Annotated in this window: 42 protein-coding genes and 1 riboswitch (1 of these 43 running past the window's edge); of the genes, 10 read left to right on the top strand and 32 right to left on the bottom strand. The window is 45.6% G+C overall.

The window, feature by feature from the left end; translation table 11 throughout:
- Positions 1–382: the 3' end of a magnesium transporter gene (gene mgtE, locus ACWYVB_RS19330; protein WP_006742352.1), read on the top strand. The gene continues 977 nt to the left of window position 1, outside the view; only the last 382 of its 1,359 coding nucleotides appear in the window; the start codon falls outside the window, past its left edge; it ends in the stop codon at positions 380–382.
- 62 nt (positions 383–444) lie between these two features.
- Here the strand turns inward: mgtE and pmbA are convergent, their stop codons facing one another.
- On the bottom strand, positions 445–1,788 hold the full coding sequence (gene pmbA / locus ACWYVB_RS19325; protein WP_005396252.1) for a metalloprotease PmbA: 1,344 nt from the start codon (positions 1,786–1,788) through the stop codon (positions 445–447).
- Positions 1,789–1,898: 110 nt separating this feature from the next.
- Here pmbA and yjgA point away from each other — a divergent pair, with 110 nt between their 5' ends.
- Positions 1,899–2,426 carry a ribosome biogenesis factor YjgA gene (gene yjgA / locus ACWYVB_RS19320; RefSeq protein WP_005396253.1) on the top strand — a complete coding sequence of 176 codons (528 nt, stop codon included), beginning with the start codon at positions 1,899–1,901 and terminating at the stop codon, positions 2,424–2,426.
- Positions 2,427–2,514: 88 nt separating this feature from the next.
- Here yjgA and ACWYVB_RS19315 read toward each other — a convergent pair whose 3' ends face one another.
- Together ACWYVB_RS19315 and ACWYVB_RS19310 are read right to left on the bottom strand one after the other, a co-directional pair.
- Complete coding sequence (locus tag ACWYVB_RS19315) at positions 2,515–3,477, bottom strand: D-2-hydroxyacid dehydrogenase (RefSeq protein ID WP_457529824.1); 963 nt, start codon at positions 3,475–3,477, stop codon at positions 2,515–2,517.
- Positions 3,478–3,570: 93 nt separating this feature from the next.
- Complete coding sequence (locus ACWYVB_RS19310; RefSeq protein ID WP_457529822.1) at positions 3,571–4,323, bottom strand: pseudouridine synthase; 753 nt, start codon at positions 4,321–4,323, stop codon at positions 3,571–3,573.
- Positions 4,324–4,665: 342 nt separating this feature from the next.
- On the opposite strand from ACWYVB_RS19310, the gene ACWYVB_RS19305 reads away from it, so the two are divergent.
- Positions 4,666–5,931 carry an NRAMP family divalent metal transporter gene (locus ACWYVB_RS19305; protein ID WP_457529820.1) on the top strand — a complete coding sequence of 422 codons (1,266 nt, stop codon included), beginning with the start codon at positions 4,666–4,668 and terminating at the stop codon, positions 5,929–5,931.
- A 109-nt stretch (positions 5,932–6,040) separates the two neighbouring features.
- On the opposite strand, the gene rapA is transcribed toward ACWYVB_RS19305, so the two are convergent.
- Positions 6,041–8,950 carry an RNA polymerase-associated protein RapA gene (gene rapA / locus ACWYVB_RS19300; protein ID WP_446602798.1) on the bottom strand — a complete coding sequence of 970 codons (2,910 nt, stop codon included), beginning with the start codon at positions 8,948–8,950 and terminating at the stop codon, positions 6,041–6,043.
- Positions 8,951–9,511: 561 nt separating this feature from the next.
- Here rapA and ACWYVB_RS19295 point away from each other — a divergent pair.
- Complete coding sequence (locus ACWYVB_RS19295) at positions 9,512–10,888, top strand: PhoH family protein (RefSeq protein ID WP_256935779.1); 1,377 nt, start codon at positions 9,512–9,514, stop codon at positions 10,886–10,888.
- Positions 10,889–10,954: 66 nt separating this feature from the next.
- On the opposite strand, the gene tldD is transcribed toward ACWYVB_RS19295, so the two are convergent.
- The 26 genes from tldD to ACWYVB_RS19165 all read right to left on the bottom strand — a co-directional run bounded on the left by tldD (position 10,955) and on the right by ACWYVB_RS19165 (position 41,993).
- A complete protein-coding gene (gene tldD, locus ACWYVB_RS19290) occupies positions 10,955–12,400 on the bottom strand; it encodes a metalloprotease TldD (RefSeq protein WP_047009150.1) in 1,446 nt (481 codons plus the stop codon).
- A gap of 11 nt (positions 12,401–12,411) precedes the next feature.
- A complete protein-coding gene (locus ACWYVB_RS19285; protein WP_085344285.1) occupies positions 12,412–13,233 on the bottom strand; it encodes a carbon-nitrogen hydrolase family protein in 822 nt (273 codons plus the stop codon).
- A 33-nt stretch (positions 13,234–13,266) separates the two neighbouring features.
- Positions 13,267–17,148 carry a YhdP family protein gene (locus tag ACWYVB_RS19280; protein ID WP_395217998.1) on the bottom strand — a complete coding sequence of 1,294 codons (3,882 nt, stop codon included), beginning with the start codon at positions 17,146–17,148 and terminating at the stop codon, positions 13,267–13,269.
- Positions 17,149–17,160: 12 nt separating this feature from the next.
- On the bottom strand, positions 17,161–18,630 hold the full coding sequence (gene rng / locus ACWYVB_RS19275; protein WP_005381138.1) for a ribonuclease G: 1,470 nt from the start codon (positions 18,628–18,630) through the stop codon (positions 17,161–17,163).
- A gap of 18 nt (positions 18,631–18,648) precedes the next feature.
- On the bottom strand, positions 18,649–19,218 hold the full coding sequence (locus ACWYVB_RS19270) for a Maf family protein (RefSeq protein WP_395217997.1): 570 nt from the start codon (positions 19,216–19,218) through the stop codon (positions 18,649–18,651).
- 4 nt (positions 19,219–19,222) lie between these two features.
- A complete protein-coding gene (gene mreD / locus ACWYVB_RS19265) occupies positions 19,223–19,711 on the bottom strand; it encodes a rod shape-determining protein MreD (RefSeq protein WP_012841380.1) in 489 nt (162 codons plus the stop codon).
- Positions 19,701–20,600 (bottom strand): rod shape-determining protein MreC, encoded by a 900-nt coding sequence (gene mreC / locus ACWYVB_RS19260; protein WP_005396268.1) that lies wholly within the window; start codon positions 20,598–20,600, stop codon positions 19,701–19,703. The genes mreD and mreC overlap by 11 nt, the downstream gene beginning before the upstream one ends.
- 150 nt (positions 20,601–20,750) lie before the next feature.
- The gene (locus ACWYVB_RS19255) at positions 20,751–21,794 is read right to left on the bottom strand and encodes a rod shape-determining protein (RefSeq protein ID WP_005381144.1); all 1,044 of its coding nucleotides are present in this window, start codon (positions 21,792–21,794) and stop codon (positions 20,751–20,753) included.
- A gap of 151 nt (positions 21,795–21,945) precedes the next feature.
- Entirely contained in the window at positions 21,946–26,184 is a 4,239-nt protein-coding gene (locus ACWYVB_RS19250) for a DUF6701 domain-containing protein (protein ID WP_457529813.1), read from the bottom strand.
- A gap of 4 nt (positions 26,185–26,188) precedes the next feature.
- Positions 26,189–26,629 carry an MSHA biogenesis protein MshP gene (locus ACWYVB_RS19245; protein ID WP_457529811.1) on the bottom strand — a complete coding sequence of 147 codons (441 nt, stop codon included), beginning with the start codon at positions 26,627–26,629 and terminating at the stop codon, positions 26,189–26,191.
- Entirely contained in the window at positions 26,619–27,380 is a 762-nt protein-coding gene (locus ACWYVB_RS19240) for a PilW family protein (RefSeq protein ID WP_457529809.1), read from the bottom strand. The genes ACWYVB_RS19245 and ACWYVB_RS19240 overlap by 11 nt, the downstream gene beginning before the upstream one ends.
- Complete coding sequence (locus ACWYVB_RS19235) at positions 27,380–27,964, bottom strand: type IV pilus modification PilV family protein (RefSeq protein ID WP_457529808.1); 585 nt, start codon at positions 27,962–27,964, stop codon at positions 27,380–27,382. The genes ACWYVB_RS19240 and ACWYVB_RS19235 overlap by 1 nt, the downstream gene beginning before the upstream one ends.
- On the bottom strand, positions 27,961–28,509 hold the full coding sequence (locus ACWYVB_RS19230; protein WP_457529806.1) for a type II secretion system protein: 549 nt from the start codon (positions 28,507–28,509) through the stop codon (positions 27,961–27,963). Before ACWYVB_RS19230 ends, ACWYVB_RS19235 begins: the two co-directional genes overlap by 4 nt.
- A 115-nt stretch (positions 28,510–28,624) precedes the next feature.
- Positions 28,625–28,858: an MSHA biogenesis protein MshA gene (locus tag ACWYVB_RS19225; protein WP_172563481.1), complete on the bottom strand. Its 234-nt coding sequence runs from the start codon at positions 28,856–28,858 to the stop codon at positions 28,625–28,627.
- Positions 28,859–28,902: 44 nt separating this feature from the next.
- Positions 28,903–29,415, bottom strand: coding sequence for a type II secretion system protein (locus ACWYVB_RS19220; protein ID WP_140250708.1), 513 nt, complete (start codon positions 29,413–29,415; stop codon positions 28,903–28,905).
- Positions 29,416–29,706: 291 nt separating this feature from the next.
- Entirely contained in the window at positions 29,707–30,168 is a 462-nt protein-coding gene (locus ACWYVB_RS19215) for an MSHA biogenesis protein MshF (RefSeq protein WP_457529803.1), read from the bottom strand.
- Positions 30,169–30,171: 3 nt separating this feature from the next.
- Positions 30,172–31,395, bottom strand: coding sequence for a type II secretion system F family protein (locus ACWYVB_RS19210; RefSeq protein WP_457529801.1), 1,224 nt, complete (start codon positions 31,393–31,395; stop codon positions 30,172–30,174).
- 8 nt (positions 31,396–31,403) lie between these two features.
- Entirely contained in the window at positions 31,404–33,128 is a 1,725-nt protein-coding gene (locus ACWYVB_RS19205; RefSeq protein ID WP_457529799.1) for a GspE/PulE family protein, read from the bottom strand.
- Complete coding sequence (locus ACWYVB_RS19200; RefSeq protein ID WP_457529798.1) at positions 33,125–34,219, bottom strand: tetratricopeptide repeat protein; 1,095 nt, start codon at positions 34,217–34,219, stop codon at positions 33,125–33,127. The genes ACWYVB_RS19205 and ACWYVB_RS19200 overlap by 4 nt, the downstream gene beginning before the upstream one ends.
- On the bottom strand, positions 34,216–35,061 hold the full coding sequence (locus ACWYVB_RS19195) for an ExeA family protein (RefSeq protein ID WP_046873590.1): 846 nt from the start codon (positions 35,059–35,061) through the stop codon (positions 34,216–34,218). Before ACWYVB_RS19195 ends, ACWYVB_RS19200 begins: the two co-directional genes overlap by 4 nt.
- Positions 35,062–35,105: 44 nt before the next feature.
- Positions 35,106–36,749, bottom strand: coding sequence for a pilus (MSHA type) biogenesis protein MshL (gene mshL / locus ACWYVB_RS19190; protein ID WP_104969846.1), 1,644 nt, complete (start codon positions 36,747–36,749; stop codon positions 35,106–35,108).
- Between the two features lie 20 nt (positions 36,750–36,769).
- Positions 36,770–37,102 carry a hypothetical protein gene (locus ACWYVB_RS19185; protein WP_046873588.1) on the bottom strand — a complete coding sequence of 111 codons (333 nt, stop codon included), beginning with the start codon at positions 37,100–37,102 and terminating at the stop codon, positions 36,770–36,772.
- Positions 37,095–37,745, bottom strand: coding sequence for a type II secretion system protein GspM (gene gspM / locus ACWYVB_RS19180; protein WP_046873587.1), 651 nt, complete (start codon positions 37,743–37,745; stop codon positions 37,095–37,097). Before gspM ends, ACWYVB_RS19185 begins: the two co-directional genes overlap by 8 nt.
- Positions 37,742–39,187 carry an MSHA biogenesis protein MshI gene (locus ACWYVB_RS19175; RefSeq protein ID WP_457529794.1) on the bottom strand — a complete coding sequence of 482 codons (1,446 nt, stop codon included), beginning with the start codon at positions 39,185–39,187 and terminating at the stop codon, positions 37,742–37,744. Before ACWYVB_RS19175 ends, gspM begins: the two co-directional genes overlap by 4 nt.
- A gap of 11 nt (positions 39,188–39,198) precedes the next feature.
- Positions 39,199–41,208 (bottom strand): RNase E specificity factor CsrD, encoded by a 2,010-nt coding sequence (csrD, locus tag ACWYVB_RS19170; RefSeq protein WP_375223799.1) that lies wholly within the window; start codon positions 41,206–41,208, stop codon positions 39,199–39,201.
- Between the two features lie 242 nt (positions 41,209–41,450).
- Positions 41,451–41,993 (bottom strand): single-stranded DNA-binding protein, encoded by a 543-nt coding sequence (locus ACWYVB_RS19165; RefSeq protein ID WP_164666951.1) that lies wholly within the window; start codon positions 41,991–41,993, stop codon positions 41,451–41,453.
- A 277-nt stretch (positions 41,994–42,270) separates the two neighbouring features.
- Between ACWYVB_RS19165 and ACWYVB_RS19160 the strand changes: the two genes are divergently transcribed.
- From ACWYVB_RS19160 to ACWYVB_RS19145, 4 genes are all read left to right on the top strand, one after another.
- Positions 42,271–42,915 carry a LuxR C-terminal-related transcriptional regulator gene (locus tag ACWYVB_RS19160; RefSeq protein WP_005397417.1) on the top strand — a complete coding sequence of 215 codons (645 nt, stop codon included), beginning with the start codon at positions 42,271–42,273 and terminating at the stop codon, positions 42,913–42,915.
- Positions 42,916–43,073: 158 nt separating this feature from the next.
- Positions 43,074–43,946 carry a UTP--glucose-1-phosphate uridylyltransferase GalU gene (gene galU, locus ACWYVB_RS19155; protein ID WP_005397418.1) on the top strand — a complete coding sequence of 291 codons (873 nt, stop codon included), beginning with the start codon at positions 43,074–43,076 and terminating at the stop codon, positions 43,944–43,946.
- 149 nt (positions 43,947–44,095) lie between these two features.
- Entirely contained in the window at positions 44,096–46,918 is a 2,823-nt protein-coding gene (gene uvrA / locus ACWYVB_RS19150; protein WP_457529791.1) for an excinuclease ABC subunit UvrA, read from the top strand.
- Positions 46,919–46,985: 67 nt separating this feature from the next.
- Entirely contained in the window at positions 46,986–48,767 is a 1,782-nt protein-coding gene (locus ACWYVB_RS19145) for a PglL family O-oligosaccharyltransferase (protein WP_395356221.1), read from the top strand.
- Positions 48,768–48,826: 59 nt separating this feature from the next.
- On the opposite strand, the gene ACWYVB_RS19140 is transcribed toward ACWYVB_RS19145, so the two are convergent.
- Positions 48,827–49,948, bottom strand: coding sequence for a pyridoxal-phosphate-dependent aminotransferase family protein (locus ACWYVB_RS19140; protein ID WP_074191831.1), 1,122 nt, complete (start codon positions 49,946–49,948; stop codon positions 48,827–48,829).
- Positions 49,949–50,168: 220 nt separating this feature from the next.
- A riboswitch (Lysine riboswitch) is annotated at positions 50,169–50,347 on the top strand.
- Positions 50,348–50,448: 101 nt separating this feature from the next.
- Between ACWYVB_RS19140 and lysC the strand changes: the two genes are divergently transcribed.
- On the top strand, positions 50,449–51,801 hold the full coding sequence (lysC, locus tag ACWYVB_RS19135; protein ID WP_042523508.1) for a lysine-sensitive aspartokinase 3: 1,353 nt from the start codon (positions 50,449–50,451) through the stop codon (positions 51,799–51,801).
- A gap of 86 nt (positions 51,802–51,887) precedes the next feature.
- Here the strand turns inward: lysC and metH are convergent, their stop codons facing one another.
- Complete coding sequence (gene metH / locus ACWYVB_RS19130) at positions 51,888–55,568, bottom strand: methionine synthase (RefSeq protein ID WP_457529788.1); 3,681 nt, start codon at positions 55,566–55,568, stop codon at positions 51,888–51,890.
- A 191-nt stretch (positions 55,569–55,759) separates the two neighbouring features.
- On the opposite strand from metH, the gene ACWYVB_RS19125 reads away from it, so the two are divergent.
- Entirely contained in the window at positions 55,760–57,091 is a 1,332-nt protein-coding gene (locus ACWYVB_RS19125) for a cation:proton antiporter (RefSeq protein ID WP_041852885.1), read from the top strand.
- The last annotated feature ends 580 nt before the right edge of the window (positions 57,092–57,671 follow it).

The raw sequence follows: 57,671 nt of genomic DNA, 5'->3' as shown, positions 1-57,671 counted from the left end.
TCCTTCCATGGGTGGTGTCGCTGGTAACCAAACCGTCGCACTAGTGATTCGTGGTCTTGCTCTTGGTCATATCGGTGACTCGAACAAACGAGAACTGTTGATGAAAGAAGCCTCGATCGGTTTACTCAACGGCATCATGTGGGCGCTGATTATTGGCGGTATTGTTGTCGCTTGGAAAGGTAACTGGATGCTAGGGGGAATCATTTCCGCAGCGATGCTGACCAACTTATTGGTCGCTGGGGTTGCCGGAGTAACGATTCCAATCCTCTTAAAGAAAATGAACATCGACCCAGCTTTAGCTGGTGGTATGGCGTTAACGACCGTAACGGATGTAATTGGTTTATCAGTATTCTTAGGGCTTGCCACAATACTGATTACCTAACTGCAAAAACAAAAAAGCCTGATGAACACATCAGGCTTTTTTTAATTCTGAATTGGGAGAACTTACTCACCCGCCACTTTCATCGCATCCAGTAAGATTGAACCCGTTTGAATTTGCGAGCGCGTTTCAACGTCGCTACCTACGGCAACAATCTTATTGAACATGTCCTTCAGATTACCAGCGATGGTAATTTCCGATACTGGGTATTGGATTTCACCGTTCTCAACCCAGAAGCCTGCAGCACCGCGAGAGTAATCACCTGTTACCACGTTCACGCCTTGTCCCATCACTTCTGTCACTAGAAGACCAGTACCGAGCTCTTTAAGCATTTGTTCGAAGTTTTGGCCTGTCGACTTCACGTACCAGTTATGAATCCCACCAGCGTGACCTGTCGGCGCCATCTTCATTTTACGTGCGGCATAACTGGTTAACAGGTAAGTCGCTAGCACACCGTCAGTGATGATCTCACGATCTTGAGTGTACACGCCTTCGCTATCGAAGGGGCTTGACGCCAAACCACGTAATACATGTGGACGCTCCGAGATATTGAACCACTCAGGAAGCACTTGCTTACCAAGGTGATCAAGTAGAAAAGAAGATTTACGGTACAGGTTACCACCGCTGATCGCCATAACAAGGTGACCAATCAAGCCAGTTGCAACATCAGCGGCAAACATGATTGGGTATTTACCTGTCTTTAGGCGCTGCGCATCTAAGCGGTTAATCGTATTCTCTGCCGCTTTACGACCCACCGTTTCTGGTGTCCATAAGTCATCGCGATGACGTGCCACTGTGTAGCTGTAATCACGCTCCATTTCGCCATTTTGACCAACGCCAATCACACAACAACTGGTACTGTGGCGGCTAGACGCATAGCTTGCTAATAAGCCATGGCTGTTACCATACACTTTTACACCGTAGTGGCTATCATAACTCGCGCCATCACTTTGCTTGATTGCACTGTCATAACTTAACGCTTCTTTCTCAGCGGCGATCGCCACATCGGCAGCATAATCGGGATCGGGGGCGTCTGGGTGGAAAAGATCAAGCTCAGGGATCTCTTGCACCATGTATTCTTTGGCTGCGGGCCCTGCAAATGGATCTTCAGATGTGTAATGTGCAATATCCAGCGCCGCAATAACGGTTTGCTCGATAGCAGCTTCACTTAAATCAGACGTGGAAGCACTGCCTTTACGTTGACCTCGGTAAACGGTAATGCCCAGCGCACCATCGCTGTTGAACTCGACATTTTCTACCTCGCCCATGCGAGTAGATACACTTAAACCAGTGCTTTTGGTAATTGCGACTTCGGCGGCGTCAGATTTTGCCGATGCAAGCTTTAAGGCTCTTGCGACGGCTTGCTCTAGCTCGGTACGTTGCTCAGCAACCTGCTGTTTAATATCCATTGTCTTTCACATCTTGTCTTTGATGAACAATAGGATAACAAGAATTTCGCTTTCTCCCCACGATTCTTGTTAAAATAGTCATAATATTAATCAAAACACAGGCAACTGAAATGGCACGTAAGAATCAAAAAGCGCCATGGGAACCAGAAGAAGAGATCATCTGGGTAAGCAAATCCGAGATGAAGCGAGACATGGAAGAACTGCAAAAGCTAGGTGAGGAGCTTGTCGGCCTCAAACCTGCAGTTCTCGAAAAGTTTCCATTGAGCGAAGACCTGCGAGAAGCAATTGCAGACGCACAACGCTTTAAAAACGAAGCACGTCGTCGCCAATTACAACGTATTGGTAAGTTGATGCGTTATGAAGATCCAGAGCCAATCCAAGCGGCGTTGGATAAGATTCGTAACAAGCACTCTCAATTAACGGCGGTATTCCACAAGCTTGAAGCTCTGCGTGATCGCGTGGTGGAAGAAGGTGACAAAGCCATTGATGACGTAATGGAAATGTACCCAGAGGCGGATCGTCAGCGTCTACGCCAATTGGCTCGCCAAGCAGCCAAAGAGAAAAAAGCAGGGAAACCAGCAAAAGCGTACCGCGAAATCTTCCAGATCCTAAAAGGTCTGAACGAAGAAGAGTTTTAATTCGACGGTTCGATTCCAACGAGCATTCAATTAACGAAAAAAAGCAGACATGATGTCTGCTTTTTTATCTTTTACTTAAATGTCAGCGTTACACCAAGCGATTAATACGCTCTCCGCGCTCGAAAGCGTTAATGTTCTCAATCAAGATTTCCACTAAACGTTGAATCGATGAGTCGCTGCCCCATGCAACATGCGGTGTCAGTAACAAATTAGGTAAACCCATATTGGCAATCAGCGGATTGCTCTCATCAGCTGGTTCTTGGGTAAAGACATCAAAGCCAGCCGCAGCGATTTCTCCCTGCTTTAGGGCATCCACCAGCGCTTCCTCATTAACCAAGCCTCCACGCCCCGTATTAATTAGAATGGCGTTGGACTTCATTTGTTGCAACTCTGCTTGACCAATTAAATTCTGAGTATGCTCGTTGAGCGGACAGTGCAAAGTCAACGCATCAGAACGTTTCAACACTTCTTCAAACGGTACATAACCAGGTCGACATTCCGGTGCACCTTTACGCTCAGAAAAGATCACCTGCATGCCTAGCGCATTAGCTAACTGTGCTGTCGCTTGCCCTAAAGCGCCGCTGCCAATAACACCTAGTGTGCTACCACCTATATCCCCGATTGGGTGCGTAAAAAAGCAGAACTGCTTATTACGCTGCCATTCGCCAGCGGCAATATCTTGATGGTAACCAAATAAATTTCGGCGTAAAGCAAACAGCATCGCCATCACGTGCTCAGGTACCGAACGCGTCGCGTAACCACGTACATTGGCAACCGCAATATCCTGCTTAGCACAGTAGTCCACATCGACGTTGTTAAAACCAGTTGCGGCAACCGCGATCATCCGCAATTGTGGTAGTTGCTCTAATACATTTTGGTCAAGCAGGACTTTATTGCTAATCACGATATCTGCATCTGCTAACCTTTCTATTACCTGCTCTGGCGCGGTTAAGTCGTACTCACGCCAGTGGTGCTGAAAGCTAGGTCGTGGGATCTCAATATGTTCTGGGATGGTCGCACGGTCCAAAAATACGATGGTCGGCAAAGACATAACAACTCCTTGTTCACGGCTGAAAGACAGGATACATCAACCACAGTAACGAAATAGCGAACTAGAAAGAACCGTTGTTGACTGCGGTTGGCATTAAGGGTGTGGCAACGTTTTATAATCAGGCAATGTACGTTCTGGAGAAAAATGGTTAAAGATCGCCGCCTCGGCTTCAGGATAAAAGTCACAAGGTACAAAAATACTACTCAGCTGATCCGTGGCTGGGTGATAAAAACTTAGCTCCGCAGCGTGCAACTCTAAACGCTCTGAAAACTGATACGCCTCTTCAGTTGCATAAAACTCATCACCAATAATCGCATGACCAATCGCCATCAAATGCACGCGTAACTGATGCGATCGACCAGTAATGGGCAGTAGTCGCACAACGGTCGTATGGGTGCCATCAGGGTGCACTTCACGCTTCACCACTTGGAATAAAGTTTGAGATGGCTTGCCGTCGTCGAAGCATACTTTTTGTCGCGGACGATTTGGCCAATCACAAATTAATGGAAGATCAATATTCCCTTCTTGCGGCTCAACATGCCCCCAAACACGTGCGTAATACACCTTGTGGGTGAGACGATATTGGAACTGCTTTTTTAATGCTCGCTCCGAAGGTTTGTTTTTCGCCAGCAGCATCAACCCTGATGTCGACATATCCAAGCGATGCACTACTTGGATTTCTGGATGCACTTCCTTGAGGCGGCTCCACATGCTGTCGTAATGCTCTGCAAGTCGACCAGGAACAGACAGTAACCCAGATGGCTTATTCACTGCCAGAATGTCGTCATCCTCAAAAACGATATCGACCCAAGGGTCGGTGGGAGGGGTATATTCAAGCATTGCCATGGGAGATCTCTACAAAATAAAAACGCCGCGATTATATACCCAAATAGCACCCAGATGCAGGGTGCTGAAGAAAAGTTCAAACCAATAAAACAAAGTCAATCCTTTAGCATAAAAACTAAAAATAGCACGTTGTAAATTTAGTTTGACAACAAGACGCATAACTGAATAGAGTGCTAGATGCACACAGCATGATATTCGCAAAGAATACTTAAAATAAATACATCAAAACACAGCATTTAAAAGATATTACCGTTGCGCAGTATAGGGCGAGCGCTCAGCTTGTCATGTACTGCGGTATGTATCTCTTTAGAAAGATACATAAGATAAAAAGGACAATAAGCAATGGACTCCGCCGTTATAGATAAACCCCAATCCAAACTTTCCTTATTTTTTCGTTCGCTAGGCCCCGGCATATTAATGGCATCTGCTGCGGTCGGTGGCTCTCACCTAGTCGCATCAACCAAAGCTGGTGCGATTTATGGCTGGCAATTGGCTGCACTGATTCTGCTCGTAAACCTGTTTAAATACCCTTTTTTCCGAGCGGGCGTACAGTACACCATGGGGACAGGGCTCACCTTGGTTGAGGGCTACGCGAAATTAGGTCGGCCTTATCTATGGCTATTTCTATTTCTGAGCGTGGTCTCAGCCGTAATCAATACCGCCGCTTTGTTGATGTTTAGTGCTAGCTTGCTGGGCTACTTCATTCCGTTTTCACTATCAATGGCATCACTCAGTATCATTGTGATTGTCACCTGCCTGATCATATTATTTGCTGGCCATTACAAAGCGCTCGATACGCTATCTAAGGTGATCATGTCGGTGTTAACCATCGCGACTTTACTTGCCGTTTCTATCGCCTTTGGTAACCCTGTTGAGCAAGTGGCCAACTTCGAGCCACCGTCACCTTGGTCGATTGCGGCAATTGGCTTTATCGTCGTAACAATGGGCTGGATGCCAGCACCGATAGAGATCTCCTGTTTAACCTCTGCATGGCTAAAACGCCAATCAAGCCAGCAAGAAGTAACGTATCGCTCTGCTCTATTTGACTTTAATGTCGGTTATATTGGCACGGCTTTTCTTGCCATTATCTTTGTATCATTAGGTTCTTTGATGCTTTATGGCTCTGGCGTTGCGCTTGAAAGCTCTGGCGTTGGCTTCTCCCACCAATTGGTTGGCTTATATGCGGCAACAATTGGCGAATGGTCTCGTTACTTAATCGCGGTAATTGCGTTTTTCTGTATCTTTGGCAGCACGATTACCGTTATTGATGGCTACTCACGCGTTATTTCTGACTCTCAACGTCTACTGCGCTCACAACCAGACACTAACCCTAAAGCCACGTCAGCGATCATGCTGGTGGTCGCCTTACTTGCATTAGGTATTGTGGTTTTCTGGGCTTCTGCGTTATTGCCTATGCTGAACTTTGCGATGATCCTCGCCTTTATGACCACGCCATTCTTTGCTCTGCTAAATTACACATTAGTGAGCAAAACCGAGTTACCTGAACCTTTGGCTGTTGGACCTAAATTGAAGTGGTTGTCGATTGCCGGTTTGATTTACTTGTTTGGCTTCTTGGTTGTATTTATCTGGTGGAAGTGGTTGATGTAAATGAGGTAGCTATCAGTGATTAATGCATTCCGCATAAAGAAACTAAACCGCAAATAAAGAAAAAGGTCTTCAACTGAAGACCTTTTTTTAATGAACAATAAATGCTTACTTAGTTGTGGCTCACCACAATCAAACGTAGCGAGTCGAGCTGCACTTGAGCTTGGTTGATGTAACCAGTGAGCTCCTTAATTTGTGCATCAATGGCTTCAATTTCTTCATCACGAATATTTGGGTTTACCGCTTTCAGTGCTTGCAAACGCTCAAGTTCTGCATTCAAGCTATGCTGCATATCTTGATGAGCTTGCTTGCGTACTTCCTCAACCTTCGCTTCGATAAGACTATCCCCCGCTTCAATTAAGCGGTGTACGTCTTTCTGTACCGACGTGACCAACTTGCTGCCTAAGTGACGGTTTACAGGGCTGAGCTGGCGGTTAAAGCTTTCAAATTCCACTTGAGCAGACAAATCATTACCACGCGAGTCCATCATCAAACGGATTGGCGTTTTCGGTAAGAAGCGCGCGATACCACTGCGTTTTGGCGCTTGCGCATCTACCGCGTAAATCAACTCAAGAAGAATGGTCCCGACTGGTAACGCTTTGTTTTTCAGTAGAGATACCGCAGACGTCCCCACCCCTTCACTCATCAGAAGATCGATACCACCCTGGATCATTGGGTGCTCCCAACTGATAAAGTGCATATCTTCACGAGATAAAGCCGTATCACGATCAAACGTGATCGTCGCCCCTTCGTATGGCAGGCCTGGGTAGCTTGGTACCATCATGTGCTCAGATGGGGTCACAATCAGTGCGTTTTCACCTTTGTCGTCTTGGTTCAAGCCAATCGTATCAAAAAGAGAAAGTGCGAAGGTGACCAAGTTGGTATCGCCGTCGGTTGATTCAATTTTCTCAACGATTTGTTGTGCTTTTTCTCCGCCATTTGAATGCATTTCTAACAGGCGATCACGGCCTTGCTCCAATTGGGATTTCAGCTCTTTATTCATTCTTGCTGACGCTTCAATGATCTCATCTAGCGTGCTGGTGTCACCAGAAGCAAGGATTTCAATCAGATCATCAGAGTACTTATCATAAACGGCACGGCCTGTTGGGCAAGTTTCTGCAAAAGCGTTTAAACCTTCATCAAACCAGCGAGCAAGAATGGCTTGCGAGGTACCTTTCAGGTAAGGAATATGAATGTCGATGTCGCGGTTTTGGCCGATACGGTCCAAACGACCGATACGTTGCTCAAGCAAGTCAGGATTGAACGGCAAGTCAAACATGACTAATTGGTTGGCAAACTGGAAGTTACGACCTTCAGAGCCGATTTCACTACAGATAAGAACCTGTGCACCACCTTCTTCTTGCGCAAAGTAAGCGGCTGCTTTGTCACGCTCAAGGATCGACATACCTTCATGGAAGACGGTCGCACGAATGCCTTCACGCTCACGCAGTGCTTGCTCCAATTGCAGAGCCGTACTTGCACGAGAGGCAATCACCAGAATTTTCTCGCTGCGCTTCTCTTTTACCTTTTCAAGTAACCAATTCACGCGCGAGTCAAACTGCCACCAGCTTGCATCATCGCCTTCAAATTCTTGGAAGATCTCTTCTGGGTAAAGGTTCTTCATTGCACGTGCTTCCGAACTCATCTTACCGCCGATCATCCCAGCAACACGCATTGACGTGGTGTATTGCGGTGGGATATCCATTGGCATCAGGTGCACGTTACGCGCAGGGAACCCTTTGATAGCCGCACGTGTGTTACGGAACAGAACTCGTCCCGTACCGTGACGATCCATCAAGTTGTCGATCAACTCTTGGCGCGCTGACGCTTTCGCTTCTTCGTCCGCTTCACTTTCGATAATGCGGAAAAGTGGTTCTACGTCTTGTTCAGACAACAACTCAGTAATCTGGTTTTTCGCTTCATCAGGCAGTTTTTCACCAGAGAAAAGTGAAGTAATCGCATCCGCTACAGGTGCGTATTGCTCTTCTTCCTCGACAAACGCTTCATAATCGTAGAAACGGTCAGGATCCAGCAAGCGCAGACGAGCAAAGTGGCTCTCACGACCAAGCTGTTCTGGCGTTGCCGTCAGTAGCAGTACGCCCGGAGTGCGTTCAGCCAAGCCTTCCACTACTTGGTATTCACGGCTCGGTTTATCTTGGCTCCACTCAAGGTGATGCGCTTCATCGACAACCAGTAGGTCCCATTCGCCTTCCAGTGCTTGTTCAAAACGCTTGCGGCTCTTGCGTAGGAAGTCCAAAGAACACAGCACGTATTGCTGGGTATCAAATGGGTTTTCTGCATCCGCGAATGCTTCGATACAACGCTCTTCGTCAAAGATAGAGAAATGCAGGTTGAAACGACGCATCATCTCAACCAGCCATTGATGTTGCAGTGTTTCAGGTACCACAATCAAAATACGTTCTGCACGGCCAGACAGCACTTGCTGGTGGATGATCATGCCCGCTTCGATGGTTTTACCCAAACCAACTTCATCCGCCAGTAATACGCGTGGCGCGTGGCGACGGCCAACTTCGTGCGCGATGTAAAGCTGATGAGGGATCAAACCTGCACGCATACCACATAGGCCACGCATTGGGCTCTTATGCTGCTCAAACTGGTTGGTTAGCGCACGGTAACGCAGAACAAAGTTGTCCATGCGATCAATTTGACCGGCGTACAACTTATCTTGAGGTTTATTAAAACGAATTTGGTTACTAAGGAAAATCTCACGCAGAACAACGGCGGTTTCTTGCGTGTCTTCACGAGTACCGAAATAGGTGTATAGACCTTCATCTTCCAGTACTTCTTCAACTTTTAGAGACCAACCTTCTTGGCAGTCGATGACATCACCAACGTTAAAGGTGACTCGGGTAACAGGTGCATCGTTACGTGCGTAAACTCGGTTTTCCTCTGACGCTGCAAACATCAATGTCACAGTACGAGCATCCATTGCTACAACGGTACCTAAACCTAAATCGCTTTCCGTATCGCTAATCCAGCGCTGCCCCAAAGCAAATGTCATGAATTGACTACCTCGTTATTAGTTCTTGATTCGTGTTTCTTGTTGGTCTACTCATGCCCGTAGGCATGGATAATAGTTTAGATCTGATTCTGGCTTCTGCTATGCCGATAGCATTCGTCATTCCAGTATGAACTGAGTATTTTTAAGCCAGCTCAACATGATAAATCGGACGTAGCCTATACGCAGAAAAAGGTCGCTAATCTTACTTGAAGCTGTGATTTAGGTCACGCCGAAACCGCACCAAGCAGAAACTTTTTTTCCCCAAACTATAAATGCAATCAAATTGTAAAATACTCATGCCAATTATTAAGTTGTAGAACGTAAATATTACGTATACTTCTAGTGAGGGGCGTTTAAAACCATTGCATATGATTTAAGCGCGTTAGTACACGATTAGGATCAACACGGGTTTGCAGTAAGTTGTCTTGCTACTCGGTTGCACACTAACCGACATCAGCCCGACAACCTCTATTGCAAGCAATCAGAGTTAGGCCGCTTCACACCTATTTGAGAACGACCTAACCACTCGCATGCAGAGCCGTATTACGGCAAGGAGACGCTATGGGCGATACCGATCGGAAACTGTTTGTACTTGATACCAACATTCTTCTTCATGAACCCTTTGCCATCTTCTCTTTCCAAGAACACGATGTCGTTATCCCCATGACCGTGTTGGAAGAACTCGACCGAATCAAAGACAGCAAACGCGATGTCGCAAGAGACGCTCGCGTGGCTATTCGCGCTTTGGAAGATTTGTTTAAAGAAGCAACGCCCGATGAAATTTCTGAAGGTATTCCTGTTTCTAAAGACAGCCCCGACCAAGGCACCATTTCCATTTTGGCGGATTTTGAACTGCAGGAAACCGTCAAAGCCTTCGCCGACAAAGCCGGTGACAACCGCATACTCAATGCGGTGCTTTATCTGCAAAACAAGCGAGCACCACGTGAAGTGGTACTGATCACGAAAGACATTAACATGCGTCTGCGCGCCAAAGGCGCTGGCGTACGTTTTGTTGAAGACTACCGAACCGATCAACTGATTGACGACATTCAATACCTCACCAAAGGTTTTCAACTGCGTGAGGGGGACTTCTGGAGTGATATTGAGGAAGTGGAAAGTTATGCGCTGGGCGGAAAAACCTATCACAAGCTCAGTCGTGAACCTTTTGAACCAACCTTTATTAACCAATATGTGATTGATGAAGACAGCGACTTTGCTGGCCGCGTGGAAACCATCAATGAAGACAAATTAACGCTACTCGACCTGAGCCGCGAACGCATGATGCACCGTAAGGCTTGGGACATCACACCAAAAAACATCTACCAAGGAATGGCGTTGGATGCCTTACTTGACCCGGATATTGACCTAGTGATTTTAACCGGTGCCGCTGGTAGTGGTAAAACGCTATTAGCCATGGCAGCAGCACTGGAGCAAACCATTGAAAAAGGCATGTTCGATAAAATTATCGTGACGCGTAACACGCCAGACATCGGTGAATCCATCGGCTTCCTACCCGGCTCAGAAGAGGAGAAAATGATGCCGTGGTTAGCGGCGGTGACCGATACCTTGGAAGCGCTACATAAACACGATCACTGCACTGAAGGCTCATTGAAGTACATCTGCGATAAAGCCAATATTCAGTTTAAATCGATCAACTTTATGCGTGGCCGTTCTATTCAAAATGCGTTTGTGCTGCTTGATGAGTGTCAAAACCTCACCGCTTCACAAATCAAAACCATCATCACCCGCTGCGGCGAAGGAACCAAAATCGTCTGCTCCGGTAACTTGGCGCAGATTGACTCCCAATACCTCACCCCTGTGACCTCTGGTTTGACCTACATGGTTGAACGCTTCAAGAACTTTGAAGGCAGCGCGAATATTCACCTTAACGGCGTGGTTCGTAGCCGCTTGGCAGAGTTTGCCGAAGAGAACCTGTAGTCGACATCGACTCACAAAACAAAAGAGCGCTCTGATGAGCGCTCTTTTTATAACGATTCGAATGAGTTACTCAGTGCCACCCACCGTCAGTGAGTCCAATTTCAAGGTCGGCTGACCAACGCCAACTGGCACACTTTGGCCTGCTTTACCACATACGCCAACGCCCTTGTCGATACTTAGGTCGTTACCGACCATAGACACTTGCTGCATGGCTTCGATACCAGAGCCAATCAACGTCGCCCCTTTAACTGGGCGCGTAATTTTGCCATTTTCAATTAAGTACGCTTCCGATGCGGAGAACACAAACTTACCCGAAGTAATGTCCACCTGACCGCCACCAAAGTTTGGCGCATACAACCCTTTCTCGACCGTCGAGATGATTTCTTCTGGCGTATGTTCACCTGGTAGCATGTAGGTGTTGGTCATACGCGGCATTGGTAAATGTGCATAAGACTCACGACGACCGTTACCTGTTGGGTTCACACCCATTAACCGCGCGTTTAGCTTGTCTTGCATGTAACCTTTCAGCACGCCATTTTCGATGAGCGTGTTGTACTGGCCATTCACCCCTTCATCATCCACATTCAGTGAACCACGAAGGTCTTTTAATGTACCGTCATCAACAATGGTACACAGTGAAGACGTCACTTGTTGACCCATTTTGCCAGAGAAAACCGAAGATTCCTTACGGTTAAAGTCACCTTCTAAGCCATGACCTACCGCCTCATGTAGCAATACGCCTGGCCAACCTGAGCCCAATACCACTGGCATCATACCTGCTGGCGCGGCTTCTGCTTCAAGGTTAACCAACGCCATGCGAATCGCTTCGTCTGCATAATGGAAAGCTTGTTTCACACCATTGCTTTCCGTTAAAAAGAAATCGTAACCAAAACGGCCACCGCCACCAGCGCTACCTCGTTCACGTCGTTCACCTTTTTGAGCGAGCACGCTAATAGACAAACGTACCAAAGGACGAATATCGCCTGCATAAGTACCGTCTGTTGCCGCAACAAGCATCTGCTCATGCACACCGCTGATGCTGATCGAGACTTCTTTAATCAATGGTTCTTTAGTGCGGATGTAAGCATCTAGAGACTTAAGTAATTCTGTTTTTTGCTGCTTTTCCCATTCAGCTAGTGGATTCACAGCCGCGTAGTACGCTTGGTTCTCCGTACGTTTAAACGCATGAACTTTGCCATTTTGCCCTTGCTGAGCAATACCGCGCGCCGCCATTGCACTCTGCTTCAGGCCTTCAGGCTGGATTTGATCAGAGTAGGCAAAGCCTGTTTTTTCGCCAGTTACGGCGCGGACACCAACACCACAATCAATGTTAAAAGAGCCATCTTTGATGATGCTGTCTTCTAGAACCAGAGACTCATGCCAGCTGGACTGAAAGTAAATGTCCGCATAATCGATCTGGCGTGTCGCAATGCTGGCAAGCGTGTCAGCAATGTCTTGTTCTGTCAGACCATTTGGGGCAAGGAGTGCCTGTTCTATTTGGTTTGTGCTCATAGTTAGCTCTTTTATTTCCGTCTCAATTCATTTTGAAAGCGACTGTGTTGAGTCAGCGGCATATTCTGCCTTACTTGTTGGCTTTGTGACAAATCTATCTCTGTCACCAATAAGCCTACTTCATCCTGAAGCTGTTTATGAATACGTCCCCAAGGGTCAACGACCATTGAGTGTCCCCATGTTTTTCGTCCACATGGATGCGTTCCAGTTTGTCCGCTTGCCAAAATCCAACATTGTGTCTCAATCGCTCTAGCTCGCAATAATACTTCCCAGTGAGCTTGCCCCGTCACAGCGGTAAACGCAGCAGGCACCACAATGATATCCGCGCCTTCTTGGCGCAATACTTTATAAAGCTCAGGGAAACGAAGATCGTAACAGATGCTCAATCCAACGCTGCCGATATCGGTTTCCGCCACGACTATTTGATTACCCGCCATAAACGTATCCGACTCACGATAACTACCATAACCATCGGCTACGTCGACATCAAACATATGCAGTTTGTCATAGTGAGCAATGCATTTACCGTGCGGCGGCAATACAAGCGTTGTGGTCGTGACACCTTTTGCGGTTTGAATGGGCATGCTTCCGACAATCAGTGTTAACTGGTTCTTTCTTGCGATTTCAGAGAGCCGCTGTTGAATCACGCCACTCCCAAGTGGCTCTGCATGTTGATGGTACGCTTCGCGGTTGGCAAACAGCACCGTATTTTCAGGGGTAAGGACAAGCTTGGCACCTTGCTTACTCGCCAAAGCACACTGTTTTTCAATAAAGTCCAGATTCGCAGTGATATCCGGACCCGATGTCATTTGAATAATGCCAACACGTTCCATGTGTTTCCTCCTTATTCCATTTTAGTCGGTGAGTTATTTGGCCTGTTCACGCAGCTTTTCTGGCAGTTTGTATTCACCTTTACTTCGCGAAATTTCTTTCACCGTTGGGGAATCTAGTGGGCCTTTCACTTCATAATTGACTTGAGTGAAGACCTCAACCACCGGAGAAATCACTGTTGAGATGGCTAAAACATACAACGCGGTTTGTGGCGCTACTGCAAACGCGGTCAGCATTGGTAGGCCTGATGTGATGTCTGGGGTGAACTTCACTTCCGCATCGACCATTCTGCTGTTCATATTGGCGATGCCGCGGATCTGCATTTCTCCTGCTAACGCATCCATCACGATATCGTTGGTGATAAATACGCCATCTTGGATTTTGCCCGTGCCAGTGATCGAGTTAAACGCCATGCCTTTGTCGAATACGTCGGTAAAGTCGAGCTGCATCTTACGGATGATAGAATCCAAGCTGAACAAACCTAACAAGCGTGCCGCACCACTGACTTCACTGATCACGCCTTTACCAAATTCCGTTGAGACATTCCCTTGCAAGGTTTGTGTCTTCATCGACCAAGGCGCGCCGTCCCATTCCATATTGGCATTGATCTCAAATGGTGCCTGCTGAATACCCGATGTGATACCAAAGCGCTCCATAAGATCAGTGTTGTTATCACCTTTCATTTTCATGGTTAAGTTGGAATGGCTATTCTCTTTTGTCAGGTCCCACCAACCGCTCATATCAATACGGTTTTTGCCGCTGCTAAAGGTGATATTTTTCCACTCCAAACGGTTCTCGCGACGCTGCAAATCAACATTCACCTTCCCCACTTTGTAACCTTGCAACCAGAAATCATCGATGTTCAAAGTTAAGTTTGGCATCTCAGCGTGAAACTGGCGGTCAAAATTGGTAATCAAAGGCGCGTTTTGATCCTCACTGGCAAAGAGCGAGCTACGCTCTTTGGTCATCTCTTCAAACCCTGGAATATACAGGTGCAAGTGCTCCAAAGAGACCGATAAGTCATACGGCTTCAGATAGTTAGCCTTACCTTTAACCTCTTGACTGTCCACATCGAGTTGCCAGCTCAAATTCTTTTTGCTTGCGGAGAAGTCCACATCATGAAACTCAATCCCACCAAGCTGCAAGTTTGGCGTTTCAACATCAATCCGTGTAGGCAATGGAATACTCGGCGTCTTCATGCTTGCCAGAACAGATGAGGATTGCTTACCTTCCGAGCCCTGAATCAGCTCTGCCCACTGGTCTAAATTAAGCTCACCGACACGCACTGATGCATCGTGTCCGACAATAGGGCTGATCCTGAAACCACCTTTGCCGACCATTAAATGAGTCGCCGTCAGAACAGGTACCTCGCCAGTTATATCTATCTCGGTTTGATACTTAGCATTTGGGATCTGTAGTCTTGCTGAAATACTTTCTTGGTTGCCGGATGCCTGCAGTTTTGCTTGCCCGGACTCGCCAACTTGTTTCGCTAGCGGATAGGGATATTGACTCGCTAAACGATTTAGCTGCGCCAACACATCAAGTTGATAGGTGAAGCCTACATCATTAAGTTGTAAGTCAATGTCCATTTGCCACGGCGCATGCCCAGAAACAAGCTTTAACCAACGCTCACCAACATAAGGTTTGAGAGGCTCAACGTCCCAATCCCCTAATGTATTAATCGTCACATTGTAGCCCTGTTCCGCACTCTCACCACGAAAATCGAGGGAGATAGGCTGGGTAAGCAACTCTGCAGACAAACCCGATGTGGTGACCACATCATTATCGAAGTGGATACGCCCTGTGGCTTTCTCCAGCGTCATTGGCGGCGCTTCAATATCGACACGATTTTCTGTTAAATCGGCATAACCCCAAGCACGGGACTCTTTTTCAAAATCAAACGGAATGTTGAGCTGGAACTCAGAGTAAACCGGACCACTCACTTGCAGCGCCGTCAACGCTGCCCCGACCGAGTCCACCAATGGCGTCGCCATCATGTAGTCACGAACTTCATTGCCCGGCGCGCTCGCTTTGGCTTCAATCTCAATGTGCCCACCTTCCGCCAACTCAGGGATTCGCCCAGTAATACGCTTGGCATGAACACCATTTAGCGTAGCGGACTTTGAATCCAAATACATGGCATCATTTTCAAACAGCAAGTCCAGCTGCAGATCAGTGATGGTTGGCCACGCCGTATCAAAGCTAAATTTCGCGTCTTTTAAACCGACCCACGCCTGAAACATGCCATTATGATCTTTGTAAGGAAAATCCCCTAACTCGCCATACCACAGCAGCTTAGCCGTATTCACTTTACCGCCTTGAATCGCAGTCGATAGGTAATCCGTTAAGTCTTGTCCAAGTGCCAGAGTCGGCAGGTAACGCCATGTTTCACCTGCGTTATAGAGATCTGCTTCAGCATAAAACGATAAAAATGGGCTTTGTTCTTTTGGAAAATCAAGACGGAATGCTCCTAGTACTTGAAGATCCGGTGTCGCTGCCGTCACTTTATCAGACCACAAGCGCCAGCCGCTCTCATCTTGTTGCCAGATAATATCGACTTCACCTTGTTTGATATTCAGCGGAGCTTGAAATACATCACCGTACGGAAATACATCATCAATGACGGTTACTTTCGCTTTTGCCTGATCTAAATCACCAGATACACTGCCCTGTACATGATGGAATCCTGGTAGCAGTTCCCATTGCGTCATCGCAAGTTCATCCAGTTCCGCGGAGTAGCGTAACGTGTCTAAACCACCGTTCATGGACAAGCGAACATCTTCAACTCGGCCTTTCGGTGCCAATTTGTTGATAAGATCACTGGTCGATTCCGACTCTGGAGCCAATTTGATGAGCGGAATAAGTACTTCGATATCGAGTTGAGAAAGGTTGAGCATCCAACCATTCGGTTGCCAATCAAACGCTGCGTCTAGTTCCGGCCAAGGGGTGTTGTCGGTTCTGATACGAAGTGAGTGACCATTTACTTTCCAACCTTGTTTATCAGGTCGAAGGTTGAAAATACCTGACTCGATAAACAGCTCATGACGACCGTTTTCATTCCACACCAGCTCAGAAGGCAACAGTTCAACATACGCATCATTCGGTTGGCTGTGTTTCAACGTCAGCCAAGTGTTTAAGCTGACCTTACCCGACTCAGCACCCGACTCTTCTTGCATGTAAGTGGTTAACCAAGGCGTCACTGAGACATCTTGGGCACTTACGTAAAACTCACCAGACACATCACGCAGCGAACCATGGTCTTTAAAGTTAGCGCTCACTAACAGTGAATTCAGACGAACATCGGCAATGTTCACGGTGCCTTCAGCTAAGTGATGCTTGCCTTGGTTGCTCCAACGGAGCTGCTCGATATCTAAACGGCGAGTCTCACCAGATACCGATTTATACCAAATCCGTGAGTCGGTAATGGTGAAGTCTTCAAACTGACGTAAAAGAAGTGAGTCGAGTTGGTCGATGAGCTTCACTTCGCTCTTGTCCACACTCGGTTCCTGCTCTTGACGACTAGAGGTCGGCAGAATGTCTACGGTGTGAATATCCAGAGCGAGGTTATGGATGGTGAGGTCAGCGACCACCGGTTTGAGTTGCAAAAGAGATTGAATGAGATCGAATTCAATTTGGATTTCTTCAACGGCAAAGCGTGCATCCTGAATATTCGGCAGATTCGCTTCTAAACCGAGTAGCGCGATGGAGGGGTGATTATTGCGCCACGTCCCTGCGACGTTGGCGATAGAAAAGTCAAAACCTGTGTCCTGCTTGACCCAGGTTTTGATCTCATCTTGGAAGTGGTTAAGTTGTGGCAATGTGACGCGCAGTGTGGTTACTAATATGGCCAATAACACCAGTACAGTAACTAAACTCCACGCACAAAAACGCCCAAAACGGTTAACACCAGAATTCACAAATGTTCCAAATTACATCATTACGACATCAAACTGTTCCTGAATGTACAGGGGCTCAGCCTGAACTCGCACTTGCTTGCCAATAAATACTTCGAGCTCAGCCAATGCATGAGACTCATCACCCAACAGCGCTTCAGCAACAAACGGCGATGCGTACACAACAAAATTATCGGCATCGTAAGCACGGTTTACACGAGTAATCTCTCGTAATATCTCAAAGCACACGGTTTCAACCGTTTTCACGCTACCACGGCCCTCACAAGTAGGACAGCCAGAACACAAGATATGTTCAATACTTTCTCGTGTGCGCTTACGCGTCATCTCGACTAAGCCGAGCTGAGTAAAGCCGTTGATGTTGGTTTTTACTCGGTCTTTCGCCAGCGCCGTTTCCAATGAGGTGAGCACTCGCTGACGGTGCTCTTCAGACGCCATATCGATAAAGTCGATGATGATGATGCCGCCGAGATTGCGCAAACGCAGCTGACGAGCAATAGCTTGCGTTGCCTCAATGTTGGTATTAAAGATGGTCTCTTCAAGATTACGACGACCAACAAATGCACCAGTGTTGATGTCGATAGTTGTCATAGCTTCAGTTTGATCAATGATCAAATAGCCACCCGACTTTAGCTCAACCTTGCGCTCTAAGGAGCGCTGAATTTCATTCTCGGTGTCGTACATGTCAAAGATTGGCTTGTCACCTTCGTAAAGCTCAAGCTTGTCTGTTAACTCAGGTACATACTCAGAAGTGAATTCTTTCAGGTTTTCATATTCGAGGCGGGAGTCGACCATGATTTTATCGAGCTCTGTGCCGACAAAATCACGCAGAATGCGCTGGGCTAAACCAAGTTCACCGTAAAGCGTTGAACGTGTTTTGTATTTTGAACGACGCTCCATGACTTTTAGCCACAAGCGCTTAAGAAATGCCGCGTCTTGAGAAAGCTCTTTTTCATCTGCGCCTTCCGCGGCGGTACGAATGATAAAACCACCGTGCTCATCACAGTAATGATTCACCACTTTTTTCAGACGCTCGCGCTCTTTCTCACTCTCAATACGCTGCGAAACACCGACATGACTGGCCCCCGGCATAAAAACAAGATAACGCGAAGGTAAGGTGATATCCGTCGTTAAACGCGCGCCTTTCGTACCGAGCGGATCTTTGACCACTTGTACAACAATGTCTTGTCCCTGACGTACCAGCTCAGAGATATCACGGACTTGAAACTGCTGTTTTTCGTTCTCTGCCACACATTCGGTATGCGGGACAATATCTGACGCATGTAAAAACGCCGCTTTATCTAAACCGATATCGACGAAAGCCGCTTGCATACCTGGCAGTACTCGGCTGACTTTGCCTTTGTATATATTGCCCACAATGCCACGACGCGATTCGCGCTCGATATGTATTTCTTGTAGTACTCCACCTTCAATCATGGCCACACGAGTTTCACTCGGGGTCACGTTAAGCAGCAATTCTGCACTCATGTGCACACCTCAAAACAATTATAAAAATTCTTGAATTAGCTGATCGGTTTCGAACAAAGGTAAGCCTACTACAGCGTGATAACTGCCTTCGATTCGGGTGACAAATCGCCCTCCGAGTCCCTGAATACCATAACTTCCAGCTTTATCGCATGGCTCTCCTGACTGCCAATATTGTTCGATTTCTTCGTGAGTCAGTTGTTTGAACCACACGTCAGTGGTGACGACCACTGAATGTTGTTGTTCCGATGATACGACGCTCACCGCAGTCATCACTTGATGACGACGACCGGATAAGTCAGTAAGCATACGCTTTGAATCTTCAAAACTTTTTGGTTTTTCTAGCACACGGTCATCGCATACTACGACCGTGTCAGAGCCCAATACAACGGAATCAGGCTTAGCTAATGCTAAGCCTGCCTGAGCTTTTTCCAAAGAAAGACGCAACACGTAATCTCGTGCTTGCTCATGAGTCTGTTTGGCTTCCTCAATATCAGGCAATACGATCTCAAAATCATAACCCAGTTGAGCAAGCAGCTCTTTTCTTCTCGGAGAACCCGATGCGAGAACGAGAGATAAGCTTTTCTTCACCGCTTTACCTTACGTGCCATGCACGACGAACTCGTCGCATTAATAAAAACATCCATGGCCAAAGTATACAGTTTATTGCCGCCGTCCACAGAGATAATGGATTAAATACTACGTCCTGGTTCAAATATTCCCCACAGAATATCAAAACTTCCAATAACGCAGTAAAAAAGGCAATTAAAATCGACTGTTGCCACAATGCCATGTTACGAATCAACAGGAAATTCAACGCCACCAGATAGATGACAATCGACATCATCATGCCGCGAATTCCAAGCGTTGAGCCGATCAAGATATCCCATAATAAGCCCAGCACTAGCGCGGTTCCAACGTTCACTCGGTGCGGCAGTGCCAACACCCAATAACAAGTGACAAGAAACAACCATGATGGACGTAAAACATCCAACACACCTGGCCACGGAATGGTTTGCAATACCAGCGCAACGAAGAAACTGACACCAATCACCATTCGGCTGCTCACTACATTATTGGCCATCAGTTACCTCTTGTTCTTCTTGCTCTAGCCCTTCATCCACATTGGATCGCAGCACTTTGTGTTGACGATCTTCATTCGGCCAAATCAGCAGTAGGTAACGTAAACGATCAAACTCTACAACTGGCTCAGCCTTGATTGACGCAAACTCTTGGCGCGTATCGTGATCCACATTGGTAACCGTCGCGACTGGGTACCCTTCTGGGTAAATCCCACCTAGGCCGGATGTCACCAATAGATCGCCAACCTGAATATCAGTACTGGTTGGAATGTGCTCCAGTTGGATTTCATCCATTTCACCATTGCCCGACGCGATAACTCGAATATCGTTACGGATCACCTGGACAGGAATCGCATTTTTCGCATCCGTTAGCAACAGAACACGTGCGTTGTGCGCTGCGACAAACGTGACCTGACCAACAATGCCTTTTTCGTTGATCACTGGCTGTCCGACGTATACACCGTCTATTTGTCCTTTATCAATCACCACTTGATGACGATAAGGTGAGGTATCAACCGCCATCACTTCAGTTACGACTTTCTTTTCATCCCGGACAAATGAAGAGCCTAACAATTTGCGTAGACGTTGGTTTTCTTCTTTATATTGATCGAGCAAGATCAGCTCGCTTTTCAGGCGTAGCACTTCTCGCTTTAAGTTGCGATTGCCTTCAACTAATGCCTGACGAGTATTAAAACGTTCAAATACGCCATCGAACATGCTGCGAGGCAAATTGGCTGCGTATTGAATGGGCGCAACCATACTGTTCAATAAGTATCGGACGTTGGAAAACGTATCTAGACGACTATCAGCCAGCATTAAGCTCGCCGACACGATGACAGCAAAAAACAGACGTAATTGCAGAGACGGACCTCTGCCAAAAATCGGTTTCATCTTGTTTTTGACCTGATTGCTTCCATGATTATTGAGCCTTACTTGGCAACCTAAAAATACTTAAATAAATACTTTTAGGTATGGAGCATGTTTGAATTACAGAGAGAGCAGAAATGAAGGTGAAGCCCGACATGAGCTTCACCTAAACCTTTATTCTTCAGAGAACAGATCGCCACCGTGCATGTCGATCATTTCTAGTGCTTTACCGCCACCACGCGCAACACACGTTAGTGGGTCTTCCGCGATAACCACAGGGATACCGGTTTCTTCCATTAATAGTCGATCGAGATCTTTCAGTAGCGCGCCACCACCAGTCAGAACCATGCCGTTTTCAGAAATGTCTGAAGCAAGCTCTGGTGGACACTGCTCTAGTGCAACCATGACTGCTGAGACGATGCCAGATAGCGGCTCTTGAAGCGCTTCAAGGATCTCGTTTGAGTTCAGGCTAAAGCTGCGTGGCACACCCTCTGCAAGGTTGCGACCGCGAACTTCAATCTCTTGAACTTCATCGCCAGGGTAAGCAGAACCGATTTCGTGTTTGATCTTTTCAGCCGTGGCTTCACCAATCAAGCTGCCGTAGTTACGACGTACGTAGTTAATTACCGCTTCATCAAAGCGGTCACCACCGATACGTACAGACGATGAGTAAACCACACCGTTTAGAGAGATAACGGCAACTTCAGTTGTACCACCACCGATATCGACCACCATTGAACCTGTCGGCTCAGACACGCGCAGACCAGCACCAATTGCTGCCGCCATTGGCTCGTCGATTAGGTAAACTTCACGCGCGCCAGCACCGAGAGCTGATTCACGAATTGCGCGACGCTCAACTTGGGTAGAACCACAAGGAACACAAACAAGAACACGTGGGCTTGGCTTTAGGATGCTGTTGTCATGCACTTGTTTGATAAAGTGCTGAAGCATTTTTTCGGTTACGTAGAAATCAGCGATTACGCCGTCTTTCATTGGGCGGATAGCGGAAATGTTGCCAGGTGTACGACCAAGCATCTGTTTTGCTGCGTGACCGACTGCAGCAACGCTTTTTGCAGAACCTACACGATCTTGACGAATAGCAACTACAGAAGGTTCATCAAGGACAATACCTTGCCCTTTTACGTAAATTAGAGTGTTGGCTGTACCTAAATCGATAGATAGATCGTTAGAAAACATGCCACGAAGTTTCTTAAACATACTCTTCGCTCATCCTGCAAAAATATAGAAGACAAAAATTGCTCTAAATGTACCAATGCCTCGCTGTCACAGCAAGGTATTGGTACACAAACATGAGCAGAAAGCCTCAATTTCTTGCAGTTTCCTAACTTAAGGGCAAAAACCTAAGTTGTTACTGTCCGGTTAACCCTGGCTCACCACGGTAAATCACGCGATCGTTACCACGATGAATACCGAAGGTGACGACAGAGGATGGGTTTTCTTCGGAGCCATCTTTATCCCAGTCGTATTTGAGCCAAGGGAGGTTGTTACCACTAGGGTCGAGATTAAGCCAAACTTCAGCTTGTTGACGTCCACAGTCTGCGCGCTCTTGCTTAGCAATAAGTTCACGCATGGCACCATCGTTAACCGTCGTTCTGACGCCTTCAAGTAAAATGTCGCAGTCGGAGCCATCATCAGGCCAAACTGGCTCCTGGCTTTTTAGAGTTGGGGACACTGTTGTCCCGTTATCCTTACTGTTTAAAACGAATCGGGTATCTCTCCAATACTCCACTCTAAGGGGGATATTAACAGATTTACCCTGATTCACTCCCACATCATCCAGAGCTATGCGACCAAACCTGACATCAGGTTGCGATAGTAGCTGTTGCGAAACCATTCTATCTTCAGTGCTATTTTGCCCTTCTTTTAAGAACATCGTAGGATCAACATAGCCAGATACTTTAGTTCCATTATTATTAAGTGAAAGCGAAATAGACGTTTCGATGGAACTATCCTTGTCTGCCGGTAGTTTTGAATTAAATGGACCATCGGGACTCGGCAAAGATAAATCTTTACGCCAATAAACTGAGTTATCCCAAGTTTTGCTCCACACAGCTCCCGACCAGTTATCACTAGTCAAATCGGAATCCAAAATGCTAAGTCTATCTGAGTAACCACCAGCCAAATACAAATCTGCTTTTAAAGAATTGGCAAAACCACCATAATTTTGAGTTGTGTAACCGTTAGCGTTATATGCTGTGACTTCAAACTTAACCGATTCAAAATTCTGTCCCATATATACAGATTGATTCTGATTATCAGGGTAGGTCCACTCTGTCCCGGTGACTTTAAAGTAATCCGGATAGAAGCGCCCAATGGTTGACTTACCATCGGCTATTTTAAATGCATTACTACCAAGATATAGAGATGTGCCAATATCATCGCCATTTTCATCTTTAGCAACTGGTGCCTCAGCAATAAGCTCGAAAACACCGACTTCTGAAACCGATTGATCAAACGTCACACTGCCACGAGACCATTTACTTGATTCTGGTAGCTTCTCATTTAGAAGTTTGGCTAATGAACCATTAGACGGGTACTTCACTTTATTACTAACCGTAATAGTCTTCTCTTGATAGTTCTCAGCAACCGTATCATCATCTTGCAATGCCGAGATGGTTAACTCAAAAACTTCACCAGCAGCAACAAACCCCGAAGAACAGCCATTTTCACTGTTGGTGCACTCTCCGCTCTTATCACCACTCTTTGCAGTAACTTTCAGTTTTGAAGGAAAACTAACGAAGCTGCCGAATCCATCCGAGTCATCAACACCTTCAACACTGGCTTTAAGTTTGACCTTTCCAGCTTCAGAGTATCTCAACTTAAAGAATGCCTTGCCTTCATCATCAAAATAAACATTAGGCAGGTATTTATTAGCTCTGGTTAGCTCGACATTTGAACTCCATTCCACAGCCTGATCTTTCACTTTTTTCTTGTAAGAAATCACGACAGGTTGAGAGCTATCGATCGGTGCCACTTCATAATCAATCGACATATTAACACCGCGAGATTCACCGCCGTCTTCAGTTCGAGTTGAACAAAACGATAGGTAGTCCTCCCCCGTAGTTTCGCGACTAGCAACTACATCATTAACATTCACCGCAAGCACATTTGAAGCGAAGGTTACATTACAGTTGTTAGCAGATAGTGGCCCGCCATTAATTCGACATCGCGCCCCTTCAAAGCCAAACTGTGGTACGGAACTTTGGTCGATACCTAAAGTAACATCGCCAGCTCTTGAACCTTGCAGCTCAAGCTGAGTTTCATTCTCAAACTGTACATTTGTACCGCCAACCCAGTTGGCAACATTATTGCCAACAGATGGAAGTAAAGTGACAGAGAGAGGCGTTAAGCTGCCATCATCGTATGCATCTCTAGGATATTGCTCAGAACAACTTTCATTCATACAAGCTCTAAGTGTCACATCAGAAGCCTGACACGTACTGCCCGAGCCAGAGTAGTCAAACTCGAAATGATGAATACCATCTGTTAATCGCGAGTACTTGTCCGCACAGACTTGGAAGTTATCAATATCATGCGTATTGGTAAGCATACCTGTGGATGCCGTTACCGACAGACGGAAGTTCTCTGGAATATAGTTAAAACCACCTTTTTCCAAAACGTTAAACTCTTCGATAACAGGATCCCATCCGCCATTTTTTCCGACTTTTCGAAATACAGCCAGCGTTATCGTATCGGCATCGGCGTTACGCGAATTTAAAACTACTTTATAACGATGCAGTTTCTCTTTACCTTTTCGATTATCCAATGAGCTGCTGTATTTTTTGCCAGTGATATACGGATAACCTTTCAACCACTTTCCATTCGCATCTTTGACGCCCTGTCCACGCACCCCAACATTATCAGCAACACTATTTGAAACGATTTTCTCGCTCCCTTCACGAATGTAGTTACCAAACTCATCAATACCAATACCTAGCCAACCACCAGCAAAGCCTTCTACATCTTTGGTGACTTCAGGGTAGTGATTCTTTAGAAGCTTCATCCCGTAACCAAGCGGACCACCAAATGCCCCGGTTTGAGGAGGGACACTCGCATCAGAAATCACCAGCGCAACACCGTCAGCACCATTCCCACCATATGCATCGTGATCAAACTCAATCTCTAAATAGTTCTGATCTGAAGGAAAAATATAGTTATACGCAGAGGCTGTTGCCTGCTCTGGTTTATTTGAGTTTAAGATGAAACGTCCACCAGAAATATGGGGCTCGTCACTGGTACCAAAGCCCATCACCGACCAGTTTGATAGTGAGCCTGAATTGAAATTTTCTTCTGGTAATGGTGTACATTGCTGCGTTGGTGGAATTTCAGGCACTAATTCAGGACAAAGAGAAGTAACAGTTTCTATAGGACATGCGCCTGTTTGAGGTGACTGGCAATTAGGATCATCAACACCACAATAAATGGCATAGTTGTTGAAGTCGTAATTATTAGATAGTGAGTTGACAGAACCACAAACCGTTGAACCTTTAACTGTGGCTTTTCCGTAAGAATAAATTGCATTATCAAGCGCATAAATCCCCTGCCCTTGATTAATTTTAGAACTATTAAGCGATACTTCACTGCCTTGTGATTTAACCTGACCACAGACTAAAGAGTTTTTAATATCTACTTTATGATGGGCTAAAATATTTCCGTGTATTTGGTTATGGCTCTCGAGGATCACCTCATTACCTTCACTAGTTACATCTCCAGTAACTTTCGTTTGCTTTAACGTAACTTTGCTTCGCGCCCAAATATCACCTTGTATTTCATTTTTATTTGATTCTGTCTTTACTTCCCCACCTTGGCTGGTAACTGCGCCACCTACTTTGGTTTGTTTTAGTGTAATATTGCCGCTGGCAGTAACGTTACCAAGAATAATATTATTTTCGGCTTCCGTTTTTACTTCACCGCCTTGGCTGGTAACTGCGCCACCTACTTGAGTTTTTTTAAGTGTAATATTGCCGCTAGCTGTCACGCTACCATTGATAGTATTGGTGCCGTCTTCGGTTTTTATCTCACCTTTACTTGTCACATCGCCTTCAACTGTGGTCTGTTTAAACGTAATATTTCTATCAGCGGTGACATTACCATTAATAATATTGGTACCTTGTTCGGTTTTTATCTCACCTTTACTTGTCACGTCACCTTCAACTGTTGCTCCTTTAAACGTAATATTTCTATCAGCGGTGACATTACCAATAATAATATTGGTACCTTGTTCGGTTTTTACCTCACCGATACTGAATAAGTTAATAGGCCCATTTGATTTGCCGATATAATTATTACGTTTGAGCAGAATCTCTCCCCATGAGCGAATAGACATTTCGCTATCAGACACAATGGTATCACCGCTATTTAACATGAGACCGTTAGGGCATACGTAGGTTGTAGGTATAGGCTCCCTAGAGTCCTTGCCCTCTAGATAACCGTTACTACATAAATTATCCGCATCTTTAGGCACCCATCCATCAAACTTCCAACCCCACCAGCGGTAAGTCGCCTCTGGTGTAATATCGTACTCTTTAGCGAGAACGGCTGATGAGCTCATCACCCATATCATGACCAAGAAAATAAGCTTTTTCATTGTTCTACTCCCTAACCCAAACTTCTTGCTGACGCTGTACTTGAGACAGTCCAGAACCACAAACGGCCGTAGCTTGCACCCTAAATAATGACTCTGCTGCAGACGTATCTTTGTTCAGAGTTCCTAAATCTACACAACTCATTGAGTTAATTCTGCATCCTGTCCCTTGTGTGACATTAGGCGTTGCACTGCTTACCTGATTTTTACAGAGTGTGGAAACGCTAGCACTAGCACTCGAAACGTTGAGTGGATATAACTTAGTTAATGCCCATTCATTCGCAGATTGAGCGACAAACCAAGCTTGTGTACCCAAAAATTCGCGGGTGACGCCACTTTGGTTGGACCAAGTGACGCGCATTAGTGAGGCAGCTAAATACCCCATCACAACGATGACGAACAACACGATGACTAAAACGTTTCCTTGTTGATGTTTTTTACGGAACATTCAGCACCTGCACGTCTTGTTGGTAAACACTGCGCTCTCCATCTTGTTCAAACACAAAGTCCATATGGACAATGCCACCCGATTGAAGGGCACGAAGCTGAAACTCAAAGGCTGTAGAGCTAACGTTGGCAGAAATGGTTTCCACATTAATCATATCTTCATGATGGGTAACTGATATATTGCCCCGTTCAATGACGTTCTTTTGTTCATTCCAACAGTAACGAACACCAAAGTTGGGATTGAACAAATAAAAGCGAGAGCCAACAGAATCGCTACTGAATGAGCTCGCGCCACTAATTGTAAAGACACCAGTTACACTGGATTTTTCTTCTCCCCCAACATCCATATCACTCGTAGAGTTATAAAAATCATCAAAGTAGGAAGGATTTATAATCATTCTTAAATCATCAGGAACTTTATCGTAAACGGTGCGATCTGCTTTTACATTCCCAACGAGAAATTCAATATTGTCTACGCCTTGTCTACTATAAAATCCAGCTAGTGAGGTAGGAAAAAAAGAAAGACAACGGCCTCCCTGTGTAACCTCAAAACTATTCGGCACGGCATGACGAATCTCTCTGGACATTTTTTCTATCACAAACTGCGCTTGAGTTTGCAGCCTTTGCCGCGCAATGCTGTCAGAGTACCCTTGAGCGCCAAGACGCAAATAAGCGGCGATGCCGAGCATAATAATGCTGCCTATGACGATGGTGACTATCATCTCTATCAAGGTAAAACCACGTATTTTCACTAGTAGTTCCCTTTGATAGCAGACAGTGTTAAAGGCTGTGTTTGTCCGGCGTAAATAGTCATAGTGACTCGTTTATAAGGCGTGATATCTTCCTGTGAAGGATTATTGACACCCGTTCCATCTGATTCAACGTATTGCACTTTCACTTCAACTCGAAAGTTCTTGTAATCATTTGCCATAGACGTGCCAAGAACGTTACTCAGCTCGTATAACGGCGTAGAGTTACAGCTGGCCTTTGTACCTTGTGTATACCAGCAACCGATATAGTCATCGACATCATTAAAACTAGCTGGGTTTGATTCACCGCTATCTGCCCCAAGACTTGTTGAACAATTCTTACCACCAAGGACAGTCTCACTACAGCGTACTAAACCACCATCAAAGTCGCTGTTTTCATCGAAGCCTCGCGCCAATATCTGAGACATAAAACCTTGGCCTAATGCGGCAGCGCGGGTTTGATAATGAGGAATGGCGGAATCTCGAATTTGAGGGACAAGAAAAGAAGTAAACGCCACCATCGCAATACCCATTAAAACAATTGCGATGATCATTTCTATTAAAGTCATGCCACTAGATTTCTTCATGAGCATGTACCTTTTGAAACATAACCTTGAGTATTAATTTCAACTTGGCAGCGGCTTCGGCCATACTTATCTTCAATCAGGATTGAAACCCCACCACTCGCTGAGTTTATTGGATTACCCAATAAATCAAACTCGATTGGATTAGTTACAGCATTGGTCAGTGAAAACTTTGCGGATTTATCAACAACCATGTCACTACGAGTGTCTCTTTCCTTGCTAGCCAGGCCGCATGCAGCACTAGACCCTATGCAAGTACTCGTAATCGACAAACAAAAGTTAGTGTAGCTAGAGTCCTCTCCAGCTTTGTAGCTACTAGGTAGACACCTTTCAGGATAAAACTTGTTTGGTATGCTGATATTCGACTGCATACGATTCACCTGCACTTGGCGAATCACAGAAATCACGCGTTCTTGTAATGCATATGCAGAGAAACTGCCAGAGCCCATAAAACGGCTGGCAGCAAACAATGAAAGGATAGAGAGGAGAACAATCACAAGGATGAACTCCATTAACGTAAACCCTAATGCAGAGCTGCGAATTTTCATAACCCAACCTTAGGCTTAGAACAAGCGAGATAAGTATACGATGAAATTATGAGATTAATGATAGGTTTATAATTTTTCGATTCGAAATGTGAACAGACGAACAAATAACCAATGTCTAGTTATTTTTCCCCTTTGAACGACTAATCTCTTCTTCAATTCGATCGTAAGTTTCTTTATTGCTTAGCGTCTCAGAAACGTGCTCCGCGGTTTGCTTGGTTTGCTCCCATTTTGCTTCGTATGTTTCTGGTCCAAAACTGATATACCGAGGCAATAGCACGTAGCCAGCGACGGCGAAAAAAGTCAGCAGCACGATAAATTCAGTAGTGCTTAATCCTCTGATGCTTTTCACTGCTCAGTCCCTAAAAAATTAAAAGGGGCTTTCGCCCCTAAACTCTATGAGCCAGATGCAACTTTAGTACATTCAGTCACTAATGATGCTTTAGCTGGCAAAACATCGCCATCTTTATTTTTATATGCTTCAGCATACTGAACACACTGGTCCACACCACTTTCTGATGCGTAAATGACTTTACCTGGAACTCCATCTGTAGTGCCAGCTTGAGCTGTACGCTTTTCTGTTTTAATCAACGTCCAGTCATTTGTATCACTAAGGCCCTGTACCGCTTTACCGATACCAGCCTCATTTGCTGTTGGGTAACCCAAATAAATCGTAATGTCTTCAACTTTGGTATCTGCAGCTGTTTTGGTTTCTTTCCCTTCAACCGCTGCTTTGCCGTAAACAATACCCGCAGCGCCATCCATTGCGCCTTTCAGGCCCTGGTTAACTGCTTTGCGAGCATCATCTTGCAGGTTAAGGAAACGTGGTGCCGCAGTGACCGCTAGAATACCTAGGATTACAATTACCACTACCAATTCGATAAGGGTGAAACCACCTTGTCTTTTCATTGTTTACTCTCTCTATGTAAGCATGCAGTACAACTGCAAAGTTTCGTTTAGGTCACGCGACCATTTTGGATATTGTCAAAACGGTTTGGGGCAGCAACGTTCACTAAAACTGACCGTGAAGTGGATACTGTATCTACCGCTTGAGCAGAATGACGATTCGCCATTATTCAGTTCATGCTGCAATGAGAAAAACACATTATTGTTTACCCTCTATTACAGCGTCTTACTTATGGTAATGATTGCATTATACCGACTTTCAATACCAATTATAGTGATTAGGTGTCAAAAAATTCACTCCGCCGACTTTTCGACATCCATTTTCAGCTGATTAGCTGTTGAAATAACTACAATCGACTGACCATTTTCATAAGTATAGTGACAGACATAACGATCAGTTTTGATTGCTCCACTGATATCTATTAACTTATTGGTCATTATTTTACGTTGTGGATAATGCACTGCTAGCCAATAACCACAATCTAAAACACCTTCTTGAGTAAAGGGAGATACTAGCCCGCCCTCAGTCATGGTGAGGTTAAAACCATCCATCAGCATATGTTCTGGCTCGCCTTTTACGAGCCAAGCTTGACGATAACGCTGAACACTATCTTGCATCCAAACTCTCGCCAACTTCGCTCCAGTAACTTGCGCCTGCTCGGTAACAGGACGTAATTTGACCGCCAAGCCAACAGCAATGATGGTAGCAATTACCCCAAAAAAGATTAGCGTCGCTCGACTTTGATTTTCAACCACCTATTAGCCGCCTTTGATGATGTCTAGCATTCCCCACATTGGCAGGAAGATACCCAGTGCCAGCACCATGACCATGCCTGCGACAATCACCAAAAGTAGCGGTTCTATTCTTGCGGTCAGTGTTTTTAGATCGTAATCAACTTCTCTATCGTAAAAATCCGACACTTCCAGCAGCAGCTCATCAATACGACCAGTTTCTTCCCCTACTGCAATCATCTGAATCACCAAAGGGGTAAAGATTTTACTGTTGATAGCGGTAACCGAGATGGTGCTACCCGCTTCAATCGCGGATTTCATCTCAAGAATTCGATTTTCTAAAAAGCGGTTCCCCAGGGCTTCCCCGGCTAAAGCTAAAGACTGGTTAAGTGGAACGCCTGACTTCAGCATCAACGAGAAGGTTCTGGCAAAACGGGAAAGCTGCGCGCGATTAACGATATCGCCTACAATTGGCAGCCGAAGCCGAAACTTATCGAACTTTTCCCGACCATCAGCCGTCGCCACCCAGGCTCTGAAAACCGCAAACGCGCCAATCATTACCACAATCAACAACACCCAATAATTAACAAAGAAATTAGAAGTCGCGATCAAAATACGCGTCGGCAGTGGTAACTCAACACCAAAGCGCGTAAACATCGATGCAAACTCAGGGATCACCAAGATATTCAATATAAACATGGCGATGGTGATAAAGATAATCACAAACGTCGGATAACGCATCGCCGCTTTGATGCGTTTGCGAGTCTCGAGTTCCTGCTCGTAGTAATTCGCCAGTTGCAATAGTGCTTGATCGAGTCGACCCGTATTCTCACCTACGTTGATCATAGAAACGAACAGTGGGCTGAATACTTTGCTGTGTTGCTGCATCGCAGAAGACAAACCTCGGCCATTACTCAGTTCAGAAACGACATCTTCCAGTGCCTCTTTGAGCTGTTTGTTTTCACAATTTTGCAGCAGGCCACGCATAGAACGCAGCAACGGTACGCCCGCTTTAGTTAAGCTAAACAACTGGCGAGAGAAAAGAATGATCACTTCCAATGGAATGGCTGGCACAAATAGCTTAGACAAGGTCATTTGGCTTTTTGCCGACTCTTTCTCTAACCGTACGTTGAGCGGGATGACCCCTTTGTTCATCAACGCTTCCGCTGCAGCTTCTGAGTTCACTGCTTCGATTTTGCCGTTAGTGGATGAGCCGTCTAGCGTGCGGCCTTGATAACGAAAAGTTGGCATTCACTTACCTATATGAAAATGGGATCAGTCTTACCAGAAGCATCGCCCTCACCTAGGGTCATCACTTCATCCAAACTGACGGTACCTTGTAGCGCCAGTTCCATTGCAGAAGCAAGCAGTGGCTTATAGTTTTCTGAGCGGCGCGCGGCTTGCGCAAAGCCAACCGCATCATTAGCGCGCAATTTATCCATCATCTCTTGCTCAAGTTCGAGCATTTCAAACACACCGATTCGGCCTCGATAACCAGTCACGTTACAGTTTTGACAGCCTGCACCTTTATAAAAAGTGGTGCCCACTTGGTTTGGAAAACGCCCAGCTAACCACTGTTGGCGTGACTCGTCTAGATGGTCTTCTGTTTTGCAATCTGGACAAACACGGCGAACAAGACGCTGCGCCACCACAGCTCTGACCGCACTAGCAACCAAGTAACCCGGTGCGCCCATATCGATCATACGTAACGCACTGTCGACAGCATCATTGGTGTGAAGAGTGCTCAATACTAAGTGACCCGTTAGTGCAGCTCGCAGACCAATTTCTACTGTCTCTTGGTCACGCATCTCACCAACAAGAATGATGTCTGGGTCTTGACGCAAGAAGGTTCGAAGCACACGCGAGAAAGTCAGATCGATCTTACTGTTTACCTGTACCTGAGTGATGCGAGGCAGGCGATATTCAACCGGGTCCTCTGCTGTAATGATCTTTTTCCCAGGTTCGTTGAGCTCACTTAATGCGCCGTAAAGCGTGGTGGTTTTACCTGAACCTGTCGGCCCCGTCACCAAGATCATGCCGTGCGGACGAGCCAACTGTCGACGTAAACGAGCAAGCAAATCTGGCGGCAAACCTGACTCTTCTAATGGACGCAAACCAGCAGACTGGTTAAGCAGACGCATTACCACGGACTCCCCGTATTGCGTTGGTAGCGTCGACATACGAATATCGATTGATTGACCACGCACTTTGATATTGAATCGGCCATCTTGTGGCAAGCGCTTCTCAGAGATGTCTAGGTGCGCCATCAACTTCAATCGAAGAACCAAAGCCGATGCGATATTCACTTCATTCAGGATGGTTTCATGCAGTACACCATCAATACGCTGACGTAAGCGCAATATCTGATCGTCTGGCTCAATATGAATATCCGATGCCCCGACTTGTACCGCATCTTCAAACATGGAATTAACCAGCTTTACAACGGTAACTTCCTCACTGTCGGTTCCATCAATACCGTAATCGAAGCTTTGCTCATCTTTATGCTCTTCATGCAACTGTTCCGCGAAAGAAGCGATTTCTTTGGTGCGGCGATAATAGCGGTCAAAGCTTGAAATGAGTTGGCGCTCTGAAGCCACGATGAACTCAAGGTTGTATTCACCTAGCAAATTCATCAATGATTCTTGGATGAACAAATCCGCAGGGTCACTCATAGCAACGCGCAACGTGTCCCCATTTCGAGCAACGACCATCGCACGTAAGCGACGTGCGTGTACCTCTGGTAGAATCTGTACCGCTTCCGCATCCACAGGGGCGCGACCAAGATCGATCAATGGCAAACCAAGTTGTTGGGACAAGAAGTCCAACATTTGCTTCTCAGTAATAAAGCCGAGATCAATTAACGCATCGCCTAGCTTCTGCCCGGTACTACGTTGTGCGTTTAGTGCTTGCTGGATTTGTTCTTCTGAGACGATGCCTTCTTCAACCAGAAGATCGCCTAAGCGTTTTCTCAACTGAATTTTCATTGTGCATTCTCCAGCTGTTTCAAGATGCTCAAACGGTCACGAATAAACGCTTGCGATTGATTCGAAATGCCAACTTTACCCAGAGCTTGGTTGTAAGAGTTGATCGCGGCTGTAAACGTCAGCGTGCGCTCTTGTTGAATCGCTAAACCTAGCCACCAGCGCGCATTTTCCGGCTCACGCTGAGTAAGGAGTTGATAACTCTCAAGCGCAATATCATTCTGCTTGTGTTTTTGTGCTAATGCCGCACGCATCGCCAAGTAATCTCGACTTGGTATTGGAGGCAAATGCACAAGCGGACTCAGCGCCGCTTCAGGTTGATTAGCTTTCACTAACAACTTAGACAAGGCCAAACGAAGTACTTGGTTGTTCGTGTCAAGGTTGATCCCTTCTTGGATAATCTCATACGCTTTACGCGTGTCGCCTTTGCCAAAGTACAACGCCGATAATTTTTGACGCGTGTCTGCATTCATTGGCTCATAACGTAACGCCTCAGCATAAGCCGACAACGCCGTTTGCATATCGTTAGCATCCAGTGCTTTTTCCGCTCGGCTAACCGCTTTAAGAGATAACTGGCGGTGCGTCAGCTCAACCTGCTCAATACGCATTGAACTGTTTTCTGCTGTCGTGCGGGTTACGTGATTAGATTGCTCATCGCTTGGCATCGTTGCCACTTGCGCGAGTAGCACTGCATCTTCAGAGACCGCATTTACCTCCGCTCTTGGCGTGAACCTATCAGTCTCAGGCATATGAAGCTGTTGCGCAGCCGGTTGTGTCACTGGCTTCGTGTAAACCACATGGGTTGTTTCGGGCGTCATTTTACTCGTTGGCGAATGAGTACTCTCTGATGATGTGATTGACGAAGCATTCACTGACGACAATGGCATGGTTTCTGTTTGAGCAGATGAAAGCTCGCCTGAAGGGATAGGACCGCGAGAGACCGCCCAGCCGCCCACCGCAAGGCTTAACGAGAAACCAGCAACGAGCCAAAGCCAAGGTTTACTGCGTGAAACGTTGGGAATGTCCGCACGAGTAAGCTCTGACGGTGATGTTTTTTCAGCGAGTTCTGATAATGCTTTATTGATGGCACTCAAGGTTGACTCCATCCCCAAAATACGGGTGTTTTAAACTTAGGTTTACGGGCATCAAACGTATCGTGCATAGCTGCGTAAACGTGATGATTTTTTAATAGTGTGCAACGATCATTAAATGCCGCAAGCAACGACTTGTGGCTAATTTGGTTGATCAAACGTGGAATCCCCATGGATGAACGCCAAATCGCTTTTTTCTGCTCAATAGAAAAAATGTGCGCTCCATTGCCTGCCTTGTCTAAACGATTATTGATGTAAGCCACGCCTTCATCGATAGAAAGAGGACGCAGCTGACAACTAAACGTAATACGTTGACGAAACTGCCTTAGCTCGTGGCTGGCTAACCGCTCATCCAACTCAGGTTGTCCGAATAACACCAGTTGAATGAGTTTATCTTGTTCCGTTTCTAGGTTACCGAACAGACGCAATGTTTCTAAAGCTTGTGGAGAAAGAGCTTGCGCTTCATCGACGATCAAGACGGTTTTCTTTCCCGCAGAATGCACTTGAATCAGGTGTTCTTGAATGAGAGAAACAATACGTAGCGGGTCATCGTTCTCGATGCCTAACTCTCTGGCGACAGCAAACTGCAACTGCTCTCCATTCAAAACTGGATTGGGTAAGTAAATCAGCTCGACTTCAGATTCAATCTGCTCAATTAACTTACGACACACCATGGTTTTTCCGGTGCCGACTTCTCCCGTCACCTTAATCACCCCTTCTCCCATTTGCACAGCGGCTAAAATGGTTTGGATCGCCTCATAGTGAGGGACTAACCCCAAGAACATTTCTGTGTTTGGGGTTAACGAAAAAGGCTGAACTCGAAATCCAAAATGTGACAAGTACATACTCGAATCACAAACTCATTGAAAAACGGAACCTTTCCCCGCGCTTATTGCGCATCTGGGAACCACTCTTGCAGCAGATCACGAGAGCGCTCTAGCTCTTTCTGCCAAGAGTTCACACCAACTACGGTCGGTTTTAGCAAGATGACCAATTCTGTTTTCTCAGTCACGTTATTTACGTTGCGGAACAAATGCCCCAATGCGGGCACATCGCCTAAGAATGGGACTTTAGAAACAAGCTCACGATTTTGCTGTTTCATCAAACCGCCGATAACCACAACATCGCCATCTTTAGCACGAATAACCGAGTCAGATTCACGAATAGAGCTTTTTGCCAATGGCAATTGGATGTTTTGGAACTCACCGCCCAAGTTCAATTTCTTCACTTCTTCAGAGACTTCAATAACCGCAGGGTGAACATGCAGGAACACATTGCCTTTGTTATCAATTTGCGGAGTCACATCGAGAGAGATACCTGAGAAGAATGGTGTCAATTCCACTTCTGGAACGGCATTTGAGTTTTCACCGTTGCCTGCATTGCTCGATAACTCGGTAACAAAATACTCATCGGTACCCACTTTGATGACCGACTTTTGGTTGTTGGCTGCGGTAATACGAGGGCTCGAAAGAACGTTCAAGTCACCTTGCGTAGACATAAAACTCAACACAGCATTGAAGTTGCCATCAGAGATAGTCACGTTGGTTTGGCCGCCCAATAGCGTCCCAATCGCATCCAGCGGTGGTAATGCCGACGCAGGGCGGTTCACTACGACACTACCCGAGTTACCAATTGACGCCGATAAGTTCGACCAGTTGATGCCTTGTTGGTAGCCATCATTCAACGTCACTTCTAGAATTTTAGCTTCAAGAATGACCTGACGCTGCATGCGCTCCTGCGATACACCTAAGAACTCACGGACTTCTCGAATATCATCTGGAAACGCTCGAACCGTAATCACTCCTGCTTGAGGTGTTACGACAACGCTTTGTCCTTTGCCTGAACCAATTAGATTCGCAACGGCTTGCTGCAGCATCGGCCAGAAGTCACTTTCAGTGATAGTTTCGATGCGCGTACCGCCCGTTGAAGTCGTCGAGCTATCGCCGCTGTTACTTTCATTGTCAGAGTCTGATGAGTCAGAACTGTCTGAGCTACCGCCAGAATTAGACGTACCAGCCGAGGTCACTGAGCCCGTGACAATGCTCGTCAATGATCGACCAGAGCGTTTGAACTGGAGGTAATCAACAGGAATGGTTACCGTACGCATACCAGCAGGGTAGATTTGAATAACTTTGCCAGACTTCACCACATCATAGCCATACATGTTCTGTACAACGCTCAGGACTTCATCCAACGTAACATCTGACAAGTTGACGGTGATATTACCTTGTACCGCTGGATGAATCGCCACGCTGTACTCAGTGCCTTTGACTAGAGAGGCAAAGAAGCTTCGTGCATCGACCGCATTCGCTTGAATACGGAAACGCTTCGAGGTGCCTTGCTCTGAAGCAACATTCGAGTCTAAGTTAGGCATCAGGTCCGCTTCGACAGAAGAAGGAATTTCTTCTAACGTGCGGCTGTTCGCTTGATTGATAGATTCATTGAGCGCTTCTTTGACTTCCACAGGGTCACGGTGACCCATTGAACATCCCATTAAAGAAGCAATCGTTATTCCTACAACTAATTTGCGCATATCTGATCAGGCTCTGGTTATTATTTTTTTACGTTTAAACCAAAAAGCTCTAGGTCCCACTGACGGTTACCACGCTTTAAAGTTACAAATTCACTATTAATGCTCGCGACGCGATAACCCTTAAATAGCTCGCCTTTTTCAACAAGCTTGTTATCCATAATCGCGACACAAGCAGTACTTGGCTTACACACAATACTGTTGAGCGTAGGCAGTCGGTACTGTTTTGCTTTTGGTTTCGCTGACGTTTCAACCGCAGGCTTTTCCCAGCCAAGTGGTGCCGTTGGATCTTGGTTCGCCCAAGCGGTTCCTGCCGCTGCCATGACAAGCAATGAGATGATGAGTTTTTTAACCACCAATAAACTCCTCTCGAGATCCTAGTGTGTAGACTTCCAGCACAAGCTTCGCTTTCGGGTACTCTTCGACTTTGTAACTAAAGCTGCGCCAATAATAACTGGCAGGAAGGCTCTCCAACTTATTTAGATAATTGGCAATAGAAAAGTAGTCGCCAGTCAGCTCCATGCGTACAGGGTGCACGTAGTAACCAGAGTATTGCGATGCTTCTTTATCTTCCGTAATTGGCTCAGATGGCAAAGTTTGCAAAGACAAAAGGTGAATGCCACTTTGCTGCTCTAATACATTTTCCAGCAGCTCAGCCATTTGCGAAGGTGTAATAAGGTGTTCGATGATCTCCGCTAGCTGCATCGAAAGGTGCTGACTTTCTGTTAGCAGGTTAGATATCGCGCGATCAATCTCAGCGTTTGGATCTTTCTTCAGCTGCGCTTGAATACGTAGCGTGTCGATTTCAATCTTTTGATTGGCTTGCTTTAAATTGCTTAGTTGCCTCTCATTACTGATGATCTCGTTAAGCTTTGGTTCCAGTACCAGCGTAAAAAGCAACATGATCACGACAACTAAACCACACAGCGCGATAAGCAATTTTTCACGCGCGCTCATTTCGCCAAAACGCTCTTCTAATGAGAGCCAGAATTCGTTCATTTCTCTTTATCCTCGCTCGTTTTTAGTTCAAACGTCACAATATCCTTATCATTTCGGCCAATTTTGACGTCGTCAAACGTCCGGCCAACCAAGCTAATTTCATTTTTAAATTGGTTAACCCAACTTGGTACTGAGCTCGGCTTTTTCGCCAGTCCCTTCAGATCTAAGGTATGGTTATTGATTCGAATTTCGGACAAAGAAATTTCTTGGTTTCCTAGCTTAGCTAATGATTGCATCACGCCAGAGTAACCCGTGCGCTGCGAGTCATCGTATTTCCCGACGGCTTTAAGCGAGTCTCGCTTCGCCTTGACTTCACGCTCTAAGCGGGCTTTAGCTGCCAGCTTATTATTGTCGGGTTGATGCTTACGTAGCTTGACTTGATAGCGTTCAAGCTCTGACTTCATGATATCGCCTTTGCTTTTTACAATAGCAATTTCATCTTCTAAACCACTGCTCTGCCAAGTCACATAGCCGTAAGAGAGTAGAATGGCCGCAGCCGCGACACCCCAAGATAACGCGATATTTCTTAGTGTCAGGAGCTCTTTTTTCGGCTTTAAGTAATCAGGGTATAAGTTAACGCGTCGAGTATTAGAAGCCGCAGCAGCATCTGCTAAAACGTGTCCTGATAGCTCATGTTCTGGTGGTAATAACAGAGAGACTTTAGTGCTTAAACGGTAGTTCAGAGACTGAACAAGCTCACTCTCATCCTCCTCATCACAACACACTTTCAATTGATGCAGCTGCACGTGGCGCAACTGAGAAGAAAGATAATCAATCGAACGTTGCAGTTCTAACGAGAGGCTATCCATCTGTAACTCGCTAGACGGAACACCCGTTAACGGTGGCGTCACACTGCGAATCGAACGATGGAACGCAATAGTATTTTCGACAAAAGCGCTAATACGGAAGTGACCACGCACACTGCGTTGTAATAATAGGAAGTTACCTAGCTCACCTGCGGTCTCTCCCCAAATGTCGTCTTCAGGAAGAATAGCTTCTAATGGCAACTGGGCGCGACTGGCCAGTAACACGATCTTATCCAACATTTTTCGTGATAAGACGTAAGCTTGCACTTTGGTTGAATTGGGTAACTCTACCGCATCTGCAATGATGTCAACGGCACGCTCAGAGATCAGTTCTTTCAACAAAAACGGTAATGCTGCAGGCCATTCTTGGCGCGGCATGACAGGTTTGTCAATTTGATACATCTGATAATAGTTATGAGAAAGGACAACCGTCAGAGAATCATACGCACTCGCAGCAACGCTCAATGCTTGCTCTACGGCTTTCTCCCAATTGGATTCAGAAATATCAAATTGGTATGGGCGGCCACTTTTTATTGAAGATGATAAATAAACGGCGTCTGGCTGAATAACCAAAAAGCAGGAACGACCACCACCAGATGATCGTTTGAGCTTGTCGAGTAGTGCTTTGAAATCCATGATTATTATCTTTATTTTTTACGCCAGCGATTTCGTCTTCCCAATTTCACTTGGGATTCTGATTGAGAACTTGGCAATGCTTGTGGACGAGGAAGAAACTGCTGCTCTGCAGAAAAGTAGCGCCCTTGCCCACCATAAACCCCGAGCTCAATTAACGTGTTGAGCTCGTTTTGATTCTCAATTCCCACTGCTATGATTTTAGTTTTACTGTTTGCCGCGGCACCTAGCATGCTGCGGACAAATAGCTGGTTCTCATGTCGCTGGTCGATTTTTGCTACTAAACTGCGATGAAGTTTAAGGTAACGAATATCCACTTCTTTTAAATAGTGAGTGCTGACGATGGTTCGTCCAGCCTGCCCAACCATTAAGTGGCACCCTAGACCGGCCAGCATTTTAGCGACTGGTCGCATAAAGTCTAAGTGTCTTACAAATTGTGCTTCAACAAACTCAAAACTGAGACACTTTCTCTGTTCACGTGACAACTGTAAGAGTTCATCACGAAACCATTTAAAGTACTCTCGGTTAGAAAAAGGCGTTACATTCAAATTGAGCGCATACGATCTTGAGTTATCAAAATTATCCTTAAATTCTCTTAAGAATTTATTAATAACTGACTTATCCATTTGCGCTTCATAACCAACCTGTCTGATCGCAGAAATAAACCGAGACGCTTTAACAATGCCATTCTCAGGATCGCGAATCCGACATGTTAACTCTTCATATAATGATTTTTTATGCGTTGCGTCACTTATTGGGTGCACAGATTGTGCGTAGAGTATCACATTTTCTGGTGTAAGTGCTGTGTCAAATAACGTTCTCCACCTCACACTTCCGCGAGCTTCTTCATCGTGGTTCCATTTTTTGAAGCGACTCCAATTATTGTTATTTTGTAGTTGCGCACTACGCAAAGCTGTCTCTGCCTCATCGATGATTTGGCTGTGTCGCTCACCCTCTTTATAAGTAGTGATGCCTATATGGCACCAGTTGTCTGGGTCGAGTGGCTCTGGCGGCATTAATTTTTCTAACTGGCGAATGCATTGTGATGCCAAATTAGCCACATCTTTAGCACTTTGATGCGGCAGAAATAACGCAAAATCAGCATCGTAATAACGAGAAAATACAACATCAGGGTATCGCTGAACTAAGTTGGATAATAAACTCCCAACTTCAACAATAAACTCATCCGTAATTTGCTTATCTTGCTCTTCTTCAACCAGTTTCCAGTCTTGAATACGTACTAGCAACACGGCGCCGCGAGCCCCACTTTCTAGTAACGCCGATTCCAGTTTGCTATCAAACAGCACTCGATTGGCGGTACCTGTTAACTTATCAAGGAAGGTTTGAGTTCGAATAAAGGTATCAAATCGGCTTCGCTCTTGACGCGCATCTTGTAACTCTTCAATTAATACATCGAGCGCTTCACTGGCAGTATAAGGCCATTCTTTTTTGTCACCTTTTGCATACTGCTCTACCCGACCAGCAAGGATCATCCTGCCTCGCTCTTCGAGCATTTCAGAGCCTTCTAATTGCTCCTTAAGCCACGCAACGCCGCGCATTAAACAGAAGATGATCAAGATAACGGCAAGCGTGATCGACCAAAGCGCCTGCATTGAGTAGCTGTAACCTAAGTAAGGCGGGATCGCTTTAAAATGAATCGTGTAATCTTGATTGTGAGTCAGTTGGTATTCTGTCTCAAACAAGACTGACGCTTCCATTTGATGAGAAGTATCTTTGAAGCGATAAACAACCGCATTGTTGGTCGACAATGTCATTTCGACAATATTGGAAGCCTGCAGCATTTTCGGCATCCAGCGCTGCATAGAATAAGCAGCGTCAGGATCTTCCATCTCCTTGTCGACCACCTCTACGATCCCTTCTAAATAATGGGTGAGATATTCCTGCCCAAGACGTTTAAAAGAGAGGGTGCCACCGACAAACAAGATAAACATGGCGCAGATGACGATCATGGTGACAAAAGCCACCAGCCGTGTGCTTAACTTAAGAGTTGGGGTATACCTCATGAATACCAAATTCCTTTTTTATTCATCATATACCTTATTGAAATATTTATACTTGATAAGAGTTCATCAAACAATCGGATTCGTCTGATAGTGAGAGGCTGGAGCATAAAGAACATCACACTCATTGATAAGTTTTATTGTTACGCCTAACCTTGCTGAGATAAGCCTTTGAGATCATTAGATAGAGACAATAAAAAAGACCGCGATATTCGCGGCCTTTTCGATTCAAGCATAAGCAGAATTTAGAACGGGATATCGTCGTCAAAATCCATTGGTGGCTCATTGTACTGCTGCTGTGGTTGCTGCGGAGCCTGCTGTTGTTGCTGTTGCTGTTGCTGAGGCGCATTGTACTGCTGCTGAGCTGGTTGTTGAGGCTGACCCCATCCACCTTGCTGCTGCTGTTGACCGCCCATTGGTGCGCCGCCACCTTGACCACGACCGCCAAGCATTTGCATCACGCCGTTGAAGCCTTGAACAACGACTTCAGTTGAGTAGCGATCTTGACCGCTTTGGTCTTGCCATTTACGAGTTTGCAGTTGGCCTTCAATGTATACTTGAGAACCTTTACGCAAGTACTCACCTGCTACTTCCGCAAGTTTGCCGAACAACACAACACGGTGCCATTCCGTTTTTTCGCGCTGTTCGCCAGTCGCTTTATCACGCCATGAATCAGAAGTCGCAATAGTAATGTTTGCTACTGCACCGCCGTTCGGCATGTAACGAATTTCAGGGTCGTTACCTAGATTCCCCACCAAAATAACTTTGTTAATTCCACGGCTGGCCATGATGTGCTCCGTTTCACTCTGGATATATAAAATTTTAGCGCATTAGAATAGCACGCTTTAATGTTTTGATTAAAGTCTAATACCATTGTGATCTAATGAGTCACCTACTAGAACCCAAATCACATTTCAACTTACGCATGTAGCATTTTTGATTCGCTTTGCAGACATCGTTTCGTGAAGCTTTGAATTCGAACGCATTTATTCAGTAAAGCTATGGTTATAACCTCTCTTTAATGCCAACTTATGGCCTTTATTGAACGCTGGGAGATTTGAACACGTGAGAAAGTCGGCTTACGCAAGAAAGCTATTTCTGATCAGTATGGAAGATAATGCGCAAAAAAAGGTGGCGGCACTCGAAAAGTACATTGATATGAGCATCCCGGTGATTTCGACCGAAGCACTAATGGAAGCTAAGCCACAGCATCGTAACAAAATCCTACTGATCGACTTCAGTGAACATAAATCACTCGTTCAATCGATCAAAAACTTACCGCTGGTATGGAAGAACTTTGAAACCGTTGTGTTCAATGTCCCTAAAAGGCTGACCACGGATGAGCTTCTTTCATTTGGTCAATTAAAGGGGCTGTTCTATTCCGAAGATACGCTAGAGCAAATTGGAGAGGGATTAAAAGGCATTGTCAACGGTCAAAACTGGCTGCCGCGTAATGTAACCAGTCAACTTTTACACTATTACCGTAACGTCATTAATACTCATACTGCCCCAGCCACGGTAGACCTAACCATTCGCGAGCTGCAAGTACTGCGTTGCTTGCAAGCTGGCGCATCAAACAGCCAAATGGCCGAGGAATTATTTGTCAGTGAATTCACCATCAAATCGCACTTGTATCAGATATTCAAAAAGCTATCAGTGAAGAATCGCGTTCAGGCAATCGCGTGGGCAGATCAAAACTTAATGTCATGATGCGATGCCGCGACTCTAATGACTGAAATGACGAGTCGCTCATCTTTTTTCCGCACTGAGTCTCACACTTTTTCCTACTTTATTCATGATTCATTGACGACTCTCGTGTTAAAGTTATGCGCAGATTCTTGATAATAACGAGATAGGATATTCCCCCAATGATTAAAAAATGTCTGTTCCCTGCTGCAGGCTATGGCACTCGCTTCTTACCGGCAACGAAATCTATGCCAAAAGAGATGATGCCAGTCGTGAATAAACCGCTTATTGAATACGGCGTAGAAGAAGCAATTCAAGCTGGTATGAACGGCATGTGTATTGTGACAGGTCGTGGCAAACACTCTATCATGGACCACTTTGATAAGAACTACGAACTAGAACACCAGATTAGCGGTACCAATAAAGAAGAGCTATTGGTAGATATCCGTGAAATCATTGAATCTGCAAACTTCACTTACATCCGTCAACGCGAGATGAAAGGCTTAGGCCACGCGATTCTGACCGGGCGTGAACTGGTGGGTGACGAACCATTTGCCGTCGTTCTTGCTGATGACCTTTGTGTCAACGAAGAAGAAGGCGTGCTAGCTCAAATGGTGGCGCTATTTAAACAGTTTCGTTGTTCTATCGTTGCCGTACAAGAAGTCCCAGAAGATGAGACTCACAAATACGGCGTTATCTCTGGTGAAATGATCAAAGATGACATCTACCGCGTAGACGACATGGTAGAAAAACCTGAGAAAGGCACGGCACCAAGCAACCTTGCGATCATTGGTCGCTACATTCTGACCCCTGATATTTTCGAACTGATTGAAAACACAGAGCCAGGTAAAGGTGGTGAAATTCAAATCACTGACGCGCTGCTTAAACAAGCAAAAGCGGGCTGTGTCTTGGCTTACAAATTCAAAGGCAAACGCTTTGACTGTGGTAGTGTTGAAGGTTACATCGAAGCAACCAACTACTGTTTTGAAAACCTGTATCTAAAAGATGAAAAAGCTTCAGAGTTAGGTAAACACGCAACACAAAAAGCGGTATAAAGCATCGTCGTAGTACGAAATTATTGTTTCTAAAGCCCAGCATTATGTTGGGCTTTTATTTTTACTGTTTTTTTATCCAGTAATTTTCTTTGCACATTTCTCACACTATGTAATACTTGCCCCACTTGGTTATACATAGAGCAAAAACGATGGATAAAATAGAAGTTCGCGGTGCCCGAACCCATAACCTCAAAGACATTAATCTTACAATCCCTCGCGATAAACTGATTGTCATTACTGGACTAAGTGGCTCCGGTAAATCCTCTCTCGCTTTCGATACATTGTATGCAGAAGGCCAACGACGCTACGTAGAGTCTCTCTCTGCCTACGCTCGTCAGTTTTTGTCTCTGATGGAAAAACCCGATGTCGACCATATTGAAGGGTTATCACCCGCGATTTCTATTGAACAGAAGTCTACTTCTCATAACCCGCGTTCAACCGTCGGTACAATTACCGAAGTCTACGACTACTTGCGTCTGTTGTATGCTCGTGTAGGCGAACCACGCTGTCCAACGCACCATGCCCCTCTTGCCGCACAAACCATCAGTCAAATGGTGGACAAAGTTTTGGAGATGCCAGAAGGCAGCAAAATGATGCTGTTGGCCCCTATTGTCAAAGAGCGTAAAGGTGAGCATGTTAAAACGCTTGAGAACCTGGCGGCTCAGGGCTTTATTCGTGCGCGTATTGATGGAGAGACATGCGATCTATCTGATCCTCCAACGCTAGAGCTACATAAAAAGCACACCATTGAAGTCGTGGTAGACCGCTTTAAAGTTCGTCCAGACCTGCAACAGCGCTTAGCAGAATCTTTTGAGACAACGCTCGAATTATCAGGCGGAATTGCGGTTGTCGCGCCAATGGGTGGCGACGGTGAAGAGATTATTTTCTCCGCCAACTTCGCTTGTCCACAATGTGGTTACAGCATGCAAGAGTTAGAGCCGCGACTTTTCTCATTCAACAACCCTGCTGGTGCGTGTGGCACTTGTGATGGTTTGGGTGTGCAGCAATACTTCGATCCAAGCCGAGTAATTCAAGATGATTCATTAAGCTTGGCACAAGGTGCGATTCGCGGTTGGGATCAAAAGAACTACTACTACTTCCAAATGCTCACGTCATTGGCTGATCATTATGGTTTTGATCTCCATGCCCCTTTTAATTCTCTGCCAAAGAAAACGCAAGATGTCATTCTAAAGGGCTCAGGTCGTACTGAGATTGAGTTTAAATACATCAACGATCGTGGCGATATTCGCGTTAAGCGCCATCCATTCGAAGGTATTCTGAATACACTAGAACGTCGCTATCGTGATACAGAATCCAACTCTGTCCGTGAAGAGCTTGCGAAATACATCTCCACTAAATCTTGTTCAAGCTGTGGTGGTACTCGTCTTCGCCTTGAAGCACGTAACGTGTTTATTGCTGATACGACACTGCCTGAGATTGTTGAACTCAGCATTGCTGATGCATTGGAATTCTTCCATTCCTTGAAACTGGAGGGTCAACGCGCCCAAATCGCTGAAAAAGTGATGAAGGAAATCAACGATCGCCTGCAGTTCTTGGTTAACGTTGGTTTGAACTATCTGAACCTGTCTCGCAGCGCCGAAACGCTCTCTGGTGGTGAAGCTCAACGTATTCGCTTAGCCAGCCAAATTGGTGCGGGTCTTGTTGGTGTGATGTATGTTCTGGACGAACCTTCGATTGGTCTCCACCAGCGAGATAATGAACGCTTATTAAAAACGCTTACTCATTTGCGCGATTTGGGGAATACCGTACTCGTGGTAGAACACGATGAAGATGCTATTCGCTGTGCGGATCATGTCATAGATATCGGTCCTGGCGCTGGCGTACACGGTGGTAATGTTGTCGCGGAAGGCACCATGGAAGAGATAATCGCAAACCCGAATTCTCTGACAGGTCAGTACTTAAGTGGCGTTAAAGAAATAGCAGTACCGAAAGATCGCACGCCGCGTGATCCGAAAAAAACGGTTGAGCTCTTAGGCGCAACAGGTAATAACCTTAAGAACGTTAATCTCTCTATTCCTGTTGGGTTATTCAGCTGTATTACAGGCGTATCTGGTTCAGGTAAATCAACGCTGATTAATGATACTTTCTTTAAAATTGCCCACACCCAACTCAACGGAGCAACAACGGCTCAGCCTTCACCTTATAAGTCGATTAGAGGTTTAGAGCACTTCGATAAAGTTATCGATATCGATCAAAGCCCAATAGGTCGTACACCTCGCTCCAACCCTGCTACTTATACGGGGATCTTTACCCCAATCCGTGAACTGTTTGCAGGCACACAAGAGTCGCGTTCTCGCGGTTACAAGCCTGGACGTTTTAGCTTTAACGTACGCGGTGGTCGTTGTGAGGCCTGTCAGGGTGATGGTGTCATTAAAGTTGAAATGCATTTCCTACCAGACGTTTATGTGCCATGTGATGTATGTAAAGGTAAGCGCTACAACCGTGAAACACTTGAAGTTCGTTACAAAGGCAAAACCATTGATGAAGTGCTAGAAATGACAGTCGAAGACGCCCGAACGTTCTTTGAACCCGTACCTGCTATAGCACGTAAGCTACAGACTCTAATGGATGTTGGCTTGTCTTACATTCGCCTAGGTCAAGCGGCAACGACACTCTCCGGTGGTGAAGCACAGCGTGTGAAACTAGCGAGAGAGCTATCCAAGCGTGATACGGGAAAAACCTTGTACATTTTGGATGAACCAACAACCGGCCTGCACTTCCATGATATCCAGCAGTTGCTCACTGTATTGCACAGACTTCGCGACCACGGAAATACTGTCGTGGTGATCGAGCATAACCTAGATGTCATTAAGACTGCGGACTGGATTATCGATCTAGGGCCTGAAGGGGGACAGGGTGGCGGCGAGATAATCGCTCAAGGCACACCTGAAGATGTGTCGCAAATCGAGGGTTCGCACACAGCTCACTTCCTTAAGCCTATGTTGAAGTAGAAAAAACAGGTAAAGTACCGAGACCAGCAAGTGCTGGTCTTTTTTCATTCAAAACAACGCAATAACTATGGCTACTATACATGTAAGTGGAACAAAGCTTTCTCCCGAAAAAGTACAGGTTCCCCTCAATCGCAAGTTTCTCATTGCCTTGGCAACACTATTTGTGTTGGCAATGCACTTTTTCATGCCCAACCCCGGCGGTTCAGGACTTTCACTTTCCTTCAATGCGACAACTTGGATTGCTTTTAGCTTTGCATTAGGCATTGGGTGCTACCAACTCGCGAATAATCGAGCGCTACGTTACTCAAAATTAACCATCGGCTTGTTCATTAGTGCTCTTATCATGACGGTGCCCATTCTGTACCCAAATGCGAATAGCAGTTTGGCAGCCAACAAGCTCATTGGTCTGTGGTGTGGCGTCCTGTTTTTTATTGTCTTACAACAATTTCATTTCAGTAATAAACATCGCCAACGCCTGTTATGGTTCATTGTCCTTGCGGTTGTTATCGAAGCCATTTTTGGTCTGACACAATATCTGTATCTCAAACCAGGCAATCCGTTTGGCTACGACACGATGGCCAATCGTCCTTATGGTATTTTCCAACAGCCTAATGTAATGGCCAGTTTTCTTGCGACAGGATTGGTGATTGCCAGCTATTTACTTGCACGTCAGCCCTACAAATACGACCGTAAGTTAAGCGATGTTTATCTTCTCTATGCCGTGCCAGTTTTAACCTTACCACTAATTGTGGCGTTGGCTTCACGCACTGGTTGGTTAGCCTCGGTCATCGCCGTTTTGTTGGTCATCCCATACATGTATCGCTTTGCGACCAAAGGGCGCTTTATCCGCTGGGTTACGTCGCTTGTCACTGGGCTCGCACTCTCAGTCGTTGTCATGTATCTTGCCTTTCCTGATGGAAGTGGGTTAGCCGCAGAAAAAGTAAACATGGAGTCTCCTCGAGCGTATACTTTTCCGCAAACATTAGACATGGTGATTGAAAAGCCTTTTACTGGCTATGGATATGGCAAGTTTGAATCTGAGTACATGCTGTATACGGCTCGTCAACATGCCCTAAATGAGAATTACCCAGCTGGTTTGCCAGCCATGGATCATCCGCATAACGAGCTACTTTACTGGGGAGTAGAAGGTGGTTTGCTGCCAATACTCGGCATCTTCTTAGCGATGGCACTGGTACTGTATCGAATCTATCAAGCCAAACGCGGAACTCGTCTTGCGTTGCTGGCCTTGTTTATACCTATCGTATTGCACTCACAACTGGAATACCCTTTCTACCACTCTCTCGTACATTGGTTGATCTTCGTTATCCTGCTGTACTGGGTCGATCAGCGCGTCTCTCGTTATCGACAAGTCGGCTTTAGTAATGTGACCAAAAGCTTGCTGCGAGTCTTTAGTTTGGTACTTCCCGTTACGTTTACGTTTTACATGGTAAGCGCATTGCATACGAACTATGTATTGACGAAGTTTGAGACCACTAGGCCAACTAACCCTGATATTCTGAATCAAGTCAGTAACCCTGTAGTTTGGAAAGACAGGTTTGATTGGGATGTCTATAGCACGTTTTTAAACATTGGGCTGTACCAACAAGACGCAACCTTGATTCAGCCTTATATCGATTGGTCGCTAAAAATCATCAAAGATAAGCCTCGCCCTGCATTTTATAATAATTTGATTTTGGCCTACCAAGGCTTAGATGACTCAAGTAAAGCGGAGCAAATCAGAGCTGAAGCGCAGTTTTTGTTCCCGAAGATTGATTTCAGTGACGTCAATTACCGACCACCTTCTCAAGCAATCTCTGCCTCACCAGCACCCACTTCAGGTGCAGAGTAATAAGTACAAAAAAGCGAAGGGATGACCTTCGCTTTTCTTTATCTCATTGCGGTATAGCTTTATTCAGTGAGTGACTCTTCTAACGCTTTTAAGCACAGTGCAACGTTTTCAGGTCGAGCGCCGTAACCCATTAAGCCAATACGCCACGCTTTACCAGCTAATGCCCCGAGGCCTGCACCAATTTCTAGGTTATAGGTTTCTAGCAAGTGAGCACGAACTTTTGCTTCATCAATTCCTTCAGGCACGTAAATCGCATTTAATTGCGGCAAACGATGGGCTTCGTCCACAACAAATTCAAAGCCTAACTTTTGTAGGCCATTTTTGAGTTTTTCATGCATCAGTTGGTGACGAGCCCAAGCGTTTTCTAATCCTTCATTTTTCAGTATCAGTAAAGCTTCATGAAGCGCATACAAGCTATTAACTGGCGCCGTATGATGGTAACTACGCTTGCCTTCTCCACTCCAATACCCCAAAACTAAACTCTGATCGAGGAACCAACTCTGTACTGGTGTTGTTCTTGCTTGAATCTTTTCAATCGCGGCAGGAGAAAACGTCACTGGTGAGAGCCCTGGTACACATGACAAACATTTTTGACTGCCAGAGTAAACCGCATCCAGTTGCCATTCATCCACTTTTAACGGCACACCACCAAGTGACGTCACCGCATCAACAATAGATAATGCATTATGCTGTTTCGCCAGCTTACCCAATGCTTGAGCATCACTGACTGCACCAGTTGAGGTTTCCGCATGCACAAAAGCAAGAATTTTTGTATCTGGGTGCTGTTCGAGTGCTTGCTCGACTTTATTAATGGAAACAGGCGTCCCCCATTCATCATCGACGATAACAACTTCACCACCAGCACGGACGACATTTTCGCGCATGCGTTCACCAAATACACCGTTACGGCAGACGATCACTTTATCGCCTTTCTCGATCAAGTTTACAAAGCAGGTTTCCATCCCTGCACTACCTGGCGCTGAAACCGCAATAGTGAACTCATTGTCAGTTTGAAAGGCATACTTCAATAGCTGCTTGAGCTCATCCATCATACCGATAAACAGAGGATCAAGGTGACCTACCGTAGGACGGCTTAGTGCTTGTAACACTTGAGGATAAATATCAGAAGGACCAGGTCCCATTAAAATACGGTGAGGCGGAATAAAGCTTTGGATCGACATGTCAGCTCCTTGATTATCTTTTATCCTGAGCATTCTAAAAGTTCTATTCAATAACATGGCTCAGGTGTAGGGTTCTTCACCCTAATAGATTTTTCCTCTATCAGCAATTAGCCGTAAGTATGGAGGTCAAACCAGTGTCACAAAATCGTTAATAAAAAACACCATAAAGGTTGAAATATTGATTGACATTAAGGCCTCAAAACCGTTCAATGTTTGAGCTTTATGTAGAAGAGGAGCGCTACCCAGGTAGATGATTTGTGGAACCGCAATTCCAACACCAATCATTGAGGGGGAGTAGTGCCGAGGTAAGTCAAAGTTGCAGGATTTGACTTGTCGGTTGAATTGGGCTGAATCCCATCAACTGTCATCAGCGCAGTCTGATGAAGGGCTTCTGAGGGTAAATTTTTCAAATAGCATTCTAAATACCTCTCTTTTTGCTCTGTTCCTTTTCTCACTAAACATTGGATGTACAATTTTTTAGGAAGTCGTGGGAGAACGCAGTGAGCGCATTTAACGTAGCTAAATTCGGTGGAACCAGTGTTGCTAACTTTGAGGCAATGAGTCGTTGCGCCACCATTATCGAAAACAATCCAAATACTCGACTGGTCGTGAGCAGCGCTTGCTCTGGCGTCACCAACCTATTGGTAGAACTCGCCAACGGTGTTCAGGATCAAACGCACCGTACTGAGCTGCTGCAAAATCTGGCCAACATTCATGACGCCATTTTAACTCAGCTCGAAGACAGCACGAAAACTGCTGCCGAGGTGTATGGCATATTAGATACCGTAACCAGCCTGGCCGAGGCTGCATCTATCCAAGCTAGTGCGAAGTTAACCGATCATTTAGTCGCATGTGGCGAACTCATGTCGACGCATATTCTAACTCAGTTAATGTGTGAGCGAGGCATTCAAGCTGTGCGCTTTGATATCCGCGATGTGCTGCGTACTGATGACAACTTTGGTCGCGCGGAGCCAAACATTGAAGCAATTTCGACGCTTGCGCAAGATAAACTCGTACCACTTTGCCAACAATCCGTTGTTGTTACTCAAGGCTTCATAGGATCTGACGAAGCCGGTAATACAACAACACTAGGTCGAGGAGGCAGCGATTACAGCGCCGCCTTAATTGCTGAGAGCGTCAAAGCGGCAGGGTTAGAAATATGGACTGATGTTCCGGGCATCTACACAACAGACCCGCGAATTGCGCCAAAAGCCTCACCAATTCCCGAGATCAGCTTTAGTGAAGCTTCAGAAATGGCTAACTTTGGCGCTAAAATCCTTCACCCTTCTACGCTAGTACCCGCATTGCGCCACGACATTCCGGTATTTGTAGGGTCATCGAAAGAGCCAGAAAAAGGGGGAACTTGGATTCGCCACCAAGTCGAAAGCTCACCGTTGTTCCGTGCGCTAGCTTTGCGTTGTAACCAAACCATGGTAACGCTACGCAGCGCCAACATGTTCCACGCATACGGCTTCTTAGCAAAGGTCTTTGAGATCCTTGCAAAGCATAAGATCTCGGTCGATTTGATCACGACATCTGAAATCAGTGTATCGTTAACACTTGATCAAACCGATACATCCGGCGGCGCGCCGCAGCTGCCGCAAGCTGTACGAGAAGAGTTAGAAGAGTTATGTAAGGTAGAAGTTGAACATGACCTATGCCTCGTTGCTCTCATTGGTAACAACATGAGTGAGAGTAAAGGCTACGCGAAACAGGTTTTTGGCACGCTAGAAGACTTTAACCTACGCATGATTTGTTATGGCGCTAGCCCTCACAACTTATGCTTCTTGCTCCATGAATCGGTATCGAAACAAGCCATACAAAAACTCCACACCGAGTTGTTTGAGAAGTAAGTTCAACTCAATAAAACAAAGGGCTGCGTATCTGCAGCCCTTTGTTGTTTAAATAGTTGTTACATTTGAACGAGGTAAACATCAATTTAACCGTTAATGTTTGGCCCTAACCATTTTTCAGCCTCGATCCTATCCCACCCTTTGCGATCGGCGTAGCTCTCTAGCTGATCTTCTTGGATCTGTGCGATCGCAAAGTAACGTGAGTCAGGATGAGAGAAATACCAACCAGAGACTGACGCGCCCGGATACATTGCATAGCTGGAGGTTAGAGTCATGCCAATATTCTCTTCCACATTAAGTAGCTCCCAAAGCGGTCCTTTTTCAGTATGCTCAGGGCACGCTGGATAACCCGGCGCAGGGCGAATACCTTGGTATTTTTCACGAATGAGATCATTGTTAGATAAATCTTCATCCGCAGCATAACCCCAAATTTCTTTACGGACACGCTCATGCAAATACTCAGCAAACGCTTCGGCTAGGCGATCCGCCACCGCTTGAATCATAATTGCGTTGTAATCATCTCCCTGTGCTTTGTATTCATCAGCAAGCTCTCGTTCACCAATACCACCAGTGACAGCAAATGCCCCTATCCAATCATGTTTACCCGACTCTTTAGGTGCGATGTAGTCAGACAAACAATAGTTGAACCCTTTTGGTTTCTCAGTCTGTTGACGCAAGTTACGCAGTACTTTCACAACGTCGGTACGAGTTTCATCAGCATAAACTTCAATGTCGTCCCCCACGCTCGCAGCAGGGAATAAGCCACACATTCCACGCGCTTTTAACAGGCCTTCTCGCTCAACTCGGTCAAGTAACTCGTTGGCATCTTCGAATAAACGTTTTGCTTCTTCACCGACTTCTTCATGTTGGAAAATTGTTGGATACTTACCTACAAGTGACCAAGTCATAAAGAATGGTGTCCAATCAATGTATTGACGTAACGTGGCAACATCAAAATCATCGAAGATATGAATACCAGGCTTAACAGGCACTGGAGGGGTGTAAGTTTCCCAATCGATCGCAACTTTATTCGCTCGAGCCGCTTCTAATGTCACTGGTTTGGTTCTCGGTTTCTTTCGATTATGTTGATCACGTACTCGTTCGTAATCAGCTTCAAGTTTTTCAACAAATTCAGGGCGACGTTCATCTGACAATAGAGAAGTACATACGCCCACTGCACGTGAGGCGTTATTCACGTAAACAACTGGATGCTTGTAATTTTGCTCAATCTTTACTGCTGTATGGGCTTTTGACGTTGTTGCGCCACCGATGAGAAGAGGTAAGTTAAAGTCGAGACGCTCCATTTCTTTTGCAACATGCACCATTTCGTCTAATGAAGGCGTGATCAACCCTGACAAACCAATAATATCGACGTTCTCTTCTTGCGCTACTTTTAAGATCTTTTCGCAAGGAACCATGACACCAAGATCGATAATTTCGTAGTTATTGCACTGCAATACAACGCCAACGATATTTTTCCCGATATCGTGTACATCACCTTTGACCGTCGCTAGCAAGATCTTACCGTTTGTTTGTCCCACCTGCTTTTCTGCATTGATGTAGGGCTCGAGATGCGCTACTGCTTGCTTCATCACTCGGGCAGATTTTACGACCTGAGGAAGGAACATTTTACCTTCACCAAACAAGTCTCCGACGACGTTCATCCCATCCATGAGTGGGCCTTCAATCACCTCTAATGGCTTTGAAGCGTTGACACGAGCCTCTTCGGTATCATCAACGATAAACTCGGTTATTCCTTTCACTAGCGCGTGCTCTAAACGCTTTTCAACAGGCCAAGTTCGCCATTCAAGTGCAGAGGCATCCTCCTCTTTACCGACTCCTTTGCCTGCATATTCCGCCGCAATATCTAACAACCTCTCAGTGGCATCATCACGACGGTTAAGAACGACATCTTCCACAGCCTCACGCAGTGTTTCAGGCACGTTGTCATAGATTTCTAACTGACCCGCATTCACAATCCCCATATCCATGCCATTCTTAAAGCAGTGGTAGAGGAATACGGCATGAATCGCTTCACGCACATAGTTATTCCCTCGGAAAGAAAATGAGACGTTAGAAACACCACCCGAGATCATCGCGTGTGGTAAATCACGTTTGATATCGCCAACGGCTTCAATGAAATCCACCGCGTAGTTATTATGCTCCTCGATACCCGTAGCAATGGCAAAAATGTTTGGGTCAAATATGATGTCTTCTGGTGGAAAGCCCACTTCATCAACGAGAATTCGGTAAGCGTTGGTACAAATTTCCACTTTGCGCTCACGTGTATCTGCTTGCCCTATCTCATCAAACGCCATCACAATCACAGCCGCACCGTAACGGCGGATCAACTTAGCTTGTTCAACGAATTTCTCTTTGCCTTCTTTGAGAGAGATCGAGTTAACAATGCCTTTGCCTTGGATGCACTTAAGACCGGCTTCAATAACCTCCCACTTGGAAGAGTCAACCATGATTGGTACTTTTGAGATTTCAGGTTCTGACGCACAAAGGTTTAAAAAGCGAACCATACAAGCTTGTGCATCCAACATGCCTTCATCCATGTTGATATCGATAATTTGAGCGCCATTTTCAACTTGTTGACGAGCCACATCGAGCGCTTCATCGTACAGCTCTTCTTTAATCAAGCGTTTAAAACGCGCAGAACCGGTTACATTAGTACGCTCACCGACATTGATAAATAAAGAGTCTTTATCAATCGCGAGCGGCTCTAAGCCAGACAAGCGACAAGCAACGGGAAGATCAGGTAATTTACGAGGGGCGATATTTTCAACCGCGAGTGCCATTTGGCGAATGTGCTCAGGAGTTGTACCACAACACCCACCAATTAAGTTTAAAAAGCCACTTTGAGCCCACTCTTTAACATGCTTAGCCATATCTTCTGGCGACAAATCGTATTCGCCGAATGCATTCGGAAGCCCAGCATTTGGGTGAGCGGAAACAAAAGATTCTGATATACGCGAGAGCTCTTCAACATAAGGACGAAGCTCATCTGGGCCCAGCGCACAGTTCAAACCAAACGAAATCGGTTTAACATGACGTAATGAGTTGTAAAACGCTTCTGTGGTTTGACCGGATAATGTCCGACCGGAAGCATCGGTAATAGTCCCCGAGATCATCACAGGTAACTCAATACCCATCTCTTCAAACACACTTTCAACAGCAAATGAACAAGCCTTAGCGTTAAGAGTATCGAAGATGGTCTCGATAAGAATAAGATCAGAACCACCTTTAATCAGCGCTCGAGTCGATTCAGAGTAAGCCTCAACTAACTCGTCGAAAGAAACATTTCGATATCCGGGGTCATTTACATCAGGAGAAATAGAACAAGTTCGGTTTGTCGGCCCTAAAACCCCTGCGACATAACGTGGTTTATCGGGTGTTTTTGCGGTCCATTCGTCTGCAACTTCACGTGCAAGCTTGGCAGCTGCAAAGTTAATTTCTTCACTTAGGCTTTCCATCTCGTAGTCAGCCATCGCAATGGTTGTTGCGTTAAACGTGTTGGTTTCGAGAATATCTGCACCCGCTTCTAAATATGCAGCGTGAATTTCCTTGATAAGTTGAGGCTGACTTAGAACCAACAGGTCGTTGTTACCTTTTAGATCACAATGCCAATCCGCAAAGCGCGTTCCTCGATAGTCTTGCTCTTCAAGTTTGTATCCCTGAATCATGGTTCCCATACCGCCATCAATCAAAAGAATACGTTGCTTCAATTGAGCTTCAATCTGTTGTCTTACGTTACTTCCCACAGTACAGCCTCATTCCTTTAGTTATCTTTCCATCCTATCACACAAACTTAAGGAGTCTAGACGTCTAAACGTGGAATTAATGATTATTTTATCTCCTTCTTAACTTACAAAATAATCGCGAAAAAATGTTTGCTATTTAAGCAGCATCAGTCGAGAATCCCATTCATAAAATGTTACAAATAGAGAGCTCTATGTCGGTCTATCATACTTTATGTTTTCTATCCGCAGCTGCAATGCTAATCGCTTTTGTAAACAGCAAGATAGGAAAGATGCAAACCACCATTGCGATTACCGCAGGTTCAATGGTGCTTTCACTTCTAATCTTAATTGCGGGCCAAAACAACTGGTTCCATCTCACCGAAATTGCGACGGAGACGGTCACAAGGATCAACTTTGAAGATTTCTTGCTCAAGGGCATTCTTGGCTTCTTACTATTTGCGGGTGGATTAGGCATCAAACTCCCGAACCTTAAAGATCAAAAGTGGGAGATCACTGTTTTAGCCCTTGGAGCCACCCTGTTTTCCACTTTCTTTATCGGGTTTGCGCTCTACGGATTCTGTCAGTTAATTGGCATCCAATTTGATTTAGTCTACTGCTTACTTTTCGGTGCACTTATATCGCCAACTGACCCAATCGCTGTACTGGCTATAGTTAAAAAGCTCGATGCTCCCAAACGTATCTCCACCCAGATTGAAGGAGAGTCGCTCTTCAATGACGGCTTCGGTTTGGTTATCTTTGTCACTCTATTTACGATTGCATTTGGTACTGAGGCACCAACTGTAGGTAGTGTCACCTTACTCTTCATCCAAGAAGCTATCGGTGGTATCACTTATGGTTTCGTACTCGGTTTGCTATTCCACTACTTAATCAGTGCCACCGACGATCACTCAATGGAATTGTTACTTACCATTGGTGTCCCAACGGCAGGTTACGCATTTGCTGAATACATCCATGTATCAGGCCCACTCGCGATGGTTGTATCCGGTATTATGATTGGCAACTGGACACGCTTTATTGGCTTTTCAAAAGAGAGTGAAGATCACCTTGACCATTTTTGGGAGCTTGTTGATGAGTTTTTGAATGGCGTGTTATTCCTACTGATCGGTATGTCAATGCTGCTATTTGAATTCCACAAAGAAGACTGGATCATGATGGCTATATCAGTCCCTCTTGTACTAGCAGCTCGCTATCTAAGCGTATTTCTCTCGTACATTGGCTTTAAACGTTACAGAAAATATAATCCATGGTCAGTGCGTATTTTGACGTGGGGCGGTTTACGCGGAGGCCTGGCACTAGCGATGGCACTTTCTATTCCATCAGGTATTTGGGTGATTCAAGATAAGTTAATCGATGTAAAAGAGATTATTCTTGTAATGACCTACTCCGTCGTTGTTTTCTCTATCCTCATTCAAGGCTCAACAATCACCCCAATGATTGAAAAAGCAAAAGATGAAGAGAAGAAAATGGAAGAGAACAACCAAGCAATAACCACTCCAGAGCATACGGAGCCAGTGGACTCTTAAAGGCACGTAACTTAATAGATGAAAAAGCAGCTATCTAGCTGCTTTTTCATATCTAATCTTCGGACTCCCCTTCAAGAACAAAACGCTTGTTACTCTTTGATATACAGTTAAATATCCGAATAATCGTCACGCTACGGTTTCATAGATACTAACTATTGCCGATAGATAGTATCCATAGAGGGAGTCTTTTAGTTTAAGCATTTTCATCATCACTTCTCTTCCCTTGGCAATATAGGCTCCCTAAACTTCTACAACACTTAACAATGAGCGACTTTGTATTTGTATAGAGAAAGAAGCATTGAGGATGATTGCGAGCTCACTCCCCCAAACGGACTAGAAATCACACAGAACTGCGCATCAACTCGTTCATGAAAGGGCCTAGAAATCATAAAAAGAAAGGAGTATATCTCTCGATACAAGATTTCAATATGATGGAAATGAGGGTTAAGGGATGCCGGGTAACCAAAACGAAAAAAGCCCCAGTCTTTCGACTGAGGCTTAATATAAGTGGCGGAGTGGACGGGACTCGAACCCGCGACCCCCGGCGTGACAGGCCGGTATTCTAACCAACTGAACTACC

Source organism: Vibrio sp. JZG10 (assembly GCF_054064075.1).
This window is presented reverse-complemented; position numbering and strand designations above follow the sequence as displayed.

What these genes read in the sequence shown, in the direction of transcription:
- pmbA (WP_005396252.1), bottom strand. Translation starts at nt 1,788, where the DNA reads ATGGATATTAAACAGCAGGTTGCTGAGCAACGTACCGAGCTAGAGCAA.
- yjgA (WP_005396253.1), top strand. Translation starts at nt 1,899, where the DNA reads ATGGCACGTAAGAATCAAAAAGCGCCATGGGAACCAGAAGAAGAGATC.
- ACWYVB_RS19315 (WP_457529824.1), bottom strand. Translation starts at nt 3,477, where the DNA reads ATGTCTTTGCCGACCATCGTATTTTTGGACCGTGCGACCATCCCAGAA.
- ACWYVB_RS19310 (WP_457529822.1), bottom strand. Translation starts at nt 4,323, where the DNA reads ATGGCAATGCTTGAATATACCCCTCCCACCGACCCTTGGGTCGATATC.
- ACWYVB_RS19305 (WP_457529820.1), top strand. Translation starts at nt 4,666, where the DNA reads ATGGACTCCGCCGTTATAGATAAACCCCAATCCAAACTTTCCTTATTT.
- rapA (WP_446602798.1), bottom strand. Translation starts at nt 8,950, where the DNA reads ATGACATTTGCTTTGGGGCAGCGCTGGATTAGCGATACGGAAAGCGAT.
- ACWYVB_RS19295 (WP_256935779.1), top strand. Translation starts at nt 9,512, where the DNA reads ATGGGCGATACCGATCGGAAACTGTTTGTACTTGATACCAACATTCTT.
- tldD (WP_047009150.1), bottom strand. Translation starts at nt 12,400, where the DNA reads ATGAGCACAAACCAAATAGAACAGGCACTCCTTGCCCCAAATGGTCTG.
- ACWYVB_RS19285 (WP_085344285.1), bottom strand. Translation starts at nt 13,233, where the DNA reads ATGGAACGTGTTGGCATTATTCAAATGACATCGGGTCCGGATATCACT.
- rng (WP_005381138.1), bottom strand. Translation starts at nt 18,630, where the DNA reads ATGAGTGCAGAATTGCTGCTTAACGTGACCCCGAGTGAAACTCGTGTG.
- mreD (WP_012841380.1), bottom strand. Translation starts at nt 19,711, where the DNA reads ATGGCCAATAATGTAGTGAGCAGCCGAATGGTGATTGGTGTCAGTTTC.
- mreC (WP_005396268.1), bottom strand. Translation starts at nt 20,600, where the DNA reads ATGAAACCGATTTTTGGCAGAGGTCCGTCTCTGCAATTACGTCTGTTT.
- ACWYVB_RS19255 (WP_005381144.1), bottom strand. Translation starts at nt 21,794, where the DNA reads ATGTTTAAGAAACTTCGTGGCATGTTTTCTAACGATCTATCTATCGAT.
- ACWYVB_RS19250 (WP_457529813.1), bottom strand. Translation starts at nt 26,184, where the DNA reads ATGAAAAAGCTTATTTTCTTGGTCATGATATGGGTGATGAGCTCATCA.
- ACWYVB_RS19245 (WP_457529811.1), bottom strand. Translation starts at nt 26,629, where the DNA reads ATGTTCCGTAAAAAACATCAACAAGGAAACGTTTTAGTCATCGTGTTG.
- ACWYVB_RS19235 (WP_457529808.1), bottom strand. Translation starts at nt 27,964, where the DNA reads ATGAAGAAATCTAGTGGCATGACTTTAATAGAAATGATCATCGCAATT.
- ACWYVB_RS19230 (WP_457529806.1), bottom strand. Translation starts at nt 28,509, where the DNA reads ATGAAAATTCGCAGCTCTGCATTAGGGTTTACGTTAATGGAGTTCATC.
- ACWYVB_RS19220 (WP_140250708.1), bottom strand. Translation starts at nt 29,415, where the DNA reads ATGAAAAGACAAGGTGGTTTCACCCTTATCGAATTGGTAGTGGTAATT.
- ACWYVB_RS19210 (WP_457529801.1), bottom strand. Translation starts at nt 31,395, where the DNA reads ATGCCAACTTTTCGTTATCAAGGCCGCACGCTAGACGGCTCATCCACT.
- ACWYVB_RS19205 (WP_457529799.1), bottom strand. Translation starts at nt 33,128, where the DNA reads ATGAAAATTCAGTTGAGAAAACGCTTAGGCGATCTTCTGGTTGAAGAA.
- ACWYVB_RS19195 (WP_046873590.1), bottom strand. Translation starts at nt 35,061, where the DNA reads ATGTACTTGTCACATTTTGGATTTCGAGTTCAGCCTTTTTCGTTAACC.
- mshL (WP_104969846.1), bottom strand. Translation starts at nt 36,749, where the DNA reads ATGCGCAAATTAGTTGTAGGAATAACGATTGCTTCTTTAATGGGATGT.
- gspM (WP_046873587.1), bottom strand. Translation starts at nt 37,745, where the DNA reads ATGAACGAATTCTGGCTCTCATTAGAAGAGCGTTTTGGCGAAATGAGC.
- ACWYVB_RS19175 (WP_457529794.1), bottom strand. Translation starts at nt 39,187, where the DNA reads ATGGATTTCAAAGCACTACTCGACAAGCTCAAACGATCATCTGGTGGT.
- csrD (WP_375223799.1), bottom strand. Translation starts at nt 41,208, where the DNA reads ATGAGGTATACCCCAACTCTTAAGTTAAGCACACGGCTGGTGGCTTTT.
- ACWYVB_RS19165 (WP_164666951.1), bottom strand. Translation starts at nt 41,993, where the DNA reads ATGGCCAGCCGTGGAATTAACAAAGTTATTTTGGTGGGGAATCTAGGT.
- galU (WP_005397418.1), top strand. Translation starts at nt 43,074, where the DNA reads ATGATTAAAAAATGTCTGTTCCCTGCTGCAGGCTATGGCACTCGCTTC.
- uvrA (WP_457529791.1), top strand. Translation starts at nt 44,096, where the DNA reads ATGGATAAAATAGAAGTTCGCGGTGCCCGAACCCATAACCTCAAAGAC.
- ACWYVB_RS19145 (WP_395356221.1), top strand. Translation starts at nt 46,986, where the DNA reads ATGGCTACTATACATGTAAGTGGAACAAAGCTTTCTCCCGAAAAAGTA.
- ACWYVB_RS19140 (WP_074191831.1), bottom strand. Translation starts at nt 49,948, where the DNA reads ATGTCGATCCAAAGCTTTATTCCGCCTCACCGTATTTTAATGGGACCT.
- ACWYVB_RS19125 (WP_041852885.1), top strand. Translation starts at nt 55,760, where the DNA reads ATGTCGGTCTATCATACTTTATGTTTTCTATCCGCAGCTGCAATGCTA.